58 protein-coding genes, 2 tRNA genes and 1 pseudogene (1 of these 61 cut by a window edge) are annotated in these 56,287 nt (G+C 61.0%); 20 read left to right on the forward strand and 41 right to left on the reverse strand.

Going from position 1 to position 56,287, the window contains the following annotated elements; all coding sequences use genetic code 11:
- The 3 genes from V5B59_RS18485 to V5B59_RS18495 form a co-directional block, all read left to right on the forward strand.
- Nucleotides 1–809: serine hydrolase domain-containing protein (locus V5B59_RS18485; protein ID WP_332352218.1), on the forward strand; the 809-nt coding region annotated here is incomplete at its 5' end.
- A gap of 31 nt (nt 810–840) precedes the next feature.
- Nucleotides 841–1,626 carry a DUF2272 domain-containing protein gene (locus tag V5B59_RS18490; protein WP_248594671.1) on the forward strand — a complete coding sequence of 262 codons (786 nt, stop codon included), beginning with the start codon at nt 841–843 and terminating at the stop codon, nt 1,624–1,626.
- 329 nt (nt 1,627–1,955) lie between these two features.
- A complete protein-coding gene (locus V5B59_RS18495; RefSeq protein ID WP_169069393.1) occupies nt 1,956–2,813 on the forward strand; it encodes an amino acid ABC transporter substrate-binding protein in 858 nt (285 codons plus the stop codon).
- A 694-nt stretch (nt 2,814–3,507) separates the two neighbouring features.
- On the opposite strand, the gene V5B59_RS18500 is transcribed toward V5B59_RS18495, so the two are convergent.
- From V5B59_RS18500 to V5B59_RS18530, 7 genes are all read right to left on the reverse strand, one after another.
- Entirely contained in the window at nt 3,508–4,011 is a 504-nt protein-coding gene (locus V5B59_RS18500) for a PEP-CTERM sorting domain-containing protein (RefSeq protein ID WP_332352219.1), read from the reverse strand.
- Nucleotides 4,012–4,237: 226 nt separating this feature from the next.
- Complete coding sequence (locus V5B59_RS18505) at nt 4,238–4,381, reverse strand: hypothetical protein (RefSeq protein WP_169069395.1); 144 nt, start codon at nt 4,379–4,381, stop codon at nt 4,238–4,240.
- 136 nt (nt 4,382–4,517) lie between these two features.
- Nucleotides 4,518–4,736, reverse strand: a complete 219-nt coding sequence (locus V5B59_RS18510; RefSeq protein ID WP_169069396.1) for a VCBS domain-containing protein — start codon at nt 4,734–4,736, stop codon at nt 4,518–4,520.
- On the reverse strand, nt 4,660–5,625 hold the full coding sequence (locus V5B59_RS18515; protein WP_169069397.1) for a hypothetical protein: 966 nt from the start codon (nt 5,623–5,625) through the stop codon (nt 4,660–4,662). Before V5B59_RS18515 ends, V5B59_RS18510 begins: the two co-directional genes overlap by 77 nt.
- 738 nt (nt 5,626–6,363) lie before the next feature.
- Nucleotides 6,364–8,064 carry an aminodeoxychorismate synthase component I gene (gene pabB / locus V5B59_RS18520; RefSeq protein ID WP_248594673.1) on the reverse strand — a complete coding sequence of 567 codons (1,701 nt, stop codon included), beginning with the start codon at nt 8,062–8,064 and terminating at the stop codon, nt 6,364–6,366.
- 127 nt (nt 8,065–8,191) lie between these two features.
- The gene (locus tag V5B59_RS18525; RefSeq protein ID WP_034913707.1) at nt 8,192–8,419 is read right to left on the reverse strand and encodes a sulfurtransferase TusA family protein; all 228 of its coding nucleotides are present in this window, start codon (nt 8,417–8,419) and stop codon (nt 8,192–8,194) included.
- 28 nt (nt 8,420–8,447) lie between these two features.
- Nucleotides 8,448–9,905: a beta-barrel assembly-enhancing protease gene (locus V5B59_RS18530; protein ID WP_169069399.1), complete on the reverse strand. Its 1,458-nt coding sequence runs from the start codon at nt 9,903–9,905 to the stop codon at nt 8,448–8,450.
- Between the two features lie 144 nt (nt 9,906–10,049).
- Between V5B59_RS18530 and moaC the strand changes: the two genes are divergently transcribed.
- On the forward strand, nt 10,050–10,532 hold the full coding sequence (gene moaC / locus V5B59_RS18535; RefSeq protein ID WP_034913691.1) for a cyclic pyranopterin monophosphate synthase MoaC: 483 nt from the start codon (nt 10,050–10,052) through the stop codon (nt 10,530–10,532).
- Between the two features lie 121 nt (nt 10,533–10,653).
- Here the strand turns inward: moaC and V5B59_RS18540 are convergent, their stop codons facing one another.
- A complete protein-coding gene (locus V5B59_RS18540; protein ID WP_015768464.1) occupies nt 10,654–10,857 on the reverse strand; it encodes a cold-shock protein in 204 nt (67 codons plus the stop codon).
- 258 nt (nt 10,858–11,115) lie between these two features.
- On the opposite strand from V5B59_RS18540, the gene clpS reads away from it, so the two are divergent.
- The 4 genes from clpS to V5B59_RS18560 all read left to right on the forward strand — a co-directional run bounded on the left by clpS (nt 11,116) and on the right by V5B59_RS18560 (nt 14,781).
- A complete protein-coding gene (clpS, locus tag V5B59_RS18545; RefSeq protein ID WP_034913686.1) occupies nt 11,116–11,424 on the forward strand; it encodes an ATP-dependent Clp protease adapter ClpS in 309 nt (102 codons plus the stop codon).
- Nucleotide 11,425: 1 nt separating this feature from the next.
- The gene (gene clpA, locus V5B59_RS18550) at nt 11,426–13,684 is read left to right on the forward strand and encodes an ATP-dependent Clp protease ATP-binding subunit ClpA (RefSeq protein WP_034913684.1); all 2,259 of its coding nucleotides are present in this window, start codon (nt 11,426–11,428) and stop codon (nt 13,682–13,684) included.
- 67 nt (nt 13,685–13,751) lie between these two features.
- Nucleotides 13,752–14,246 (forward strand): ribonuclease E activity regulator RraA, encoded by a 495-nt coding sequence (gene rraA, locus V5B59_RS18555; RefSeq protein WP_034913682.1) that lies wholly within the window; start codon nt 13,752–13,754, stop codon nt 14,244–14,246.
- Between the two features lie 28 nt (nt 14,247–14,274).
- Complete coding sequence (locus tag V5B59_RS18560) at nt 14,275–14,781, forward strand: ankyrin repeat domain-containing protein (protein ID WP_169069400.1); 507 nt, start codon at nt 14,275–14,277, stop codon at nt 14,779–14,781.
- Between the two features lie 42 nt (nt 14,782–14,823).
- Here V5B59_RS18560 and V5B59_RS18565 read toward each other — a convergent pair whose 3' ends face one another.
- The 3 genes from V5B59_RS18565 to V5B59_RS18575 all read right to left on the reverse strand — a co-directional run bounded on the left by V5B59_RS18565 (nt 14,824) and on the right by V5B59_RS18575 (nt 17,341).
- Nucleotides 14,824–15,348: a glycine cleavage system protein R gene (locus tag V5B59_RS18565; protein WP_034913679.1), complete on the reverse strand. Its 525-nt coding sequence runs from the start codon at nt 15,346–15,348 to the stop codon at nt 14,824–14,826.
- A 109-nt stretch (nt 15,349–15,457) separates the two neighbouring features.
- Nucleotides 15,458–16,660: an NnrS family protein gene (locus V5B59_RS18570; protein ID WP_034913699.1), complete on the reverse strand. Its 1,203-nt coding sequence runs from the start codon at nt 16,658–16,660 to the stop codon at nt 15,458–15,460.
- A gap of 33 nt (nt 16,661–16,693) precedes the next feature.
- On the reverse strand, nt 16,694–17,341 hold the full coding sequence (locus tag V5B59_RS18575; protein ID WP_169069401.1) for a TetR/AcrR family transcriptional regulator: 648 nt from the start codon (nt 17,339–17,341) through the stop codon (nt 16,694–16,696).
- Between the two features lie 171 nt (nt 17,342–17,512).
- Here V5B59_RS18575 and V5B59_RS18580 point away from each other — a divergent pair, with 171 nt between their 5' ends.
- Nucleotides 17,513–17,998, forward strand: a complete 486-nt coding sequence (locus V5B59_RS18580) for a hypothetical protein (RefSeq protein WP_034913674.1) — start codon at nt 17,513–17,515, stop codon at nt 17,996–17,998.
- A 20-nt stretch (nt 17,999–18,018) separates the two neighbouring features.
- On the opposite strand, the gene trhA is transcribed toward V5B59_RS18580, so the two are convergent.
- The 3 genes from trhA to V5B59_RS18595 form a co-directional block, all read right to left on the reverse strand.
- A complete protein-coding gene (trhA, locus tag V5B59_RS18585; protein ID WP_034913670.1) occupies nt 18,019–18,636 on the reverse strand; it encodes a PAQR family membrane homeostasis protein TrhA in 618 nt (205 codons plus the stop codon).
- A 179-nt stretch (nt 18,637–18,815) separates the two neighbouring features.
- Nucleotides 18,816–19,535, reverse strand: coding sequence for a CCXG family PEP-CTERM protein (locus tag V5B59_RS18590; protein ID WP_332352473.1), 720 nt, complete (start codon nt 19,533–19,535; stop codon nt 18,816–18,818).
- 323 nt (nt 19,536–19,858) lie between these two features.
- Nucleotides 19,859–20,329, reverse strand: a complete 471-nt coding sequence (locus V5B59_RS18595; RefSeq protein ID WP_034913667.1) for an Lrp/AsnC family transcriptional regulator — start codon at nt 20,327–20,329, stop codon at nt 19,859–19,861.
- Nucleotides 20,330–20,505: 176 nt separating this feature from the next.
- Here V5B59_RS18595 and leuA point away from each other — a divergent pair, with 176 nt between their 5' ends.
- Nucleotides 20,506–22,197 carry a 2-isopropylmalate synthase gene (leuA, locus tag V5B59_RS18600; RefSeq protein ID WP_288131100.1) on the forward strand — a complete coding sequence of 564 codons (1,692 nt, stop codon included), beginning with the start codon at nt 20,506–20,508 and terminating at the stop codon, nt 22,195–22,197.
- Nucleotides 22,198–22,217: 20 nt separating this feature from the next.
- Here the strand turns inward: leuA and V5B59_RS18605 are convergent, their stop codons facing one another.
- The 6 genes from V5B59_RS18605 to V5B59_RS18630 form a co-directional block, all read right to left on the reverse strand.
- Nucleotides 22,218–24,137 carry a sensor histidine kinase gene (locus V5B59_RS18605; protein WP_034919275.1) on the reverse strand — a complete coding sequence of 640 codons (1,920 nt, stop codon included), beginning with the start codon at nt 24,135–24,137 and terminating at the stop codon, nt 22,218–22,220.
- Entirely contained in the window at nt 24,134–25,228 is a 1,095-nt protein-coding gene (locus V5B59_RS18610) for an ABC transporter substrate-binding protein (protein ID WP_169069404.1), read from the reverse strand. Before V5B59_RS18610 ends, V5B59_RS18605 begins: the two co-directional genes overlap by 4 nt.
- Nucleotides 25,225–27,465 (reverse strand): GGDEF/EAL domain-containing response regulator, encoded by a 2,241-nt coding sequence (locus V5B59_RS18615; RefSeq protein WP_169069405.1) that lies wholly within the window; start codon nt 27,463–27,465, stop codon nt 25,225–25,227. The genes V5B59_RS18610 and V5B59_RS18615 overlap by 4 nt, the downstream gene beginning before the upstream one ends.
- Nucleotides 27,466–27,564: 99 nt before the next feature.
- On the reverse strand, nt 27,565–28,443 hold the full coding sequence (locus V5B59_RS18620) for an SHOCT domain-containing protein (RefSeq protein WP_034917977.1): 879 nt from the start codon (nt 28,441–28,443) through the stop codon (nt 27,565–27,567).
- 70 nt (nt 28,444–28,513) lie between these two features.
- Entirely contained in the window at nt 28,514–29,275 is a 762-nt protein-coding gene (locus tag V5B59_RS18625; RefSeq protein ID WP_034917973.1) for an ABC transporter permease, read from the reverse strand.
- Entirely contained in the window at nt 29,272–30,198 is a 927-nt protein-coding gene (locus tag V5B59_RS18630; RefSeq protein WP_034917998.1) for an ABC transporter ATP-binding protein, read from the reverse strand. Before V5B59_RS18630 ends, V5B59_RS18625 begins: the two co-directional genes overlap by 4 nt.
- Before the next feature lie 264 nt (nt 30,199–30,462).
- Between V5B59_RS18630 and V5B59_RS18635 the strand changes: the two genes are divergently transcribed.
- Entirely contained in the window at nt 30,463–32,238 is a 1,776-nt protein-coding gene (locus V5B59_RS18635; RefSeq protein ID WP_169069406.1) for a two-component system response regulator, read from the forward strand.
- 96 nt (nt 32,239–32,334) lie between these two features.
- On the opposite strand, the gene V5B59_RS18640 is transcribed toward V5B59_RS18635, so the two are convergent.
- The 12 genes and pseudogenes from V5B59_RS18640 to V5B59_RS26320 all read right to left on the reverse strand — a co-directional run bounded on the left by V5B59_RS18640 (nt 32,335) and on the right by V5B59_RS26320 (nt 40,225).
- The gene (locus V5B59_RS18640; protein ID WP_034917991.1) at nt 32,335–32,943 is read right to left on the reverse strand and encodes a carbonic anhydrase family protein; all 609 of its coding nucleotides are present in this window, start codon (nt 32,941–32,943) and stop codon (nt 32,335–32,337) included.
- Between the two features lie 303 nt (nt 32,944–33,246).
- The gene (locus V5B59_RS18645; protein WP_034917970.1) at nt 33,247–34,041 is read right to left on the reverse strand and encodes a peptidylprolyl isomerase; all 795 of its coding nucleotides are present in this window, start codon (nt 34,039–34,041) and stop codon (nt 33,247–33,249) included.
- 47 nt (nt 34,042–34,088) lie between these two features.
- Nucleotides 34,089–34,403 carry a BolA family protein gene (locus V5B59_RS18650; protein ID WP_288131986.1) on the reverse strand — a complete coding sequence of 105 codons (315 nt, stop codon included), beginning with the start codon at nt 34,401–34,403 and terminating at the stop codon, nt 34,089–34,091.
- Nucleotides 34,400–34,702: a YciI family protein gene (locus tag V5B59_RS18655; RefSeq protein WP_034917983.1), complete on the reverse strand. Its 303-nt coding sequence runs from the start codon at nt 34,700–34,702 to the stop codon at nt 34,400–34,402. The genes V5B59_RS18650 and V5B59_RS18655 overlap by 4 nt, the downstream gene beginning before the upstream one ends.
- Entirely contained in the window at nt 34,702–35,235 is a 534-nt protein-coding gene (locus V5B59_RS18660) for a septation protein A (protein WP_034917966.1), read from the reverse strand. Before V5B59_RS18660 ends, V5B59_RS18655 begins: the two co-directional genes overlap by 1 nt.
- 226 nt (nt 35,236–35,461) lie before the next feature.
- Complete coding sequence (locus V5B59_RS18665) at nt 35,462–37,309, reverse strand: glutamine--tRNA ligase/YqeY domain fusion protein (RefSeq protein WP_288131984.1); 1,848 nt, start codon at nt 37,307–37,309, stop codon at nt 35,462–35,464.
- A gap of 75 nt (nt 37,310–37,384) precedes the next feature.
- Complete coding sequence (locus V5B59_RS18670; protein ID WP_332352489.1) at nt 37,385–37,723, reverse strand: hypothetical protein; 339 nt, start codon at nt 37,721–37,723, stop codon at nt 37,385–37,387.
- 50 nt (nt 37,724–37,773) lie between these two features.
- Nucleotides 37,774–37,896 (reverse strand): annotated as a pseudogene (locus tag V5B59_RS18675) (SRPBCC family protein); the annotation flags it as partial.
- A gap of 126 nt (nt 37,897–38,022) precedes the next feature.
- Nucleotides 38,023–38,646, reverse strand: coding sequence for a sulfatase-like hydrolase/transferase (locus V5B59_RS18680; protein ID WP_332352220.1), 624 nt, complete (start codon nt 38,644–38,646; stop codon nt 38,023–38,025).
- A 44-nt stretch (nt 38,647–38,690) separates the two neighbouring features.
- Nucleotides 38,691–39,350: a sulfatase-like hydrolase/transferase gene (locus V5B59_RS18685; RefSeq protein ID WP_332352221.1), complete on the reverse strand. Its 660-nt coding sequence runs from the start codon at nt 39,348–39,350 to the stop codon at nt 38,691–38,693.
- 113 nt (nt 39,351–39,463) lie between these two features.
- Nucleotides 39,464–39,880 carry a hypothetical protein gene (locus tag V5B59_RS18690; protein WP_332352222.1) on the reverse strand — a complete coding sequence of 139 codons (417 nt, stop codon included), beginning with the start codon at nt 39,878–39,880 and terminating at the stop codon, nt 39,464–39,466.
- Nucleotides 39,881–39,907: 27 nt separating this feature from the next.
- Nucleotides 39,908–40,225 (reverse strand): hypothetical protein, encoded by a 318-nt coding sequence (locus V5B59_RS26320; protein WP_408612955.1) that lies wholly within the window; start codon nt 40,223–40,225, stop codon nt 39,908–39,910.
- Between V5B59_RS26320 and V5B59_RS18700 the strand changes: the two genes are divergently transcribed.
- Nucleotides 40,215–41,120 (forward strand): cation diffusion facilitator family transporter, encoded by a 906-nt coding sequence (locus V5B59_RS18700; RefSeq protein WP_332352223.1) that lies wholly within the window; start codon nt 40,215–40,217, stop codon nt 41,118–41,120. The genes V5B59_RS26320 and V5B59_RS18700 overlap by 11 nt on opposite strands.
- Nucleotides 41,011–41,451 (forward strand): D-aminoacyl-tRNA deacylase, encoded by a 441-nt coding sequence (dtd, locus tag V5B59_RS18705; protein ID WP_332352224.1) that lies wholly within the window; start codon nt 41,011–41,013, stop codon nt 41,449–41,451. The genes V5B59_RS18700 and dtd overlap by 110 nt, the downstream gene beginning before the upstream one ends.
- Nucleotides 41,452–41,521: 70 nt before the next feature.
- Here dtd and V5B59_RS18710 read toward each other — a convergent pair.
- A tRNA-Glu gene (locus tag V5B59_RS18710) sits at nt 41,522–41,597 on the reverse strand.
- Nucleotides 41,598–41,616: 19 nt separating this feature from the next.
- Nucleotides 41,617–41,692 (reverse strand) — tRNA-Ala (locus V5B59_RS18715).
- A gap of 196 nt (nt 41,693–41,888) precedes the next feature.
- Here V5B59_RS18715 and V5B59_RS18720 point away from each other — a divergent pair.
- On the forward strand, nt 41,889–43,019 hold the full coding sequence (locus tag V5B59_RS18720) for an SMP-30/gluconolactonase/LRE family protein (RefSeq protein ID WP_288131982.1): 1,131 nt from the start codon (nt 41,889–41,891) through the stop codon (nt 43,017–43,019).
- Between the two features lie 72 nt (nt 43,020–43,091).
- Nucleotides 43,092–44,393: a patatin-like phospholipase family protein gene (locus V5B59_RS18725; RefSeq protein ID WP_169069410.1), complete on the forward strand. Its 1,302-nt coding sequence runs from the start codon at nt 43,092–43,094 to the stop codon at nt 44,391–44,393.
- A gap of 93 nt (nt 44,394–44,486) precedes the next feature.
- Here V5B59_RS18725 and V5B59_RS18730 read toward each other — a convergent pair whose 3' ends face one another.
- Entirely contained in the window at nt 44,487–45,212 is a 726-nt protein-coding gene (locus tag V5B59_RS18730; RefSeq protein ID WP_169069411.1) for an FkbM family methyltransferase, read from the reverse strand.
- Between the two features lie 39 nt (nt 45,213–45,251).
- Nucleotides 45,252–45,776 (reverse strand): lysophospholipid acyltransferase family protein, encoded by a 525-nt coding sequence (locus V5B59_RS18735; RefSeq protein ID WP_308240054.1) that lies wholly within the window; start codon nt 45,774–45,776, stop codon nt 45,252–45,254.
- A gap of 367 nt (nt 45,777–46,143) precedes the next feature.
- On the opposite strand from V5B59_RS18735, the gene V5B59_RS18740 reads away from it, so the two are divergent.
- Together V5B59_RS18740 and V5B59_RS18745 are read left to right on the forward strand one after the other, a co-directional pair.
- Nucleotides 46,144–47,133: a tetratricopeptide repeat protein gene (locus tag V5B59_RS18740; protein ID WP_169069413.1), complete on the forward strand. Its 990-nt coding sequence runs from the start codon at nt 46,144–46,146 to the stop codon at nt 47,131–47,133.
- A gap of 291 nt (nt 47,134–47,424) precedes the next feature.
- Nucleotides 47,425–48,375 carry an adenylate/guanylate cyclase domain-containing protein gene (locus V5B59_RS18745; RefSeq protein ID WP_169069414.1) on the forward strand — a complete coding sequence of 317 codons (951 nt, stop codon included), beginning with the start codon at nt 47,425–47,427 and terminating at the stop codon, nt 48,373–48,375.
- A 92-nt stretch (nt 48,376–48,467) separates the two neighbouring features.
- Here the strand turns inward: V5B59_RS18745 and V5B59_RS18750 are convergent, their stop codons facing one another.
- The 5 genes from V5B59_RS18750 to V5B59_RS18770 form a co-directional block, all read right to left on the reverse strand.
- Nucleotides 48,468–49,178, reverse strand: coding sequence for a hypothetical protein (locus V5B59_RS18750; protein ID WP_034913364.1), 711 nt, complete (start codon nt 49,176–49,178; stop codon nt 48,468–48,470).
- Complete coding sequence (locus V5B59_RS18755; RefSeq protein ID WP_332352225.1) at nt 49,171–49,791, reverse strand: esterase/lipase family protein; 621 nt, start codon at nt 49,789–49,791, stop codon at nt 49,171–49,173. Before V5B59_RS18755 ends, V5B59_RS18750 begins: the two co-directional genes overlap by 8 nt.
- Before the next feature lie 296 nt (nt 49,792–50,087).
- Nucleotides 50,088–51,695, reverse strand: coding sequence for a GMC family oxidoreductase (locus V5B59_RS18760; RefSeq protein ID WP_169069415.1), 1,608 nt, complete (start codon nt 51,693–51,695; stop codon nt 50,088–50,090).
- Nucleotides 51,695–52,198 (reverse strand): hypothetical protein, encoded by a 504-nt coding sequence (locus tag V5B59_RS18765; RefSeq protein WP_034913359.1) that lies wholly within the window; start codon nt 52,196–52,198, stop codon nt 51,695–51,697. Before V5B59_RS18765 ends, V5B59_RS18760 begins: the two co-directional genes overlap by 1 nt.
- Nucleotides 52,195–53,610 (reverse strand): coniferyl aldehyde dehydrogenase, encoded by a 1,416-nt coding sequence (locus V5B59_RS18770; RefSeq protein ID WP_169069416.1) that lies wholly within the window; start codon nt 53,608–53,610, stop codon nt 52,195–52,197. Before V5B59_RS18770 ends, V5B59_RS18765 begins: the two co-directional genes overlap by 4 nt.
- A gap of 111 nt (nt 53,611–53,721) precedes the next feature.
- On the opposite strand from V5B59_RS18770, the gene V5B59_RS18775 reads away from it, so the two are divergent.
- The 3 genes from V5B59_RS18775 to V5B59_RS18785 all read left to right on the forward strand — a co-directional run.
- Entirely contained in the window at nt 53,722–54,450 is a 729-nt protein-coding gene (locus V5B59_RS18775) for an FFLEELY motif protein (protein ID WP_034911501.1), read from the forward strand.
- 374 nt (nt 54,451–54,824) lie between these two features.
- Nucleotides 54,825–55,202: a hypothetical protein gene (locus tag V5B59_RS18780; protein ID WP_169069737.1), complete on the forward strand. Its 378-nt coding sequence runs from the start codon at nt 54,825–54,827 to the stop codon at nt 55,200–55,202.
- Between the two features lie 22 nt (nt 55,203–55,224).
- On the forward strand, nt 55,225–56,287 hold the 5' portion of the coding sequence (locus V5B59_RS18785) for a lytic murein transglycosylase (RefSeq protein WP_169069736.1). 140 nt of this gene lie beyond the right edge of the window; only the first 1,063 of its 1,203 coding nucleotides appear in the window; its start codon is at nt 55,225–55,227; its stop codon lies beyond the right edge, outside the window.

A 56,287-nucleotide genomic window follows, 5' to 3' on the forward strand; every position in this document is an offset into this window, starting at 1 on the left:
CGCACACGGCGGGTTTGCCGCCATGGCTTCCGTATAATGGCGTTCCGCTGGCTCAGCAACTCGCCGCCCCCTTTCCCTGGAATCGACACCCTCTGCTGGTAAAGCCAGTCGCAGAATTCGGCGAATTTCCGGCCTGCTATTCGGACCTTGGGTTCCGTGTGCTGGCTGAGGCCGTCGAAGCGGTCAGTGGCGGCTCCTGGGCGAAACTTGGGCAACAGATGACTGGTCTCGTGCCAGCTCCGTGGAGTGAGGCGCCAATCACACTTCCGCCCGGGCCGGACCAGGAGGCCTGGCTCCTTGCCGCCAACAACATTGCCTTTCCGGAAGGCATGGCGAACCTGCCGCACGATGCGAATGCGCGAGCCGGGATGATCGGCCACGCCGGCTTCGCTGCGAATGCCCAACTTCTGTTGCCGTGGCTCATGGCATGGCGGACGACTCATGCACCGAACATGGCGCTCGCGCATGCACGATCCGTCGACGGCACCGTTTGGGGACTTGGGCTTTGGCGCGTATTGAACGGCCCTGGCCAGTTCGGCGAACTGCTGGAACGTTTGCCACTGAACGGCATTTGTCGAGTCATCGAGTTCAGCGGGACGGACATGCCGCCGCACTTGCCCAATGTGCCCCCCACCGGAATCAGTCAATCGTGGTGGATGCATACGGGCTTTACGGGCCCGGCGATGTTTTTTCGCCCCGACGACGCGAGTTGCATCTGTCTCCTGGCTCACAGACGCGGGCCCGAAGGAGGACTTCTGGACCCACTGGCGATTCATCGGCGACGCTACGCCATGCTGACTCAACTATGACCCGCCTTCCCGTGTGTAAGCTTACATGGTGATGATCAGACATCTGCGGATCGTGTTGATCTTTGCCTTGGCCGCTTGTGGGTCGCCACCGAAGATGCCTGCGCAAGCCCCAGACGAACAACCGACAGCACAGGAGACCGCACCCCAGGCCGACAGTCCGGAATCGCCGGAATCGCCCGCATCACCGCAGCTGGGTTACTGGAGGTACAAGATCATTGCAGCCGCAAACGCTGAATGGGTCTACTTCGGCCAGCAGACGGTCGTGATCGATGGCGACGACGAGAGCATTCCGCGTGTGGGAATCTGGGAAGATGACGATCACGACCACAGTGATCGGATCAACCAGTATTGGCGCGCAGTCGGCAAGTACCGGCTGTCCGGTTACGACTGCAGAGAACCGTGGTCCGCTGCCTTCATCAGCTGGATCATGCAGACGGCGGGTGTGCCAAAAGACCTGTTCCCTCCAAGCAGCGCCCACCGCTTGTATCTCAACCGTCTTCTTGCCAACGCCCACGATCCATTCGCCGTCTTTATGCCGCACACCATCCAGCAATACAAACCCCAACCCGGGGATTTGATCTGTGCCACCCGAAGCAAGGTCGAGCCTCAAGAACTGGTGGAAACTCTACCGGACTCACTCAACTCGAGGCTGCATTGCGATATCGTTGTGCAAACCAACGGGCGAACCTTGCAAGCCATTGGCGGCAATGTTCGCAATTCCGTTTCAAAAACCATTTTGACCCTGTCCCCGGATGGCTACTTGCAATATGCGGGCCAAAGGCCATGGTTTCTCATCATCGAGAATCGCCTGGACTGATGGCGTGTTCGAGTGTCAGTTCCCTCCGGGGCTGGTTCGGCAGTTTCTGATCTTCAACCCCTGATCGACCGCCGATCGTCGAGGCGCGCGCAGCGGCGGCTGGGGAACTCCGCATCCTGCGGGCCACGTCACGAAGCTACCGGGTGGGCGCCGAGCCTTTGCCGGGGGCAGCAATCCACTAGCGAGCTTGGCAAGCGCTGTGGCGCTGGCTGGCCGGGAAAAGGCAGTCCTTATGGTGGAAAAACCCGTTGTTGCTGTGCATACTTGCGGCGCCCGCATGATCTCCTTTGCTGCGGACCACCTCTCCCTCTCCACTCGACAGGAATCCAATGATCAAACGAACTCTTCTCCTCGGCGGGCTTGCCGCAAGCCTTGCCATCGCCATGCCGGCCATGGCATCTGAATCGGCACTGGCCCGGATCAAGCAGTCCGGGACCCTGAAGCTCGGCTACCGCGAGAATTCGATGCCTTTCTCATTCGTCGGCGACGACAAGCAGCCGCGCGGCTATAGCGTAGACCTGTGCCGGATCGTCGCCGAGGATCTTGGCAAACAACTTGAACTGCCGAAGCTCGACGTGCGCTGGGTGCCGGTGACTGCGCAGAGTCGCTTCGAAGCGCTGAAGAGCGGGGCGATCGACCTGGAGTGCGGCAATACGACTCAGACGCTATCGCGTCGGGCCGACTTCGACTTCAGTCTGATGACCTTCATCGACGGTGCTGGCCTGTTGTTTCGCGACGGCGAGGCGCCTTCCTCCCCCGAAGCCACCAAGGGCCAACGGGTAGCGGTGGTGGCCGGAACGACGACCGAGAAGACGCTCGAGGACCTGATCAAGGCAGGCAAGCTCGATGTTCACCTGCTCAAGGTGGCAGACCATGATGCGGCCATGCAGGCCTTGAAGGACAAGACGGCCACTGCCTATGCGGCAGATCGCACGGTGCTGATCACGACGGCCCTGGTGCGCGGGCAGGGACAGGCCTTTGCGCTTGCCACACTGCAGTTCAGCTACGAACCCTACGGCCTGGCGATGCGTCGGGACGCCGACTTCCGTCTCGCCGTGGACCGCACCCTGGCCAGGCTCTACCGTTCCGGAGAGATCAGCCCGATTCTCGGCCGCTGGTTCGGGCAACTCGGCAAGCCGAACGATGCCCTGCAGGCCATGTTCCTCCTCAACGGCCTCCCCGAGTAGGTCGCAGCGGGCGGCGGTGGGCGCCCCGCGGCACCGCCGCTGCCGTTTGCAGCAAAGATCCATCGCGTCGGCGAGGCCACGGGCGAGAGCCCATCGAGCCGGACAGTCGGGGCCGTTGTCGGCAGGGAGGCTCCGAGCAGGCGACGGCAGCCTGGTCTTTGTGCATGATCGCTGGATGCCCGAGAGCGTGCGCTCTCGTCTTTACGACGAACGACAGCTTGATGGGATGGCCAGGCGCTTGACGGGTCTACTCGGTGGCAACGCCGATATCGCGGCATAACAGGAAAGGAAGCGCCTCCAGGACTTCGTCGCCACGCTCGAAAAACTCGAACCGCAACGCGAACGCCTCAGGCGGTCACAGCCGGTAAACTGGCCCCCTGAGTCAAGATTGTTTTGCGTATGGGATATCATCATGATCAATGAGAACAAGCCCTGGCAATAAAGACCGATGCCTTTCCGACCAGATCTTCGGCTTCGGCCGCCTCTCCTCCGCGTAGTGGCCTCGTGCAACGCAGCACACACCACCGGGGCAAGTCCACAACTCGCCGCACGCGAGCACCGCTCTTTCCTGAGCAACCCCGCTCGCCGCTCGCTCTGCCAGTACCCGGTCGGCTTCCCGTCAGGAGCCGCAAGACGCAAAAAACCCCGCCGCAGCGGGGTTTCGTTCCTTGCGGCGGAGTAGCCTAACCGACGCTCAGGCAACCTTACGGCGGCTGAAGCCGAGGCCAGCGAGCACTAGGCCGATCATGCCAAGCGTTGCGGGTTCGGGAAGGTCCGCCCGAATGAACGCACCTCCGCCCGAAGTGCCCAAGGCATTCTCGGTAATGGCGATGTCGATGGTATGCGAACCGGGCAGCAGGAGAATCAGGGCCTTGCTCAGCCTCGCGTCAGCCCAGGCAGCGTCGCCGTCGAAAGCATTCGACTGGATGCCGTCGTTGGCATCCGCATCGGAGGTGAACTGCAGTGCTCCGCCGTCGACCGAGTACGAGAACTCGTCGCCGATGACGAAGCCGTCGACGATCTTCACTTTCACATGCGAACCTGGGGCCACGTCAATCGTGTAGGTATCGATGAACGACGGCGCAGTGCCGAAGCTAAAGGTTTGCCACGAGCCAAGCGGCAATACCGTAGCAGAGGCCAAAGGCGCTGCGGTGGCTAGTGCGGCCACAACGGCCAATCTTTTCCATGTCAAGAACATGATGTTTTTCCTTTCGTTAGGTATATGGTCACCAATTGCGGCCGGAAATCCCCAGCTTTTGGTTGCCCAACACGTAAGCAATGACCGTGCCAGTCATTAATTTCTTTTTTGATCAGTATGTTACAATAACGATTCGACTGACACTGTAAAAAAAACCGACACTCCACCTGGCGAATATTGTTGCGTCCCGCCGTATTGACGTCGATCGGTCGCACGTGCAGGCTCCTCAAAGGACGAAATCCGCTGCGCTGAGACCGAGACTCGTGCCCACGAGAACCAGCGTGAAGTCAGCCTCGATCTTTCCGTCGGCGTCGGCCTGGATGATGGTATTGCCGCGAATCTCGAACCACGTGACGCTGTCGCTGAACACGTTGGCACTTTGCCCCGCAAAGACAAAAAATAGGACAGCGCTGGCGAATCGACATCTGTTGCCCGGGCGGACACTCCGACCGTCGTTCCGTTCGCGGCACCCTCGGCAACGCTGTTCGCGGCCGGGTCGTCGTCGGTCAGGCCGGGGCGTCGTTTGCGCCATGGATCGTCACGGTCAGGGTGGCGGTCGACGTCGCTTCAGCAGCGTCCTTCATGGTATACGTGAAGACGTCGACCAATTGCCCTTGAGCGTCGAGCGCCTGCACACTCTCCTTCTGATCATCGAGCGTGTAGCGGAACGCGCCGTCTGCCCCCAGGACGAGGAAGCCGAAACTGCCGGCGATGCTCGCGGCCACGCCCGTCGCCAACGGCCCCACGAGTGTGCCCGCAGCATTCGAGGAACCACGCGCCGGCTGCCGTATCGCCGGGACCGATGTCGCCGAAAACAGCGGTCAGGCTGCCGGATGGGCTTTCGCCATCGACTTGCGAACCGATGATCTTGAAATCGACGAGCAAGCCTTTCTCGTTGTCGATGATCTTCGGCTGCGCGGATTCGATGCGCAGCGAATCGGCGGTTCCCCTCCCGTCATTGCTCAGAAGCACGCCGAGCAGGAACGGGCTCGCTGGCTCGACGACATCGTCCGTGAACGGGTCGTCCGAAACCACATTGCGCTCCTGGAAGTAGTCGAGCGTCAACTCTGCCTGCGGCAGCACATGGACGGTCACCGGATCGAGCTGGATGAGGTGATCGTGGCTCTCGGTCACGTCGCGGAACGAAAGCGTTCCTCCGATCCGGTAGGCCGCCGGTCCCTCGGGGGCAGCCAGTGTCGAGGGCAGGAAGGTGTCCTCCGACGTGAACGAGCCGCCGGCAGCGAGGCCGTCGGCCCCATCGAGGGCGTCGATCCCGGACAGATAGTCGTTACTGATGCCGAACACATTGCTCGCGACGACGTTGCCGGCAAGGTCGGTAATGACCAGGTTCAGTGCGATCTGACTCAAATCCTCGTCGTCCGATTCCAGCGTGAGCGACCCGATGAAGGCTTGCCGGCTCATCACCAGGTCCTGTTCGATCCGCAAGCGAATCGTCGCGCAAACTCCTTCGACCTGCTTCAACTGCTCGATCTGCAGTTCGACCTGGGCCTCGCGTACGTTGTTCAGCAGCGCCTGGTCGTAGGCATCGATCTGGTACGCGCGGAAATCCGCATGCGTGAGTGCCCGCTCGGCCAAATCGTCGACCTGCGTCACCCCGTCGAAGCGCGGCCCCGATGATCAACCCGCCGACGATCTTCAGGCCGAGTGGCAAGAGGCAATCCGGAACCTCGCCGGGCTCGTCGCAATGCACGTTGGTCGGCGTTTCTTCCTGCGGATTGCCGATGTAGCGGACCCCTGGGCCACTGGGAGACGACTCGCCACCACCACCGCCACCGCCGCTACCAAGACCGCTGCCACCGCCGTCAGGACCACTCACGAACACCCCTGGGGAGCCCGGCGGACAGGGCGGACGGGCAGAGTCCGGACCGTCGTAACCGACCGGCACTTGGCGCTCCACGCGGTTGGGCCCGCACGGGTAGTCGTAGTTCATTCCCCCGGAACTAGCACCGGTGCCCACGCATGCCGTCGGATCGTAGCCATCTGGCCAGGACGGTGCACCGGTGGGACGAGAGGAGGGCGCGCCTTCGGGATGATCGTCACCCGAAGGAGTCCCCCCTGAACCGATCATATAGCAGGGATGAAAATCCCACTCCACCATGGCAAGTATAAGGTGATTTTTGCCAAAGAACATACTCACCGGAACAGATGAAAGAGATCGCCGGCACGACTGGAGATCGCTCTCGTTCTCGCCCGCACTGGCAATCAGTACGCTTACCAGATGCCGCTGCAGCATGACCTGATTCTTGCGGACGAGACACCGGGCTGCTGTTGCGCAGCGAACTCAGAGACCAAGGCACCTGGACGTGGTGGTGCCAGGCACTGCCGCTGCAGTCAGCATTCGAGCGACACCGGCAGCAGACCGCGCAGGGCGTTGCCCAGATACAGCCGGGAAGCCCCGCACAGGTCGTCGAGCCGTAGCACCTGTTCGAGCGCGCGCCCCGATTCGAGCAGTTGGCGGCGCAGCACGCCGGGCAGCAGGCCGCAGTGCAGAGGCGGCGTCAACAGCACCCCGCCGCGCTCGACGAAGACGTTGCTGCGTGCGCCTTCGCAAACCTCGCCGCGCGTGTTGAGAAAGATCGTGTCGAAGACCGCGGGACATGCCGTCAGCGCCGCCAGTGCGCGCTCATGACGGGCGCGCGCCGTGGTCTTGTAGCGCAGCAGGTAGTCGTCGTCAGGCAGCGTTTCAGCCGCCAGGCGTGCGCTCCACTGGCGGCCGGGTTGGTCCATGAAAGGCGACGCAGTGACGCGGCAACTGCCGTCATGCGCGAGCGTCAGACGAACGCGAAAGACCCCACGCGGCCGCCCAGCAGCTTCTGCCGCCAGCACCGCGGACACCGTCGGCAGCGCACAGGCGAAACCGAGGCTGCGAGCGGATGCCTGCAAACGATCCAGGTGCAAAGGCAGCCAGGGATACCCCCCGTCTTCGAGGCGCAAGGTTTCGAACAACTCGAATCCCGGATCGAAAGCGGTCAGAAAATTCGCTTTCAGTAGACATTCCGCATGCTCGGACGCCGCATCCGCGTCGGCGACGATGCCGCTGCCCACCCCCATGCGCGCCCGCTGGCCGGTTCCCATTTCGATGGTGCGAATGGCGACATTGAAACGGCAGTCGCCAGTCGGCGCCAACCAGCCCAGAGCGCCTGTATACAGGCCGCGCGGCGATTCTTCCAGCTCGGCAATGCGCTGCATGGCGCGTATCTTCGGTGCGCCGGTGACCGAGCCACAGGGAAACAGCGCGCCGAACAGCTCGAGCAGGGGCGTTGCCGGCAATTCTGCGGCCACCGTAGACACCATCTGCCAGAGCGTGGGATAGGCTTCGGCCTCGCACAAGGCTTCGACGCGCACCTTGCCCGGCTGCGCCAGTCGTCCCAGGTCATTGCGCAGCAGGTCGACGATCATGATGTTCTCGGCGCGCTCCTTCGCCGAGGCGAGCAGTGCCGCCCGCCGCTCCTGATCGACCAGCGGCGTACCGCCACGCGGCGCCGTGCCTTTCATCGGACGCGTCACGACGCGGCTGCCCGAGCGCTCGAAAAACAGCTCCGGCGAGAAGGAAAGAATCGCTTCCTCGCCACTGCCGACGTAGCCCCCATAGCGAACAGGCTGCCGCTCGCGCAAGCGCGCATACAGCGCCAGCGGATGACCGTAGATCCGGAAGGTCAGCGGAAAAGTGAGATTGATCTGGTAGCAGTCGCCGTCGGCGATCCAGTGACCAATCTGCCTGACCTGCTCGGCATGCTTTGCCGCATCGACGCCAGGCGACAATTCGGCGATTCCGGCCAGCCGTTGATGTTCGGGAAGCGCTGCCACTTGCTCGGCAAGGAAAGCCTCGACTGCCGGCATGTCAAGCCACTCCGCCTGCGCAAACACCCAGGCCCGCAGCAATGGCCGCCCTGGCGACGGTCTGGCGAGCGCAGGCTCGAGGCTTGCGCCGAGAGCGTAGTCGGCCGCCAGCGCCACCCAGTTTCCCGCGGCCAGTGCCATCTCGATCGTACCGAAAACCTGCGCTGGATCGGCAGCGCCGTCGAGTGCCATGGATCGACGGCAGTTGCTCAGCAGCAGGGTATTTCCACCGTCCCCATCGAACAGGGCGAAGGGGCAGACAGCAGCCGGCGATCTGGAGGGAAGCACAGTGGCAGGAGCCCGTCTGCCAGGCGGCGCCTTACTTGCGCTTGAGGAAATACTCGAAAACCTGGTTTGCCTCGGTGCTCGACAGCAGCTCATTACCGGTCTGCCGGGCGAAGGCCTCGAAATCCTTGAGCGAACCCGGATCGGTCGCCAGTACGTGCAGCACTTCCCCTTGAGACATCTCGGACAGAGCCTTCTTGGTACGCAGAATTGGTAGCGGGCAGTTCAGCCCTTTGACGTCTAGTTCTCGATCGAAATGCATGGCCTGGATCCCCAACGAAAGACGTATTTTACCCGCCATTTCGCTTCTCCTTCGCCTCTTCCGCCTGCAGCTTGCGCAATTCGCGCAGGCGGGCGTCCACCGCAGACTGTTCGAAGAAAGTGCCGTCGGAAGCCTTTTGTGCAAACTGCAGTTGTTCAACGGCCGGCCCCAACTGTCCCTGCAGAAGATAGAACTCGGCCTGCGCTCGATGCTGCTGGAGGCGCCTGCCCGCCGCCGCGAAGGTCCTGGCCTGTAGGGCATATAGCTTGTAGTCGGAACTGTAGACCTGCAATTGGGAGTCCAGAAAGAGCTGGCCCTGCTCATGGTTTCCCCCGGCAAGCAGTGCTTCGGCGTAACCATAAACCAGTGACCTGGACTGCGGATAGCGCTGCAAGGCATCACGATAGATCGCCAGTGCGCCGGCCAAGTCATTGGCCGCCATCCTGATCTCGGCCGCGAGACCGGCGGTCATTGGAGAAGACACCTTGAGCGCATTCAGCGCCTCGACTTCTCGCTGTGCGGCAGCCACTTCCTTGGCCCTCAACAGCGAGTACGCCAATCCGTAGCGGGTCGCCACCTCCGAAACATATTTCTTTTCCCGTAACTGCTTGCCAAACTCGTTGACTGCCTCGCGCGGCGTGCTCATCTGAGCGCGCAGCTTGGCGCGCACAAGATGAAAGTCCAGGCTGTCGGCTACCTGCCGATAGGGGGCACCCTGCGCCCGGTTCTGCATGTCGGAAATCCTCTCCAGGGTCAGCGGATGCGAGCGCATATAGACCGGTGCGTTGTTCTCATATACCCGACCGGCCTGCTGCAGGCGACCAAAGAAGTCCCCCATGCCGCGCACGTCGTAGCCCGCCTGGGTCATCGTCTGAAACCCCAATCGATCGGCCTCTCGTTCAAAATCACGACTGTAGGCCAGTTGCGCCTGGATCGATCCTGCCTGTGCCGACGCGATCGCAGCACTGGCCACCTGCGAGTTGGAACGGGCAGCCAATACGCCGACAGCCATGGCGATCATGCTGGCGATCGAGTTCTGCTTCTCGCGGGCAATCTGCCGTGCCAGGTGATTCTGCATGACATGCGAAATTTCATGCGCGAGTACGCCGGCCAGTTCAGACTCCGATTGCGCCGTCAGCAGCGTCCCGGTATTCACGCCGATGAAACCGCCGAACATCGCAAACGCGTTGACGGTGTTATCGCGAATGAAAAAGAACTGACAATCGCGGGACGGATTCGCACTGGCTGCTACCAGGCGGCTGCCCAGACGATTGAGGTAGTCGGTGACCTCTGCGTCGTCCACGTAGCTCGGCTCACGCAAGCGGATTTCATTCATGATGCGCTCGCCGATCTTTCGTTCGAGTTGCGGCGAGAGTTCCGCACGCGCTGCCTCGCCAAGGTCGGGAAGCTCGTCTGCCGGCAGCGAGGAACTTCCCAACAAGGCGGCCACGGTCAGGAATACGGCGGCACAGGTGATTCGCTTCAACGCGGCTCCCGGACATGGACGAATGGAGATGGTGCTATGATAACCAATGCACAGCCAGCGAATTGTTACCAAGCGTTACCGAATATCACTGGCTCCATTTCGGGTACGTCCATAGGTGAGTACCCGCCTACCTCACTGACGATCATGCCCGCCAACCCCCTCACCCACTTCAATCCGCAAGGTCAGGCGCAAATGGTCGACGTCGGCGAAAAGACCGAGACTCATCGGCAGGCGATGGCCAGCGGCTGCATCCTGATGCAGCCGGAAACCCTGGCCCGGATTGTGGAGGGTTCGGCCAGCAAGGGTGACGTTCTCGGCGTTGCGCGGATTGCCGCGATTCAAGGCGCCAAACGCACTTCCGAGTTGATCCCCTTGTGCCACCCGATTGCCTTGACCAAGGTTTCTGTCGACTTTGCCATCGATAACGAAGCCAACAGCGTGCATTGCACGGCGCGTGCCGAGTGTTTCGGCCGCACTGGTGTCGAGATGGAAGCGCTTTGCGCCGCCAGTATCGGCTTGCTGACGATCTACGACATGTGCAAGGCAGTCGATCGCGGGATGCGCATTGAAAGCCTGCGCCTGCTCGAGAAAATTGGCGGCAAGTCAGGACACTGGACAGCAGGTTGAGAGCAGCAGATCGCTAGATCGAACGCACTGGCGCGGAAGCCTGGCGGAAAGCAGTCGAGATCCGAGCCTGATGGCGAAAAAAAACCCGCCGAAGGCGGGTCCCTATTGCACACCCAAAAAATCAGGCGCGCGAAATATTCGATGCTTGCTTGCCCTTCGGGCCCTGCGTCACGTCGAAGGAGACCTTTTCGCCCTCTTTGAGGGTCTTGAAACCGCCCATGGTAATCGCGGAGAAATGGGCGAAGAGATCTTCACTGCCATCGTCCGGAGTAATGAAGCCGAAACCTTTGGCGTCATTGAACCACTTCACTGTACCTGTTGCCATATTGCCACTTCCTTGAAAAAAGACTAAACCCGGGTATCGCCCGACTTGCATGCTTCTAATTCAACACCAGCTGATCAGGGATTCCAGTCATGGACAAACACCAACCAGCTGCCTAAACTAAGAGCATGTAAGCGTTTTACGCTAGATCAGGCAGCGACGTCAAGCGTTTTCCATGTTTGCTGCCCGCAGCACCGTCTAACACCCCGAAAATGGCATTTCTGGTATTGCGCATCCGTAAAGACTGGTTAGAATTCACGCATGGCCACAAAGCATCAAGACAGTTCCCTGCTCGAAGCGAAACGTACACAACTCGCGCCGCCGCCCCTGTACAAGGTTCTGTTGTTGAACGATGATTTCACCCCGATGGATTTCGTAATCGTCGTTCTGCAAAGATTCTTTGGGCTGGATAGAGAACACGCGACGCGTATCATGCTCAAAGTACACACCGAGGGCCGCGGAGTCTGTGGAGTTTTTCCGCGCGACGTCGCGGCCACGAAGGTTCAACAGGTCACAACCTTCGCACGCAGTAACCAGCATCCCCTGGCGTGCGTAATGGAGGAAAACTGAAATGATTGCGCAGGAACTTGAAGTCAGCTTGCACATGGCATTTGTCGAGGCAAGGCAGAAGCGCCATGAGTTCATCACCGTCGAACACCTGCTGCTGGCACTGCTCGACAACCCATCGGCTGCCGAAGCCCTGCGCGCCTGCGGAGCAGGCATTGAGCAACTGCGCCGGGACCTGACCCGCTTCATCGGCGAGCACACGCCAACCGTCGCTGGCGATGACGAGATCGATACGCAACCCACCCTGGGTTTCCAGCGCGTGATTCAGCGCGCCATCCTGCATGTTCAGTCTTCCGGCAGGAAGGAGGTCAACGGCGCCAACGTCCTGGTCGCGATCTTTGGCGAAAAGGATTCGCACGCGGTCTATTACCTGCAAAAACAGGGCGTCAGTCGCCTCGATGTGGTCAACTTCATCTCGCACGGGATCAGCAAGGTGCCGCAGAGCACACCGCGCAGCGAGCCTGAAGTCGAGGCGGAAAGCGAACAGCCCAGCGCCGCTGGCCCACTCGAAAGCTATACCATCAATCTCAACGCCTTGGCTCTCCAGGGCAAGATCGACCCCCTGATTGGCCGTGACCGGGAGCTTGAGCGGGTCATTCAGACACTCTGCCGCCGGCGCAAGAACAATCCACTGCTGGTCGGCGAAGCGGGCGTCGGAAAAACTGCCATTGCCGAAGGGCTGGCACGCCGGATCGTTGAATGCGAGATTCCCGAAATTCTCTCCAAAGCGAATGTGTACTGCCTCGACATGGGCTCGCTGCTGGCCGGCACAAAGTATCGCGGTGATTTTGAACAGCGCCTGAAGGGCGTTCTGAAGCAGCTCAGCGATAATCCGCAGGCAATTCTGTTCATTGACGAAATTCACACCCTGATTGGCGCAGGATCGGCTTCAGGCGGCACCCTCGATGCGTCGAACCTGCTCAAGCCCGCCCTGTCCACCGGCCAGTTGAAGTGCATCGGCGCGACGACCTACACCGAATACCGTGGCATCTTCGAAAAGGACCACGCACTGTCACGGCGTTTCCAGAAAATCGACGTCAACGAGCCATCGAGCGCCGAAGCGGTCGAGATCCTCAAGGGGCTCAAGTCACGCTTCGAATCCCATCATGGCATCAAATACTCGACTGCGGCATTGACCTCGGCCGTCGAACTCTCGGTACGCTTCATTACCGACCGCCATCTGCCGGACAAGGCGATTGATGTCATCGACGAAGCGGGCGCCGCGCAGCGGATCCTTCCCAAGTCCAGGCAGAAGAAACTGATCGGCAAGATCGACATCGAAGAGATCGTCGCCAAGATTGCACGCATCCCCTCGACCCACGTTTCGTCCGATGACCGTAACAACCTGAGGAATCTCGACCGTGACCTGAAAGCCGTGGTTTTTGGCCAGGATGCAGCCATCGACGCGCTTGCCAGATCGATCAAGATGGCCCGTTCCGGTCTCGGCAACCCCACCAAGCCCATCGGCAGCTTTCTGTTTTCGGGTCCGACGGGAGTCGGCAAAACCGAGGTAGCCAAGCAACTGGCGTACTGTCTCGGTAACGAACTGGTGCGCTTCGATATGTCGGAATACATGGAGCGGCACGCCGTATCACGCCTGATCGGTGCGCCACCCGGCTACGTTGGCTTCGACCAGGGCGGACTGCTGACCGAGGCGATCACCAAGAAGCCGTACAGTGTCCTGTTGCTCGATGAAATCGAAAAGGCGCATCCCGACATCTACAACATCCTGTTGCAGGTCATGGACCACGGCACGCTGACCGACAACAACGGACGCAAGGCAGACTTCCGCAACGTGGTGATCATCATGACCACCAACGCCGGACAGGAGGCCATCCAGAAAGCAACGATGGGTTTCAATCCAAGCAGACAGGCCGGCGACGAAATGGCCGAGATCAAGCGGATCTTTACCCCCGAATTCCGCAACCGGATCGATGCCACCATCTCCTTCGGAGCGCTTGACCACGACGTCATCCTGCGCGTGGTAGACAAATTCCTGATGCAGCTCGAAGCACAACTGCATGAAAAGAAGGTGGAAGCGGTATTCACCACAGCACTCAAGGAGGATCTCGCTGCGAAAGGCTTCGACCCGCTGATGGGGGCCCGCCCGATGGCACGCCTGATTCAGGACACCATCCGCGCTTCACTGGCCGACGAACTGTTGTTCGGGCGACTGGCTTCCGGCGGCCACGTCACCGTCGACATCGACGAAAACAAGAAAGTGAAGCTGACTTTCGAAGAAGAGCACGCGGTGCTTGCCTGAACCCCCCGGATAACCAGGGTCATGCACCGAACAATGGTCACTTCTTTACCTCAACAAGGCTAGCCGCATGCGTTTCAAGACCCCCGACCTGCTCGACAACAACGAGGCCAGGATTCAGGATGGCAGCGTCCGTATCGTCACACCGATGTTCCAGCATTACGGTGGCAGATCCTCCTTCTGTGGCCAGCTTGTCACGCTGAAACTGTTTGAGGACAACACGCTGGTGCGTGAAGTTCTCGCTGAAGATGGGCGGGGCAAGGTCCTGCTGATTGACGGCGGTGGCTCGATGCGTTGCGCACTGCTTGGTGACCAGTTGGCGATCCTGGCTCACAAGAATGCCTGGGAAGGGATCGTGGTCTACGGCTGCATCCGCGATTCGGAAGACATTGCCCGCATCGACCTCGGCGTGCGCGCGCTCAATACGCATCCACTGAAAAGCATCAAGAAAGGCGTCGGCGACCGCGATCTGGCCGTCAGTTTCGGCGGCGTCACTTTCAGGCCGGGTGAGTGGATCTATGTTGACAGCGATGGGGTAGTCGTCAGTGAGCAGCCTTTACGCTGAAACCAGGCCACAGGATCGGAGATAAGGTGTGAACACTGGTATTGACTTGCTCAAAGCAATCCGCTCAGGGCGTCTTCAAGAGGTCCGGGCGGTACTGGATGCCGGCGCACCGGTGGAGTTGATTGACGGTCGGGGTGACCCCGGCTTGCCGCTCGGTGTCGCGTGCTTCATGGGATACGCCGACATCGTCCGCGAGCTGGTTGGCCGTGGCGCGAAAGTCAATACCCCGGATAACGCACAACCGACCTCGCCCTTGTCGATGGCCGTTCGCGGCAACCGCAGCGAAGTCATCAAGACCCTGATCGAGTTGGGTGCGGAGGTTCCGCAGGGCATGAAGACCGGACTGACCGAGCAGGAGATGCTGATCGCGCGCTGGCGAGGCCAGCACTTCGGTGCGAAAACTGCCGCCGGAGGGCACAATCAGGAGCCGCCGGTCTTCGAGGAAATCGAAATGATCAGCTGCTACGGAACCGATACGGCCGTCCTCGATGCCGACATGATTCGGGCGGCACGAGAAATGGAAAAGAAGCAGTGATCCACCACGCCTGCTTGGCGTCGCCGTAGGATTCGCGAAATCTCAAGTCCGAGCGGTTTCGTCGAGGGTGATATCGACCATCAGGTCATTCGACAGGCTCTCCAGCTCTCGGGTCAGGTCGCTCACATCGAGAGTTGACGAAGCGGTCAGCTCGACGCTGGCGTGGAAGAGCATCCCGGCCGACATCGGCGCACTCGCCGTATAGGTGCTGAGATCCTCGACATTGAGCGCATGCCGGGCAAGCACCTGCGAGACCTCACGCACGATGCCTATGCGGTCATGGCCGACCAGCGAAAGCTTCAACCGTCGATCACCGGCCTGAGCTGCGGGCAGGCGGGAGACCTCGAAAGTGATACGCAGACCGGGCAAAGCAGCAAGCGCTTTGGAAAGGTCTGCGAGCTGCGCTTCGGCAACGCTGACGCAGACAATGCCCGCGAACTTGCCGGAGAGGTTCGACATCGACGATTCCAGCCAGTTGCCCTGGTGCTGACTGATGACGGTAGCAAGCTGTTCGACAAGACCTGGACGGTCATCTCCGATCACGGTCAGAACAAGGGAAACATTCATGGTGGACTCCTGGCAAAATGAGCCGCCATTTTACCCTCTGCCGTCAGGCTGCTTGGCACTGGATTTGTCGTTCCGGCCACGCGCAGTGCCAAGGTTCAAGATAGTGGGCCTAGCCAGGTTTGCCGTCGATCCGCGCCCGCGACAACACCGGCCAATAGCGAATTGCATACAAGGCGAAGGCAAGCGACCAGCAAATCCCCGAGCCGAGGACTGTGCTCAGGTAGGCATCGGGAACGATCATGCCGCCAAAGACCCGAATGATTGCAGCGCACTGGACGAGGACGAAAAACGCAAGCTCGAAGCGATCGGCAAGGAGCGGACGGCCGGTGTGGCCGCGCGCGGTGCGTACCATCATGCCGATCGTCATGCCACCAATGGCTCCAATCGTCAGCGCGTGCATCGCGAGCGGCTCGGCAAGCAGACCGAGCGCTGCCAGTGCACGCAGCACGAGGTACACGACAATCCAGCCGTAAGCCGCATGCAGCACCCACACCAGCGGCGTTGCATAGGTTCGCCAAGGCTGCCAGAGATAGAGCCGGGCCGCGTGCGCCAAGGCGGCGACCAGCGCAATGCTTGCGATCACCGTCGCCGGCGCCAGCAGAATATCGGCACCCAACAGGGCCAGAACGCTGCCAAGTGCGAACTTTTCAACGAGCGGATGGCGAGTGGCTTGCGTACCCGGGATACCGTTGTTGGTGAACATGGGAATGACTCGCCCGCCCATCACCGCGATGATGAACAGGATGACATCGAGACCAGCCTGTAAACTCGCCCGTTCGGGCCAGGCGGCCAGCATTCCTAGCCAGGAAAGATGCATGGCCAGAACGGCCGCCCCGAGAAATATCAGCAGCGCGACGAAGAAGTAGTTGCGCTGGTTACGGCTCTTCACCAGCGGAATGGCGAGCCCGATTGCGACTGCTACCGGGAACGCGGCGTTCACCAGGGCTGCCGCAGTAGCGTAGGGCGTCAGCACCAGGATCCGCCCGGCGATCCAGAGCAAGGCAAAGGCAAACAGCACGCCACCCGTCGGCGTTGCTTGTCCGGTCCAGTTACGGCCGGCCGTGAAGAGGAAACCAGCGACCACCGCCAGGGTGTACCCGAACAGCATCTCATGGCCATGCCAGCTTGAGCTGCGCATGAAGGTGACCGGTAAATATCCCGCGTATTGGGCGACCCAGAGCGGAATCGACAGTGCGGCGAAAATGCTGGCGAGCAGATAGAACGGCCGAAAACCCAGAGCCCAGAGCGCAAATTTAGCGGCCGGCGCTTCTCTTTGCGGGCTGGGCTCCGCGACTGAAAGAAGTTTTGACATGCTGATGTCCATCCAGGATAAATTAGCGCAGGTTCACGCGCCGGTTAACGATTTCGCCGGCCCACGATAGCCGTCGAGCAGTAGCGGAAACAGCCGTCGCGCACGTTCCACCATCCCTGCCTCGTCGGCGGCAAGCGCTGTCTGAATGACGAGGCCTTGTACCGCGCCGATGAACAGTACCGGTGCCAGCGTGCTGTCCAGGTCAGCCGGCAGTTCGCCGGCTGTCTTCGCTTGCCGGAATAGCTGGCTGAGCCGCTGGCGATACGCCTCAATCATTGCACGTACTTCGATGCGCACCGGTGAATCGCCAGGGTACTGCAGCTCGTGGAACAGGACGCGCGGCACACCGGGATTGTTGGCGATAAAAGCCACATGTGCGAGAAATGCCTGCTCGATTCTTGCGAGCGGCGAAGCCGTCTCGTCAATCGCCGCCGCCAACGCTGCGCCGAGGGATTCGCGCACCCAGACAAATACCGCCAGCCAGATCGCCTGCTTGTCGGGAAAGTGCCTGAAGATCGCCCCCTGGGTGACGCCCATCCGGTCGGCGATCGCCTGGGTCGTAATCGCATCCGGGCCACGTTCGCGAGCCAGCGCGAGAACGCTGGCGACGATTTCCCGCTGCCGTTGGTCGGTACTCAGGCGATGGCGTGGCATCGTTTCGAGATTGGCTGGTGTGTACATGATATCGAGGGGCTTGCATTCAAGTAAATAATTACTTACTATCTTAACACCAAGGCGGGCATTTGGCAAGCCGGACAATTCAAAGGAGAATTAAGCCATGCATTTAAGCGCTCGTAATCGAGCACGCAGACGATTCGGACATCATTGTGCTTCAACACTGAGGAGATCCCCATGAAAACTCGTCACGCCCTGATCGCCACCGCTCTGTTCGCTACCCTCACGCTTGGCACCGGCATCGGCGCCAATGCACTCGCTGCCGATCCGCACCAGCACGCCGCCGCAGAGCCCAGCCAGCTCACCCTCAACCACGGCAAGAAATGGGCAAGCGACGAGCCACTGCGCAAAGGCATGAGCGAAATCCGCAAGGCTCTGGCCGCGAAACTGGAAGGCATCCATAAAGGTACGCTGACATCCGTCGACTACCAGGCGCTTGGCGCGGCGGTCGATGCACAGGTCGCCACCATCGTCGCCGAGTGCAAGCTCGAACCCGCAGCGGACGCCAACCTTCATCTGATCGTGGCCGAACTCGTCGCGGGCGCCGAGGCGATGCAGGGTAAGTCGGCAAGTAAACCAGCGACCGGCGCCGTGCAGGCGGTGCAGGCAGTCAACCGTTATGGGCAATATTTCAACCATCCAGGGTGGAAGATGCTGCACTGAGGACGACTGAGCCACGCCAATCAAAGCACGTAATACAGGATCGCAAAGTAATGGGCGGTGCTGCCGGCCATCACGAACAGATGCCAGACACCATGCGCATGCCTGAGGCGGGTGTCGAGCGCATAGAAAACGATCCCGCTGGTGTAGAACACGCCACCTGCTGCAACCCAGGCGAAGCCGGCCATCCCCAGCGCCTGCAGTAGCGGCACCAGCGCCACCACCACCGCCCAGCCCATCACAATGTAGATCACCAGTGACAGGATGCGTGCTTCGCTGCGCGGGCGAAGTTCCTGTACGCCACCGACCAGCGCCAGCCCCCAGACGACAGCCAGCAGGGACCAGCCCCAGGGACCGCGCAGGGTTACCAGGCAGAACGGGGTGTAACTGCCGGCAATCAGCAAATAGATACTTTGGTGGTCCAGCTTGCGCAGGATGTCCTTGGCACGCCCGCGGACACTGTGGTAGAGCGCCGAAAAGCTGTAGAGCAGCACCAGTGTCGCGCTGTAAATCGAGACGCTGACAATTTTCCACGCATCGCCGCTCTGCGCCGCCAGGATCAGCAGCACGGCCGTACCAGCGACCGCAAGGATGGCCCCGACCAGATGCGTCCAGGCGTTGAATTTTTCTCCGTAGTACATGTGAGCAGCCTTGCCCCAGTGGACTGCCTGCCCACCCGCAGCGCCGTGGACAGTCAATTGAAAAGCAGCACCTCCCATTGTCCCGGAGCCGGCCGTCCGCAGTCAATCAACGGTTCATCCTGCAGGTCCTGAAACGACAAGCCCCGCCATAGAGCGGGGCTGTCTGTCACGCCGGGTAACTACTGCTTGCGCCTGCGTGCTGCGCCCAAGCCGAGAAGCCCGATGCCGAACAGGGCAAAAGTTGCAGGTTCGGGGATTGCCGCCAGGCCATCTCTCGAACCGAAGGTCCTGAAGGTTGCAGGTTCGGGGATTGCCGCCAGGCCATCAGTCGAACTGAAGGTCGTGAAGAATGTTGCCCCCGGTGCTCGGAACTGCGCCTGTTGGCCACCGTCGCAGCAATGTTCCAGCCCGTAAATCTGCAGAACATGGTTGCCGGCTGCAAGCAAGGAACTGTAATCGAAGTACTGGCTGGGGTTTCCATAAGATCCGGCCCACCACATATCGTTGGTCTTGAAGCCGAGAGCAACGCCGTCGATGAAGACCGCTCCTCCAAGGCCAAAATCGGTTCCCGCACGAAACTCCCATGCACCAGCCTGCGCTGGCGTCACGCCAAAGCGGATCGTGAAATCGAAGGCAATATCGTAGATTGAATTGGCGCCGAACAGACCATGGTTCGAAATATCGTTGAACACCGCCGGAGAAGCAGTGCCATAGCCTGCTGTCGCACCAGCCACCGCAGCCTCAACCACATTCTTGTAAGCTTCCGCGCTGGCTTGCACCCCTGCCGTCGAATGGCCGGTGGCAACGCTGATCATGCTGGCATCGGCATTGCCGACAAATGCTGCCAGCGTCGATACGACGATGCTGGTCAAGAGTTTTCCGTTGTTTCGTTCAATCACGTTTTTCAATTATCGATCCTTGCGAGTGGGCATGTTTGCAATAGGTTTCCTCGGTGCAGCGTGTGCTGCATTCATTCAAGAAACAGTCAGATATTTCTGAGCACGGAGAGATTGGAACACTGAAGCGAACTGGTCCCCGTGCGATTCTTCACATCCACCGCAAGATCGTTCCGACCCGCTCACTCTACGGAAAACCGGGGCCACCGAGATCCCCGCGCCCGGCAGCTTGCTGTTGCCCGCTCTGTTCGTGCTCTGCCAAACATTGCGACTCAACACGAACAGCTGACTCCGTTCAGGACAAGACGTCCTCATGCCTGGCGCGGTTATTTGCCAGCAACCGGCAAGGCGGTCTTGTCCACCACCCTGCGCAACACAAAGCTCGAATGCACACCGGTCACTCCCGGTATGCCGGTAATGCGATTGAGCAACAGATCCTGGTAGGCATCCATGTCCTTGACCACCACCTTGAGTTGGTAATCGGCGGCCTGACCGGTAATCAGCAGACATTCCATGACCTCGGGAATGTCGCGGATTGCTGCTTCGAGGTGACTGAAACGCTCGGGTGTGTGTTGGTCCATCGAAATGTGGACCAGCGCCATCAGTGACAACCCAAGTGCCCTGGCATCGAGCAGCGCGCGGTAGCCAGTGATGAGGCCAGCTTCTTCGAGGGCGCGGACGCGGCGCAAGCAGGGCGATGGCGACAGGCCGATACGGTCGGCGAGTTCCTGATTGCTGATGCGTCCCTCCTGCTGCAGCACCTGCAGAATCTGTCGGTCAAAGCGATCAAGGTCCATGATATTTCCTGCTGGTTTTGATTATCGGCTGAATCTGCGTATATTTTTATATATTACGCAATAATCTGCCATTTGTACGGTCATCCGCGAACAACAACGCAAGCACCTGCCGGGCAATCGTGGGTAGCATCTGTCTTGTCAGAAACCCGGCAATCACCACTCAGGAGACCGCGATCATGTTGAACAACCCTTCCCTCAAGTACAACCCTTTCCCGGCAGTCCAGCTCACCGATCGGCAATGGCCCAGTCGGAGCATCAGCGCTGCACCGATCTGGATGAGTACCGATCTGCGTGACGGCAACCAGGCACTTTTCGAACCGATGAATGCGGAACGTAAGATGCGCCTGTTCCGCACTCTCTGCAAGATCGGCTTCAAGGAAATCGAGGTGGCCTTCCCTTCCGCCTCACAGACCGATTTCGACTTCGTCCGTGAGTTGATCGAAGGCGGCCATATCCCTGACGACGTGAGCATCGAGGTGCTCACACAGGCTCGCGAGCATCTGATCCGCCGCAGCATCGAATCGCTGAAGGGGGCGAGACGGGCAATCGTGCATGTCTATAACGCCACTTCGAAGCCGTTCCGCGAGAATGTCTTTGCGATGAGCAAGGCCGACGTCGTGGATATGGCGGTCGCCGCCGTACGCCTGGTCAGGGAACTCACCAATGCACAGCCGGAGACCGAATGGGTACTCGAATACAGCCCAGAAACCTTCACCGCCACCGAGCTCGAATTTGCCCTCGAGGTCTGCGACGCGGTGACCGCCACCTGGGGAGCGACTCCGGAGGACAAGGTGATCCTCAATCTGCCGACGACAGTCGAGGTGACGACGCCGAACGTCTACGCCGATCAGATCGAGTGGATGCACCGCCACCTCGCGCGTCGTGACAGCGTCATCGTCAGCGTACATCCGCACAACGACCGCGGCACGGCGGTGGCTGCGGCCGAATTGGCGATGATGGCCGGCGCCGAGCGCGTCGAGGGCTGCCTCTTCGGCAACGGCGAACGTACCGGCAACGTCGACCTCGTCACCCTGGCGCTCAACCTGTACACGCAAGGCGTGTCGCCGGCTCTCGATTTCTCGGACATCAACGCCGTCGCACGTACCGTCGAGCACTGCAACCGCCTGCCAATCCATCCACGCCACCCCTACGTCGGCGACCTGGTGTTCACGGCTTTTTCCGGATCGCACCAGGATGCGATCCGGAAAGGGTTTGCCTTGCAACAGCCCGATGCCGCGTGGAGCATTCCCTATCTGCCGATCGACCCGGCGGACGTCGGCCGCAGCTACGATTCAGTGATCCGGGTCAATAGCCAGTCCGGAAAGGGAGGCATCGCCTACCTGCTCGAAGCAGAATACGGCATCGTGCTGCCGCGTCGCTTGCAGGTCGAGTTTTCGCGGGTGGTGCAGGCGCATACCGATAGCCATGGGGGGGAAATGAGCGCAGCCGACATCTGGCAATTGTTCTCCGGAAGCTATCTCGGCAGCGAGCATCCCGTGCGCTATGTCGAACACCACCTTTTCGAGCATGGTGGCACCCAGGGCATCCGCCTCAGCGTCGAGATCGACGGCCGGGCGCACTTGCTGGCCGGCGAAGGCAATGGTCCCATCGACGCAGCGGTACAGGCACTGCGCGGCGCAGGTCTGGTGGTGCAGGTGCGCAGCTATGAAGAACGCTCGATGAGCAGCAGCGGCAGCGATGCCAGCGCCTGTGCGTTCTTGGAACTGACGCGCGTTGGCAACGCTGGCGAATGTTACGGCGTGGGCATCGATGTGAACATCGTTACCGCTTCGATCCGGGCCCTGGTGAATGGCGTCAATCGACTGACAGCCAGCGCTTGCGTCGGCAGCGAAACACGGGTGGCATGAATGGTTCGGGGCGGGAGGACTCAAGCGGCAGCCCCCGGTGCGACGAGTGGCAGGCTGATGGTAAAGGTGGTACCGACATCGGCTACGCTGTCGACCTGGATGCTGCCCCCGAGTGCTTGCACGACCAGGTTGTGGGTGATGTGCAGGCCAAGACCCGTGCCGCCGCTGCCCATGCGAGTGCTGACGAAAGGGTCGAATATACGCTGCAGCAGGCCAGGGGGAATACCGCAGCCATTGTCGCTGACCCGGATGCTCACGCGCTCCCCAGTCTCGGCCACGGCGACGATGCGAAGGCAGGCGTCGCTTTGACCGCCAAAGGCATGGATCACGGCATTGCTGATCAGGTTGGTGAGTACCTGGCCGAGGGAGCCTGGGTAGCTGTCGAGGAGCAGGCCGAGGGGCACATCAACGCTGACAGCGACGCCGTTGCGCTTGAGGAGCGGCTGCAGAGTGACGATGATTTCCTTGCATACCTCGTCCAGGGCGAATTCCCGCCGCTGGGAACTGGTCTGGTCGGCTGCAACCTGCTTGAAACTGGTGACCAGTTCAGCCGCCCGAATCAGATTGCGCGAAGCGATGTCGGTTCCCGTATCCATGGCCTCGAGCAATCGGTCGAGACTGGATCGTTTCAAGCCCTGCACACCCTCCTGTCGGAAAGCAGCGAGCGCGTTGCGCAGGGTGGACACGGCCATGACGCCATTGCCCAGAGGCGTGTTCAGTTCGTGGGCAATGCCGGCGACCAGGGCGCCAAGGGCCGCCAGTTTCTCGGAACGAACCAGTTCATTCTGGGTGAGCTGCAGGTGCTCAAGCGTGGTGGACAGTTCGGCGTTGGCCGCATGCAACTGCTCGGTACGTTGCTGAACACGCGCCTCCAGTTCCTGCTGGCGCTCCTGGAGGATACCGGCCATCCGCTCGAGGTCGGCCGACAGTTCATTCAGCTCGATGGTGCGGCCGCGGGGCCAGCTACCGGCGGGTTGGCCATCGGCCACACGCCGGGTTCGCTCGGTAATGGCGCTGATCGGACGGGCCATGCCGATGGCCCAGAGGGGCGCAAGCAGGAGGCCGACGAGCATCGAGCCAGCGAGGGCCGTAATGGCCAGTTCGAGAGTTGAAGCAACGCGCGGGTTGGCGAGCCCGCCAGGGGTTCTGGTCACAACATACCAATTGAGAAGATCGGAACGGGCGATGGCGGCTTCGAAATCGCGGCCCTCGAAGCGCATCCGGCCACTGCTCACGGCTTCTGCGCCGGCCTGCCGGAGGAGCGGCTCGCTCCCCAGATTGACAACCCCGACGCGCGTCGGGTCTTCGCTGTCGGCGAGAATTTCCCCATGGCGGTCGACCACCCAGACCATCAGGTTCCGCCGCCCGGACGCGGTACGCAGGGTCTTCAGAATATAGTCGAGAGACATTTCGCCGATGATGATGCCGTTGCCCGCAGCAACGCCGACCGCAATGGCAAGAGCGCTGGACACTGGCGACAGGTACTTGTCGCTCCAGATCGCTTCCTGACGTTCCTTGACCCGGCGAAAAATTGGGTCCCGGGACAGGTCGCTGCCGATCAGCTCCTGGCGGCGGCCCGCGCCGAGGGCGATGTTCACGGCAGCACGCAAGACCGCCCCACTGTGATCAATCTCGTAAATCGCAGTGAACGCGCCGTGTTCGCTGACCGCACGCTCAAGGACGGATTGCACGTCGCCGCCTGCGGATGCCGGGATGACGGCAGCGATCAGTTCCAGCTGCGCCTGCAGAGCGCCGAGAATCACCTCGCTGCGCTGCGCCAGATCGGCCGCTTCGAGGCGCAGGTCGGTGCGTGTTTCATCGCTGATCTGGGGAATGCGAACGAGAACGAAGACGGCGCCGACGACCACGAAGGTGACAGACGATATGATCGTCAACAGCCCGATCAGAGAGGTACGCAAGCGCCACTGACGTCCACTCATGGCTCGCGCAGGAACCGGCCGTCACCAATGACCATGAAGTAGGCGGCTCGATCGGCATCACCATTGGCATCGAAGCGAATCGACTGCTGCAGCCCTTCGTAGGGTCCGAACTTGAACAGGGCGGCCTTGGCGCTCATGCCCTTCGTACGCCTGGCCAGTGCAGTCAGGGTCACGGTCGCCGCATCGTGGGCGAGCACACTGCCGAAGACCGGTTCCTTGCCGAAGCGTTGGCGGTACGCCTCGCGAAAACGCTGATAGCGCGGGGAGGGATCATCCTGGTTGTAGTTCTGGACGATCATCATGCCTTCCACCGCCTTGCCGCCAAGTTCGATCAGTTGTTCTGTGGCCGCCCATTCGACGCTGATGAGAACAATCTTCGCATCGACTTTGCGGGCTTGCTGCGCCAGGCGCGCAGCGTCGACCGCGTTCCCGATGAACAACAAGCCGTCGGGCCTGGGCTGGAGCATGCTCGCAATCACTCCGGAGTGATTGGCCGACCCCGAGTCGAAGTAGGACGCGACCAGGACCACTCCCCCGAGGGCTTCGTAAGCGGTCTGGAACTCCATCAGCCAGCTCTCGGAAAACGAGCGATTATTCTCGTTGACAGCAATGCTGATACGCCGGATGCCTTTCTGGAAATAGTGCGTGGCGTAATGGCGGCCATTGTCGCGCGTCGTCCAGTTGATGCGAAAAAGCATGTCGTCTCGGCCGTGAAACTTGACCGCCGAGGCACTGGGCGAAACCAGCAGCACCCGGGCCTTCTCGAAAATAGGCAGGATGACGTCGGTCATACCGCTGGTGGTCGGGCCGATGACGGCGTCGACGCCCAGATGGAGCAGACCCTCGGCCGCCTGGCGGGCGGATTCCGGATCAGGCCCGGTGTCGCGAACCAGGAGTTCGATACGCTGGCCCGAGGCGGCGCGGAATTCATCGACGGCCAGGGTCACCCCGTTACGTGCCGCCTCTCCGAGGTCGGCGGTGCGACCCGTCAGTTCGACCAGGACGCCAATGCGCAATGGCTCTTCTTCTGCGCACGCGGACAGCAGCAGGACAGCAAGGCTCAGGACGATCAGCCGCAGCCATGCCTTCAATTCTGGTCTCCTTTGTAGCGGGCATGCCAGGCAATGAATTCGCTTTCCTGCATGGGGTGGCCATAGTGGTAGCCCTGCGTCTCGTTGCAACCCAGAGCCTGGAGCAGTTCCTCCAGATTCTGGTTTTCGACGCCCTCGGCGATGACCCGCAAACCCAGTTCCCGGCCAAGAACGATGATCGTGCGGGCGATACGCGTGCCATTGTCGTCCCGTTCCAGGGCACGGACGAAGCTGCGGTCGATCTTGAGGCGATCGGCCGGCAGCTTGTCGAGGTAGGCCAGGGACGAGTAGCCGGTACCGAAGTCGTCGATGGCCACCGTGACACCCATGGCACGCAGGCGTTTGAGCAGGGCAATGACCGGATCCAGGCTGCCGACTGCGACCGATTCGGTGATTTCCAGTTCCAGATCGGCGGGTCTGCTCCGGGTCAGACGCAGGGCATCGCTGACCGAATCGACGAAACCCGGTTGGCGGAGCTGTACCGGCGAGATGTTCACCGCCATCCTCAGGTCCGCGCAGCCAGTAGCGCGAAAGCGCTGCAGGGCCTGGAGGGCAGCCTGCAGCAACCAGCGGCCCATATCGACGATCAGACCGGATTGCTCGGCGATGGGAATGAAACATTCTGGCGATACCAGAACGCCATCCTCGCGGCGCCAGCGCATCAGTGCTTCGACGCCGATGATGCGGCCAGAGCTCAGTTCGATCTGAGGCTGATAGGAGAGAAACAATTGCTTCTGCTCGAAAGCCAGGCGAAGGTCGCGCAGCAGGTGCGCACGTTCCCGGACTGCGCTGCCGAGGTCTTGGGAAAAGAGCAGCGTCTGCCCCAGGCCGGCGGCTTTCGCCTGTTTCAGGGCCAGATAGCTGTCTCGGATATACTCGATCCCGGAACGGCGACCGCTCTCCAACAGCGTGATGCCGACACAGGCGGAAACTGGCTGATGCACCCCCTCGATCACGAAGGGAGTCTGAAAACAGGCCTGGATGGTTTCCCCGTTTACTGCGATTTTTGGACCCATGACCGCGAAGGCATCGCCGGCGAGGCGGGCGATGAAGACGTTCGCCGGCAGGTGCTCACCCAGGCGCTGGGCGGTCGCCTTGAGCAGGGCATCACCATAGTCGTGGCCGAGCAAATCGTTGGCCGAAGCGAACTGGTCGATGTCGACGATGGCCAGAGCGCAGCCGCTTTCCTGTTCCTTCATCATGCGCTGGTCGAGTTCGCACACCAGCGCAGTGCGGTTTGGCAAGCCCAACTGCCGGTCGAAGAAGGCATCACGGCGCAGTTTCGTCACCAGTTCGATGTTCTTCGCGCAGAGCGCGATATTCGTGCAGAATACCTTGAGCAGTTCCTGATCGACGTCGCTGATGGGCTTGGCCGAATCGATGAAGGCAGCGAAACCCTCTGCAGGGGTCTTGGCGAAATAGAGCGTGAGGTTGCGGGCTTCGATGAGGCTGCGGCGCTCCTTCAGCGCCGTGGTCAGTTGGCCGACGATGCGCGGGTCGTCGATCTCGCTCAGGCGCCGCTGGATGAGACTGCGAAACTGGCCGGCGGCAGCGATGATGCGGAACTCGGGGTGACCATTGAGCAGTGGACTATCCTGGGCCGCAGCGCAGCAGACCAGACCTTCCGGATCGACGCCGAGCAAGCCGGCAATCTGGGTAATGACGCCGTCGGCAAAGCTTTGCAATCCCTGCTCAGCGATGAACTGGTTACTGGCGGCGACGATCTTTTCCAGACCCAGGCGGGTGGCATCCAGGCGCAGCAATTGGTCGTAGGAACGAATCGCCGTGGTGAGGGTGATGAACAGCCGGTTCTGGGTCAGTTCGCTCTTGGTCTTGTAGTCGTTGATGTCGTAGCGGGTGATCGTCTCGGCTTCCGGCGCCTGGCCCGGCTGGCCGGTGCGCAGAATGATGCGACAGTTGGCCAGTTTTAACTCGTTGCGAATGGTATGGACCATGCGCAGGCCGGCATCGTCGCTTTCCATGACCACGTCGAGGAGAACCACCGCAATTTTTTCCGTCACCCGCAGCAGGGCCACGGCCTCGGCTCCCGAACTGGCATGAAACAGGGCGAGTGGGCGATCGAGGATGATGACGTTGGCGAGAGCGAAGCGCGTCGCTTCATGCACGCCAGGATCGTCGTCCACCACCAGGATTCGCCACGGACATGCTGCCTCCTCGCTATCACGCCCAGGCCCATCTTCCTCGATGAAGACCAGCTCGTCATTCAAATCGTCCATTGCTCTCTTCTCTCTGTCGCAAAGGGTATGGTGACCGACGGCCAGGTACGCTCAACAGGTCCGAGGAACGCGGCGTAACCTGATTATTGTCACCAAATCTCAGATCCGGCTCAAGAGCTCCGTCTTCTTGGCAGCGAACTCCTCGGCGCTGAGGATTCCCTTGGCGTGCAGGCCGGCGAGCCGCTCGATCAGGGCGAAGACGTCGCTCTCGCCAACAGGTACGGGCACAGCGCAGGGTTCGGACGGCACCGTTGGCAACCCGGCGCAGAGGGGCGCTTGCTGGGGAGGCACACCGTCCACGGTCAGGAGCGGCAGACGAGCCACTTCCACCAGTCCATACTGGCTGGAAAAAGTCAGCGAGCCGCCAACACCCTGCTGTTGCGAGAAACCACCGATCTGATGATCGAGCGTGTCGTAGAGGCTTACCCGGCCACCGACTTCAATCGCCAGGCGCCGGGCCTGCGCGAAGTAGGCGTAGCGTACACCGTTCTGCGCGCCGGTACTGGTCGGCCAGCGCAGGTCCGCACCCCACCAGTCGCTGCCCTGGCCGGGAGCAGGCGGCACGAACAGGCTGACCGGGCTTGCGGATCCGGAGCCGTATGGCTGGCCATCACTGAAACTGCCCGGTGACTGGCCAGTGCATTGATTTTGCTGTTGACCATAGCCGCCATCCTGGCTTTGCGACTGGAAACTTCCCCCCTGGAGCAGGTCGGGCTGGCTGGCGACGAGGCTGGCGAGGTCATGGCAGAGGCCTTCGACCCGGCCCTTCAGCGCATAGTTGAACATCTCGGAGAGCATGGTCATGCCGCCCCGCATCCACTGGCCAGAACCACCGAATTCAGCGTGGTTGAATTGCGCCATGCTGCCGCGACCGTTGATCACGGCCTCCAGCATGTTCAGGACGGCGGCCTGACTGAAACCGTGCCGCTGGGCCAGTTCGTTGATCGCCTGCTGGCCGGAGGGGGAGAGTGTTCGCATCGTGTCAGTTCCTGGAAATATAACTTTTGTCAATACATCGAAAGCAGTCGTGGTACAGGCAGGTTTCCCGCTAGGTCTTGAGCCGGTAGCCGGTCTTGAAGATCCAGGCCACGATCGCCAGAAATATCGCCAGGAACAGCAGCGTCATGACGAGACTGATGCCGACGCTCACGTCGGCAAGGTCGTAGAAACTCCAGCGAAAGCCACTCACCAGATAAACCACAGGGTTGAACAAGGTGATCGTCTGCCAGATGGGCGGAAGAATATGGATCGAATAGAAGCTACCGCCCAGGAAGGTCAAGGGGGTGATGATCAGCAGCGGCACCAGCTGCAGCTTCTCGAAATTATCGGCCCAGATGCCGATGATGAAACCGAAAAGACTGAAGGTCACTGCCGTGAGCACCAGGAAAAGGAGCATCCAGAAGGGATGTGCGACCTGGATCGGCACGAAGAGACCGGCTGTCGCGAGGATGACCAGGCCGAGAACGATCGACTTGCTGGCGGCTGCACCGACATAACTGGCTGCGATCTCGAGATAGGAAACCGGCGCCGACAGCAACTCGTAGATCGTTCCCGTGAATTTTGGAAAATAGATGCCGAATGAAGCGTTGGAAACGCTCTGCGTCAATAGCGACAACATGATCAGCCCCGGCACGATGAAGGCACCATAGCTGATGCCGTCGATCTCGGGAATGCGCGAACCAATCGCCGCGCCGAAGACGACGAAATACAGGGAGGTCGAAATCACCGGCGAAACGATGCTCTGCAGCAGCGTACGTCGGGTACGCGCCATCTCGAAGAGGTAAATCGCACGCATGGCCTGCAGGTTCATTTTGCCTCCTTCACCAGACTGACGAAGATGTCTTCGAGTGAACTCTGGGTAGTGTGCAGATCCTTGAAGACGATGGCTGCGTCATTGAGATCCCTGAGCAGCGCAATGATGCCGGTTCGCTCGCCTTGTGTGTCGTAGGTATAGGTCAGTTCGCTGCCATCGCTCGACAGTTCCAACGGGTAGGCATCAAGTCCGGGCGGGATGCAAGCGAGTGGATTCTGCAGTTGCAGAGTCATCTGCTTCCTGCCCAGCTTGCGCATCAGTTCAACCTTGTCTTCCACCAGAATGATCTCGCCCTTGCTGATCACCCCGATCCGTTCAGCCATCTCTTCGGCCTCGTCGATGTAATGGGTGGTCAGGATGATGGTCACCCCGGTGGCTTTGAGCGAGCGCACCAGTTGCCACATGTCACGCCGCAGGTTGACATCGACCCCGGCGGTCGGCTCGTCGAGAAACAGAATCTGTGGCTCGTGCGACAGCGCCTTGGCGATCAACAGGCGACGCTTCATGCCTCCCGAGAGGGTGATGATCTTGTTGTCCTTCTTGTCCCACAGGGAAAGATCGCGGAGTATCTTTTCGATGTAGGCTGGATTCGCACGCTTGCCGAAGAGGCCACGGCTGAACGACACCGTCGCCCATACCGATTCGAAGGCATCGGTGGTCAGTTCCTGTGGCACCAGACCGATCTTTGCGCGCGCTGCCCGGTAGTCGGTGACAATGTCGTGCCCGTCCACCCGCACCGTCCCTGCGCTGGCAGTGACGATCCCGCAGATGATGCTGATCAGGGTGGTTTTTCCTGCGCCGTTGGGACCCAGCAAGGCGAAGATTTCGCCACGGCGAATATCCAGACTGATCTCTTTGAGCGCCTGGAAGCCGGTGGCGTAGGTCTTGCAGAGTCCGTCGATGGCGATGATGGTCGGCATGAGCGCGACCATAGCAGATCCCGTCAATGGATTGAACAGAGGTAAGATCATATTTGGTGCAAAAGTCCCTGCCCTGGCCGTGTCACCATGCATGGAACGTCGATCACCCTGCGACAACCTTCCCTGGACATTATAATTTAGCAAGTTAAATCTTTGTGTTGACAACTGCGATGTGACTGCCGGCACAGAAACAGGCATTCGGCTTTGCATCCTTGTCGCACTGGCGGCATGTCCCTGTAGCGCACGTGGGGAGGACAAGAAATCATGAGCAACCCGAAGCCACGCGTTTTGGCCATAGATAACCGGCCGGCCAATCTGCTGACGCTGAAGGCCACCCTGGCTCCGGAATTTGTGTTGCAGTTCGCAAGCTCCGGCGCACAGGGGCTGGCGATGGCAATCGAATGCCCCCCCGATCTGATCCTGATCGATGTCATGATGTCTGAGATGGATGGTTACGAGACCTGTCGGCGGATCAAAGCCGACCCCAGACTCCAGGACATTCCGGTGATTTTTGTGACGGCGCTGAACGAGGCCAGGACAGCAGCTAGCGACCAGGCTCCGAGTAGCGCCGACGTGGTAGTCGCCCTGCCGATCACTGCAGAGATTACCCGTCGGCGAATCCGTAATCTGCTGCACCGGGAACAGTTACGCAGGGCAGCCGAAACCTACCGCAAGCAACTTGCCATGCGGGAACAGGCATTGCTGGAAAGTGAGGCATTCACCCGCACCATTCTCGATTCGCTGACGGAGAATCTCGCCGTTCTCGATACTCAGGGCGTCATCGTTTCGGTCAATAGGGCGTGGCAGTGCTTTGCCGAAAATAACGGTGCGCCTGCTCTGGCGGCAAACTCCGTGGGCCTCAGCTATCGAAGCGTCTGCATGGCTGCCGCCGGACAGACGGGTCAAGAGGAAGCCTTGCAGGCCTGGGCCGGTATAGCGGCGGTACTGAGCAAGACACAAGCGCAATTCAGTCTCGAATATTCCTGTGACTCTCCTGATCAAGCACGCTGGTTTCGCATGCGCGTCTATCCGATGCTTGCGCCCTGCGCAGGCGCCGTAGTGGCCCACGAAGACATTACCCCGCGCAAGCGTGCGGAAAACGCCTTGCGCGAGCAGGAAGCATTCTTCCGCTTGATCGCCGAAAACCTCCAAGGCTTCGTCGCGGTTCTCGACATCGAAGGGCGGCGGGTATACAACAGTCCGTCCTACGCACGTCTGCTCGGTGACCGGAATCTTTGCGGCACATCTTCATTCGAAGACATCCATCCGGCCGACCGCGAACGAGTCGTCCGCGCGTTTCGCGAGACCGTCGCCACGGGTATCGGGCACCATCTCGAATACCGCTTTGTGACGGCCGGCGGCGGCATCCGCCTGATCGAATCTCGCGGTGGGGTCATCAGGGACAATGAAGGCCGCATCAAACGCGTGGTCGTCGTTTCCCATGACATCACCGAGCGCAAGGCCGCCGAAGAAAAAATCCACCATCTGGCTTTCTATGACGCACTCACCCAACTGCCCAACCGCCTGCTGCTCAACGACCGCCTGCAGCAGACCATGGCAGCCAGCAAGCGCAGTGCTTGTTATGGCGCGCTGATGTTCATCGATCTCGACAACTTCAAGCCGGTGAATGACCGGCACGGCCATGAAGTGGGCGATTTACTGCTGATCGAAGCGGCGAATCGCCTGAAAACCTGTGTTCGCGAGGCAGACACCGTGGCGCGTTTCGGCGGCGATGAGTTTGTCGTGATGCTGGGCGATCTGCATACGGATAGAATTGAATCGAGTGCGCAGGCCGCGGTCGTCGCAGACAAAATTCGTATCCGCTTATCGGAACCCTACCTGCTGACCATCAGGCTCGAAGGCAGGACAGACACGACAATCGAACATCATTGCACGGCGAGCATCGGCGTGACGCTGTTTCTCGATCATGAAGTCAGCCGGGACGACATCCTCAAGAGGGCTGATACGGGGATGTATCAAGCCAAAGCAGCGGGGCGCAATGTGATTCGGTTTCATGATGAGAACGCCGGCACAGCCTGACGCCATTCATCGTTGCCCTGCTCCCAGGAGCACTGCCTGGTCAGCTTCCCGGTCATCCAGACCTGACTCCAGGAGCTTTCTGGCGAGTGCTCTCCATCAATACCAGGTCACTTTTCCGTTGGCAGTATCGTACAACGCCCCGACGATCCTGATTTTGCCGTTGTCCTCCAAGTCCTTGAGCACAGGACTTTTTTCGCGGATGGTCTGGATGACCAGTTGCACATTCATTTCGCTGACATCGTCGACGAACTGGTGGTTTTTCGAACTGCGCTCGCCTTCTGTCCGGACCGCCGCGACCGCCGGCGAGATTTTGTCCAGTAATGACGTCAAGTTGCCCATCCTGACCCCATCGCAGGCCCCCTTGATGGCTCCGCAATTGGAATGACCCAGCACCACGATCAAGCGTGAGCCGGCTACTTTGGCGGTGTATTCGAGGCTACCAAGAATGTCCTCGTTAACGATATTCCCGGCGACTCGAGCGGTGAAGATGTCGCCGACGCTTTGATCAAACACTACCTCGGGTGCGGCTCGCGAATCGATACAGGCAAGAACGCTGGCAAAGGGAAACTGACCAAGCGCAGTCTGCGTCACGCGCCGCCTGAGGTTGTGGAGCAAGGGCTTGTTTGCCAGGAAGCGCTGGTTACCCGCCTTGAGGATAGTGATCGCGCCATCCGGCGTAATGCCCGCCTGGACCGCCCTGGTCATCGTGATGCCGGGCTTGAAAGGCCTGGCTTCTACCGGGCCACCATGATCGTCAGAGGCAATGGCTGCGCCAGACAGGGCAATGGCGAAAAGCGCCGAAACATATGGTTTCAAAATCATGGCGAGGCGTCCTCCTCAAATCGACCTGTGATCAAGTGCTCCGGCCAACAAGCATAGCGAACCGGCCATGCCATCGTGGCAAACCGCAAAGGATCGCGTGCAATAGCGGGCTGGCCTGGTTCTTCGGTCCTTCTCGGGAAAGCTGGCGAAGCGCCGGATTTCCGGCGCCCTTCTGCGAGAGAAGCGCTACTGGATCTTCGCCTTGGAACGCAGGTCGTTAACGTATTTCTGGATCTGTTCCTGTTGCAGGCGCTGCGTCAGTTGCGGCTTGATCTGGTCGAACGGGGGGGCGGTCAGCGGACGACTGTCTTCGAGCAGGATCACGTGATAACCGAAATCGGTCTTGACCGGGGTTTCGGTGTACTTGCCCTTGCCCAGGCTGCCGACCGCATCGCCAAACGGTTTTACATAACTGGCCGTGCTGTTCCAGCCGAGGTCGCCGCCTTTGTCCTTGGAGCCGGGATCCTTGGACTGCTTGGCCAACTCGTCAAACTTGGCACCCTTCTTCAGGTTGGCGATGATCGTTTTGGCCTCGTCTTCCTGCTCAACCAGGATGTGACGAACCTTGTACTCGGTGTTGCCCATCTGGGTCTTCATCTTGTCGTACGCGGCCTTGAGATCCTGGTCGCTGATCGGGTGCTTCTTGACGAAATCCTGAACGAAGGCACGGATGTAGATCGCCTGCCGTGCCAGATCGGCTTGCGCCGACACATCGGATTGCTTGTCGAGGTTCAGCTTCTTCGCTTCCTGGACCAGCAACTCGCGACGGATCAACTCTTCACGGACCGCGTTCTTCAGCTCTGGGGTATCTGGGGCGCCCTGGGCTCTCTGTTCGGCGACGAAGGCATTGGCGACGGTCTGCGGAATGGCGACACCATTGACGGTGACAACGGCGCCGCTCGCGGCCTTCTGGGCTGCCGCCGGGAGCGAAATGAGCGCACCGAGCAGCAATGCGCCGGCGAGTTGGGAGAGCTTGTGCATGTCTGATGTTCCTTCGGTTGGGTTTGGTTGAAGTAAAGCGAGTTGACTCAGGAAGCGATCGACGCCGTCGCCGAATACTCCGCAGGGGTCAGAGCCTGTATGCTCAGGGCGTGAATCCGGGTGTGCATCAGATCGCCAAGCGCCGCATGCACCAAGCGATGACGCGCCAGTCGGCCGAGGCCTGCGAAAGCGTCCGAGACGATCAGCAGGCGGTAGTGCCCCCCCCCGCCCTTGGCACCGGCATGCCCGGCGTGCCGCGCCGAATCATCGATCACCTGCAGGCGATTCGGCAGCAGCGCTGCGAGTCGTTGGCGAATGATCGTGACCACGCCAGGAACATCGACGACTTGCACGTCAGTCACGCCGGCAACACTTTCTTGAATGGCTTGACGGTCACGGCGCTGTACACCCCGCTGACGACATAAGGGTCGGCGTCAGCCCAGTTTCTGGCTGCTTCGAGCGAGGCGAACTCGGCGACGATCAGGCTACCCGAGAAGCCAGACGGTCCCGGGTCGGGGGAATCGATGGCAGGGAAGGGACCGGCCAGCAGCAAGCGACCTTCGTCCTGCAGCGCCTTGAGACGCTCGACATGCGCTGGCCGGGCGGCGAGACGTTCGGCCAGTGAGTCCGGACGATCTTCGCCAACGATGGCGTAGAACATCATTTAGTCTCCTCGATGTACTTCGACAGCAGTAGCCCCTGAGCGACCACAAAAACCAGCATCAGCCCGGTGGCACCGAACAGTTTGAAGTTGACCCAGTCGTCGGTCGAAAAGTTGAAAGCCACGAAAAGGTTGGCGATCCCCATGAAAATGAAGAAACCGACCCATGACCAGTTGAGCCTGGTCCAGGCGGCTTCCGGCAAATCCATCTGCTCGGCAAGCAGCGTCCGCATCAGGTTCTTCCTGAAGAAAAGCGTGCCTCCGAGCAGCGCCGCTGCGAAAGCCCAGTAGAGCACCGTCGGCTTCCATTTGATGAAGGTTTCGTCCTGCAGGAGCAAGGTCATGCCACCAAAAACTGTGATCACCACCAGGCTCACCCAGAGCATGGTGTCAATCTTGCGTCCCTTGAACCATAGCCAGCCGATCTGCGCAAAGCTCGCAGCCATGGCCACACCGGTTGCGACATAGATGTCGAAAACCTTGTAGGCGACAAAGAAAAGGATGACAGGAAGTAAGTCGAAAAGGAACTTCATGGCGGACGAGGTAGACAGATCAGGCCATTATTGCCGATTTGACAGACTGCTGTCCATCACTAATATCTCCCCTTCCTGCTTGCGCAGGAGGGGTCGGGGGGCGGGATGGGGAATTCACGGAGCATCCTCCGTGCCCATCGAGCGATGCCGGCATGCCAGCCGGAATGTGCCCTGCAAGAACGGTCATGGCTTTCATGATCGGGGGTGGCGGCAACGGCAATGACCGTTAGCTTCGCTGAGCGGGTTTGCTGGACCATGAGTCCTTGAGCGTCAGCGTTCGGTTGAAGACCAGCGCGCCTTCCCTGGAGTCGACTCGATCGACTACGAAATAACCATGGCGTTCGAACTGAAAACTCTCTTCCGGCCTGGCGTACTGCAGCGCGGGTTCGAGCCAGGCGCGAATGACCCGAATGCTGTTCGGATTGAGATCATCGCGGAAGTCGCGCTCGAAGTCTTCGGGATCTCCTTCGCGTCTGGCACCTGGAGAGGGAACGGTGAATAGCCGATCGTAGAGCCGCACCTCGGCAGGACAGGCCTCGGCGACCGCAACCCAGTGCAGATTGCCCTTGACCTTGTAGTGGTCGGCGCCGGGTGTGCCGCTCTTCGAATCCGGCAGGTATTCGCAGTGCACGGCGCTGACTGCGCCGTTTTCATCGCGGTCGCAGCCGATGCACCGGAGCACGTAGCCGTAGCGCAGACGCGCGAGGTTGCCTGGGTAAAGGCGATGATAGCCCTTGCTCGGCTGTTCCATGAAGTCTTCGCGCTCGATCCACAGTTCCCGGCCAAAGGGCATCGCGCGCCTGCCCAATTCGGGTTTGAGCGGATGCTTGGGGGCAAAACAGTCCTCGCTCTGGCCGGCCGGATAGTTGTCGATGATCAGCTTGAGCGGATCGAGCACGGCGATGCGGCGCTCGGCCGACTCGTTGAGCACCTCGCGCATGGTGTCTTCGAGTTGTGAGTACTCGATCAGCGAATCGGAGCGTGATGCGCCGAGGCGCTCGGCAAACAGGCGAAAACCTGCCGCCGGGTAGCCGCGGCGGCGCGCGCCGACGAGGGTCGGCAGACGTGGATCGTCCCAGCCGGCGACATGCTGCTCCTCGACGAGCTGAATCAGTTTTCGCTTCGAGAGTACGATGTACGTCAGGTTGAGGCGCGAGAATTCGATCTGCTGCGGCAGCGGGCACTGCAGCAGCCCGCCTTCCGCCAGGCGCTCGAGCAGCCAGTCGTAGAACGGGCGCTGATCGGCAAATTCGAGCGTACAAATCGAATGGGTGATGTTCTCCAACGCGTCTTCGATGGGGTGGGCGTAGGTGTACATGGGATAGACGCACCAGCGGTTGCCGGTGTTGTGATGGCTGGCGTGGCGAATGCGATAGATCGCCGGATCGCGCAGGTTGATGTTCGCTGCCGCCATGTCGATCTTCGCGCGCAGAATGTGTGCGCCGTCCGGGAACTCGCCATTCTGCATGCGCTTGAAGAGGTCCAGGTTCTCTTCGACGCTGCGTTCACGAAAAGGCGAGTTGGTCCCCGCTACCGTGAGCGTGCCGCGACTGTCGCGCATCTCTTCTGCGCTCTGGCTCTCGACATAGGCATGGCCGCTACTGATCAGGTATTCGGCGAACTCGACCATCCAGTCAAAGTAGTTGGAGGCGAAATACAGGTTGCACTCCGCGTCCGACGGGCCTTCGCGGATCGGGTCTTCCCAGGAATAGCCAAGCCAGCGTACCGAATCGATGATCGAATCGACGTATTCCTGTTCTTCCTTTTCCGGATTGGTATCGTCGAAACGAAGGTGGCAACGACCACCGAAATCCTGTGCCAATCCGAAATTGAGGCAGATCGATTTGGCATGGCCGAAGTGCAGATAGCCGTTGGGTTCTGGCGGAAAGCGCGTGCGGATTTTCGCAGTGTCGAGCGGGCCGGCAAGCTGCTGAACGGCGGGACCGGGACGGCCCGACCATCGGCGCGCCGCGTATTTACCGGCAGCGAGATCGGCTTCGATGAGGTTGCGGATGAAATTGCTGCTGGCGAGTGCTGCTGGGCTCACCGCCTGGTTTTTTGGCTCCTGGCTCACGATGCAATCCTTGATTCGAGAAGGCTCGCATTTTAACCGGCCGGGGGTACAAATCCGCGAGAATTCATGCCTTGCTCAGGGTATCGACCGGCCATCGACACTACCCGACGCCTGCTGACTGGTATTCCCCGCCGTCGCCGCGGGAGCCGAGCCGGCCTTCGCAGCCAGCGCATGTGCCCTGGCCTCGAAAGCGGTGACCATGCTGGCGGCCATCGGCAGGATCAGCATTTCGACGACCGGTCGGAGGAACAAGCGAGCGGGTCGCGCAGTCGAGCGCGAAGTCGACGTGGCAGTGATCGTCGCAAGCGGTGCAAATGCCCAGCGAACGTCGAAGCGGCAGAACGAGCGATCGTCGGAAACGATGGCGATGCTGCTCGGGCGGTCGAGTTCGGTGCGCGTGCGGAAGCGATGCAACAACAACCCGAGGGCCAGGTCTGCTCGGTTTCGTAAGCCTCCGGATAACGCCTGACAATCCTCGCTGCGCGCATCAGCGGCAGGAACTCGGGATACCGCTCGACATCGGCAACGATATCGAACAGCCACTCCGGTGGCAGCGCAATGGCGCGGCTCTCACGATGGGTTGCCATGCCCCTCCCGTTTGCTGTTTCGCTGGCTGGATCCTGGCGTGCTCTCGCCAGTACGATCACCAGCCGCCGTAAGGCCGGCGCTTTACCCCTACCCTTTCGGACGACTGAAGCGTGTCAGGTTGTTCATCATCTCGACCATCGCCGGTCGGATTTCGCTCTTGGCGTGCTCGCGATCGCTGACCGGGCGATCATCGTCATCGAGCACCTCGTCGCGAACGACACCGGCTGCATTGACCGGGAACGAGATCTTGAACTTTTCGCCGAGGTAGGCGATGCGGTTCCAGCCTGCGGCAACGGCGTAATCGCGATGGAATCGGCCGCCAGCAGATCCTGCCCGAGCGAGTAATCGCCGGCGGGTTCCTGCACCCCGAGCAAGGGCATCAGCGTCGCCGGAATGTCGAGATGGCTGCTGATGCCGCTGATGGTGCGTGCCTTCTGACCCGGAACCCAGAACACCGCCGGTGTGCTGGTCTGAAAACGATTGAAGTCGGCAGCGTGCCCCCAGCGCTTGCGTTCCATGAATTCCTCGCCGTGATCGCCAAGAACGATGACGATCGTGTCGTCGAGCAGTTTCCTTGCACGCAGATGCGCGATGACGCGCCCGATCTGGCTGGTCGACATGGTGGGCAGCGTTGATGTAGCGGTTCTTGATCGGCACCATCTGCTGCGCGAAGTCGGCCGACAGATAGTTGAAATCCTCGAGATAGGGGCGCGCGATGACGCTCTCGGGCGGGAAGGTGTAGTTGGCATGGGTGCCCTCGAAGAACATGTAGGTCATGAACGGCCGCGCCTTGTCACGACTGTCGATGAACCGGAGGATGTCGTCGATGTTCTGCCGGTCGCGCTGCCACGGCGGTGGACCATCGGACAGCGCATGCATGTCGGCCGGGTTCATTTTCGAAAAACCGTCTCCTGTCGAACGGCGGATAGGTAAAACTCTGGCTGGTATGCAGACTGAACTGGTAGTTCTGTTGCTGCAGCACATCCATCAGCAGAGGCGACCGGCGCGCCGCCTGCATCGGAAACCAGTAGTTGCCGTACAATCCGTAGAACATCGAGAAGATGCCCATCTGGGTGGTATTGCCGCCGCTGTAGTGCTGCTCGAGGCGCAGCGAATGTTCGGAAAAATCCCAGAGCTGCGGCATGATCGTGCGGTCCAGCATGTCGTAGCGCAGCGATTCGACGGCCAGCCAGACGATGTTGAGCGGGCGCGCAGGCGGCTCGACGCGTAGCGGCAGCAGCGGATAACTCAGGACGCTGTGCTTGATATGCACCCCGCCGGTCCCCCTCGGAGCGCCGCTGACGCCCAACCGCGATGCCAGCTTGCGGAAGGTGGTCGGCAGGTACAGCGGGTAGCGCTCGCTGGCAAAAAGAATCGGCTGGTAGTTGGCGGCAGCGCTGAAACCATAGGCGACACGCTCGCCGACCGCGAAGCTCAGGATGGCCAGCAGCACCCAGCGCGCACGCGGCAGTCCAGCGAGACGGACGCGACGCGGCTGCGCGACGCGTCACCCAGTAGTAGGTGGCCGCCTGCACGCCAGCAGGGCGATGACCACCAGGCTGGCGGTCAGTTCGGTGCTGCGACTGGCCCCGAGCGAGGCGATCCCGCCGGGGTGAACACCAGATCGAGGACAAAGCCGTTGATGTGAAATCCGTACATGCCATAGATCACCCGGTCGGCGAACAGGAGCACCTGAATCATCCCGGTCAGGCCGATCAGCAAGCAGCGCCAGACGCGGCCACCCCGGCGCGCGTCGCGGGCGCCGCAGCAGCAGCCGTGCAGCAGATAGCCCGGAATCAGTGCCGGCAGCAGGTAGAGGAAGGTGTAACTGACCGTGGTTGCCAGCGTCCACAGTGCCACCGCAAGCGTGCTGTAGGCCTGGTCGGTGGTGAAGGCGCTGACGTGCAGCAGCACCCACAGTCCGGTCAGGAGAAAAAAGCGGTTGATGCTGTCGCGAGTGGGCAATTGGGGCAATGGGGTCATCGGCATCCTTGGGCGTAAGAGGATATTTTAGCGGATAAACATTAAGCCTGGGCTTAAGCGATGCACGCCCAGTCGACCGGCGCTGCAGGAGGCGTGGCCTGGAGTCATCTCTGATGGAACAGCGATCTCGGGTACAATGCCCGGATCATGAGCGATCCACACCTCCAGCACGCGCACCAGCACCATCAGCACGATCACCACGAGCATGGCGAGCATGCGCATCATCATGTGGACACCGGTCCACGCCTGCTCTGGGCCTTGCTGCTGACGCTCGGCTTTGCCGGGGTCGAGGCAGTGACCGGCTTCTGGTCGGGATCGCTGGCACTGCTCGGTGATGCCGGGCATATGGTCACCGACAGCGCCTCGCTCGGCCCTCGCGGCCTTTGCCGCCTGGCTCGCGCAACGCCCGCCGACGCAACGACACACCTACGGATATGGCCGGGTCGAGACGCTGGCGGCGCTGCTCAATGTCGTTTTCATGGTACTGGTGGTGGTCGGCATCTCGGTCGCCGCAGTCGGTCGCATTCTCGATCCTGCGGCGGTCAATGGCGCAGCGGTCACCCTGGTTGCGGCGCTCGGCCTGGTCCTCAACATCGCTGTCGCCTGGCTGCTGATGCACGGCGAGCAGACGATGAATACGCGCGGCGCCCTGCTGCACGTCCTCGGCGATCTGCTCGGTTCGGTGGCGGCGCTGGTCTCCGGCGCGGTGGTGATGTGGACCGGCTGGATGACCATCGACCCCCTGCTCTCGATGTTGATCTGCGCGCTGATGCTGGCTTCGAGTCTGCGTCTGTTGCGCGAAGTCCTGCAGGCGCTGATGGAAGGCGTGCCGCCCAGCCTGTCAACCGAGCAGGTCGGGCGCGTGCTGGCTGGCATCGCGGGCGTCGCCTCGGTGCACGACCTGCATATCTGGACCTTGTCGTCGAAGCGCGTCGCCCTTTCGGCACATCTCATCGTCGAATCGCTAGAACAATGGCCGACAGTCCTCGCCGCCAGTCGGCATGCGCTCGCTGCGCAGGGCATCACACGTGACGCTGCAGCCGGAACCCTTGACCAATACCGGTGCGCTGGCTGCCGATCCCCGAGAAACTCCGTCAGCAGAATGCCGGGGCCTCCCGATGAGGGTGCTCGTGCAGCGCGTCGCCGCGGCACGGGTCGAAGTCGAAGGAGAAGTCGCTGGCTCGATCGGAGCGGGTCTGCTGATCCTGGCCGCTTTCGAGGAGATCGATGCCAGCTCTGATCTGGCCTGGATGTCCGCCAAGCTGGCCCGACTGCGCATCTTCCCCGATGCGGCCGGGATAATGAACCGCAGCGTCATCGACGCCAAGGGTGAGCTTCTCGCAGTCAGCCAGTTCACACTCTTCGCGTCGACCCGGAAAGGCAATCGTCCATCGTGGAGTCGTGCAGCTCGTCCTGAACTCGCGCAAGCGCTGTTCCAAAGCTTTGTCGAGCAGCTCGAAAGCGCCAGCGGGCGTCGCGTGCAAACCGGTGTTTTCGGTGCCGACATGCGGGTACACCTGATCAACGACGGGCCGGTGACAATCAGCATCGATTCGCGTCAGCCAGAATAGCTCGGCACAACGCGTCGGCTGAAAACACGAATGGCACAACTTTTTTCAGGTGTGCCCTTGCTGCCATCGCTGGCGTCCCCACGGGGATTCGAACCCCGGTACCTACCGTGAAAGGGTAGTGTCCTGGGCCTCTAGACGATGGGGACCCGGAACTCTTTCGGCTTGTGGTGGAGGTACGCGGGATCGAACCGCGGACCTCTTGCATGCCATGCAAGCGCTCTCCCAGCTGAGCTATACCCCCGCAGCAGGCGAAAGAAGTTCCGGGATTATAGGGAGTAAAACGGGCACTCGCCGCTGTAAAGCGCGTAGAGCCGCCCCGGACGGCGCCTGGCACTTCGGGAAGTGCTTGAATCCACCGGGCCTGGTTCGGCTACGCAAGCGTTTGCCACCAAGACAAGCGTTTGATGTATCGACGTTCTGAATGAAGGAGATTCACAATGTTAGCAAGTCCTGTTTCACCAGTAGTGGGGTCGGTGCCTGGCGCGGCAACTGCCCAGGCCATGCTTTCGCTGGCGCAGAAAAGCTGCCGCAGCCTGGTCATGCCATGCCCCGAGGACGTGACGATTGATCATGAGTATGAGCGTGTCTACATCTCGTCGTGTTCGCGTCCGCGTTTGCGCCGCCCGACGTCGACGGTCGCCTTCGGGTTTCAAACCGGCTTACCGGATTTCCCCAACCCCTTCAAACCGGCAAGCGCCAGCCTGGTCAACGGCGCGATCCTGACGCTGACTCTCAGCAATCTCGATGCGCCGGTGGTCAACCAGACCGCCGAGTTGAGTGAACTTGGCGCTTTTCGCCCGGTCGGCATCGACTTCTTGCCGATCGACAGCGCGCAGGCACGCCTTTTCGTAACCGACCGTCCGGCGGATGGGCGCGCCCGCGTAGTCATTTTCGACGTCGAGCGGGCGAGCGGAGCGCTTTCCAGGCCGCAGTTCATCGAGAATGAGTCTTTCATCCGCGCGCCGAACGAGATCGCTGCGGTCAGTACCGATGCCTTCTATTTCACCAATACTCAGGAAAGTCGCTTTCAATGGCAGCAGTTGATCGAGACTGTCGTTCCGATCGGCTTCGGTTCGATCGTTTCCTGCCGACTGATGACTGATGGGCCGGTGTTTCACGTCGACGATGCATTCAAGCACTTTCCCAACGGTGTTGCCTACGAATCCGCCACCAAGCGGCTGTATGTCGCTGCGTCGATGGCGAAGAAAATCATGGTCTATGGGGTCGTCGGCGCAGCGAGCAAGCCGAGACTCGTTCCGCTTGCTGAGATCGCAGTACCCGTTGCTGCCGACAATCTGACCTGGGACGCTGCCGGCAACCTCTGGGTCGCCGGCAGCCCTGATCTGGCTGCACTGATGTTCTATACGGTCGGTCAACGGGAAGACTGCCCGTCCGAGGTGGTCCGGATCGTCGATCCGAGTGGCGCCGCGCGTGTCGAGCCGGTCTTCACCGACGACGGGCAACTGATTTCGGCAGCGAGTGTCGGGGCATATCACGAGACCGGCGGTCGCCGGCAGCTGGTCGTCGGCGCACCATTCCAGAACCGGCTGCTGGTCGTCGATTGGTAATCTTTTCTGCTGCCGGTACCGCCCGTCGGGCCACCGCCAGGCAGCGTCACCACTCTCTTGAAGGAGAAAACCATGTTGCAAAGGATTGGACTGGCGTTTCAGGGAGGGTCATTTCTCGCCGGAGCGATCGACGCTGGCGTCGTCAGCGGCCTGGTCGAGGCGCGCGCCTTCGAAAAATACGACATCAGCGCGTATTCCGGCACCTCTGCGGGCGCCCTGGTTGCCGCGGTGTGCTGGCGTCATGCGCTGCAGCATGCGCATGGGACGATGCAGGAGCGCATGGCGACCGCTCCCGAGGCGCTCCGCAAGCAGTGGCTGCACAATGCAAACGGGATGATTTTCAACCAGGCAGTGGGCGACGGGGTGAAGGCGGTCGATCATTTGTGGTCGTCGACCAACCCGGCCTATTTCTGGTGGAAGGACAAGGTCGCGGTGGAATGGCTGCACGGTCGTTTTCAGGACTGGCTGAATGCCTATGTCGAACCGGAGACCTGCATGGACTTGCTCTACCAGCGTTACGTGGCTTCCACGCAGCCGCCGGGTGATCTGGCTGCGGCGCAACTCGCTTTCGACAGGGATACGAAGGACGGGACGCGGCCACGCTTGCTGGTTGGCGCCACGCGCGTGAAGGACAGCGAGGATGTCAACATTACCGACGAAGACTTCTTCGCCGAACTCGTCAAGGCGTTGAAAGGCCACCCGGGCGACCACGCCACAGCGATCCGCGTCGCTGCCGACTACATGCGCCACGGAATCATGGCATCCGGCTCGATCGACTTTATCAACGGCATGACCACCATCAAGGAGGGTCGCCACGCCGGGACTTACCTCGACGGCGCCTGGTCGGAGAACCCGCCGCTGAAGGGGCTGCTCAGTGCCAGGCTTGACCAGATCTGGATGGTCGAGGTGTTTCCCAGGCGCTGCGCCGAGATTCCCGATACTTTTGCAGAGCGCGAGGACCGGCGCGAGGAACTGTGGCAGAACGCGGTGGTCGAGCAGCAGCGCACCTTCATCAACAAGGTCAACCTGTGGATCGAGAGCGGCCGGCTGGTATCCGACGCAACCTTGCTGGCGGGCCTGAAAACCAGTCTGCTGGCGAAACTCAAGGACCGGACAAGCCCAGAATGTCAGCGCTTGCTGGCGGCGTTCAGGAACAGCGAGGATGATTGGGAGGACAAGATCAACGAAGACGAGAAAATCGTCGATGCGATCCTCAAGCCCTACCGATACGTCGAGACGCGCTGCATCCAGCTGCCGCCGGAAATGCAGTCCCTGACTGCCGGCGCGCGCCTGGTCAACACGCCGAGCTTTCTGCTCGACAAGATGGAATTTGGACGTGCCAATACTCTCCAGTTTCTGACTACGCTCCATTGAAGCGAGGCCGCGCCCGACAGGGCGCGGTGTCTGGCAAGGAGGATCCGGGCGGCAGATCCCGATGGACGGTAAGCGACCCGGGTCACGGGTGAGCTACGTAGCCGCTTGTCCACGAACCAGCATGCAGTCGAACTCGATGATCGCCAGAGTGGTCTTGTCGCGAGATACCGGAAAAAAACCGGACGGCAGGAATCCGGCCGCCTGGAAAACCGTCAGTGATTCAATGAAACCGGGGGTTCCTTGGTAGAGCGGGATGACCGAACACTCGATCAGAACTGCCTTGATCCGTGGCAGCAAGGCCGTTGCCCCCGAGAAAACCTGCAGATCGAATCCCTGGGTGTCGAGTTTGAGAAGCAGGCGGCTCTCCTGTTGGGCAATGCCCTCGATGCCATCGAGACGTTTCACCGGTACCTTGATGATTTCTTTCAGACCGGTGCGTTCAGGGAAATATTGCTCGGAATTCTCGTTGGTTTTCAGGAAGGATGAAAAATCGCTGCCGGCAAGGACGTTGAGTTCCATCGCCCCATCCTGTTCGGCCAGCCCGCAATGGTGAGTCGTGAACAAACGATCTGCAGCGAATCGCTCGGCAAGCTCACGGGCCATCGCCGGAATGGGCTCGAATGCCTCGATACGCCCGGCAAATCCGGCAGCGCGCAACCGCGATGAAAATTGCCCGGCATTGGCGCCCACATCGATGACCGTATCAATCGCGTGCTTGTCGAGGATCTGCAACAGATGCCTGTCGAGTTGCAGGTGATTCTTGCGGCGGGAGATTGCATCGTAGCCAAACCAGCCGGCTAACGCAGGAACAAGTTTCATCTCTATCCTTACCGAGGAACAGGCAGCGAGTCGGCTCTGCTAAGGGTTCTTGCCGGTGATGCCTGCGTAGAATGCCTGGATCTCCAGCATGTCGGCTGAAAGGTCGCCTGTCGGTTGAAACAGGCGGCTCACGCCAGCCACTTTTTCCTTGAAATCCAGATAACCCAGGGCGATCGGGACACCAGCACCTGCGGCGATGTAATAGAAACCCGTTTTCCAGCGAGTCACTCGGCTTCGAGTCCCCTCCGGGGAAACAATGATGACCATTCCAGAATTGTTGTCAAAGGCATCGACCGTGCTTTGTACGAGATTTCCTACGCGCTCGCGGTTCACCGGAATCCCGCCCAGCCAACCCATCACGCCACCGATCAGGGGCGGAAAGAGCGTCGATTTTCCCATCCAGTACACCCGCAGCTGCAGGGCAAAACAGACCATCAGGGTGAAGGGAAAGTCCCAATTACTGGTGTGCGGCGCGGCAATCAACACATATTTTGGTGCATCCGGCGCGCCGCCTTTCACTCGCCATCCCAGCAAGTGCAACAGCAGCCGGGACAGCCAGTGCATGAGGGTATTGATCAGCGGGGTAGCGAAAATCGTACGCTGCATGGATGAAATCTTTGCCAGTCAAGGCGGTTGGTGGAGATGGGCGGTGTGCAGGCGCAAGCCGGGCAGTTTTTCGCTCGAGTCCATCCTGCCGGAGCCAAGCGAGCCACCATCTAGTCTACTCTCTTCTGAAACACCGGATCCGATGAAGGATTCCAAGAGCACGCCACGAATCACCGAGACGGCCAAGGGACTCTGAGTGGTCAATAGGATTGCCGGGATGGCGTCGGGTGCAGTTCTTTTGTCGTGCCGATTACCGAAACGGTGGCGAATGCAACTGACTTGTCCTAGACTATTTGGTCTTCATTCGCGCCAGGAAAGTCCAACCATGAAATGCTCATTATGCCAGGAGAGAAAAGGCAAGCGGGTCTGCAAGATCAAAGCGGCCCAGTTGATCTGCCCGACTTGCTGTGCAAGCCTGCGGACAGAGGTCTGCGAGGGCTGTTCCTATTACGGTCCGTGTCTTGCCTATCAGCGCGAAAAGCAGCTCAACCACAAGAAAGACTTTCTCGTCGAGATCCTGCCCGAGATCGACGAACGCTGTGACGTCGCTCTGGAACTGGCCGAGAAGGGCAAGCTTGCACAAGCGATGGCCATTCTCGAAGAACTCCGCCAGCAGCATCCGAATTATCATATGGTGATCTATGGAATAGGCGCCTGCCATGCCCTGCGTGGCGACCTCGATGAGGCCATCCATTGCTTCGAGCGGGCAGTAGAGATTTTCCCGCTGCTGGCGCAAGCGCACTACAATCTGGGCACAGCCTATATGCAAAAGGTCGATTTCCAGAAAGCCGTCAGTGCTTACGAGAATGCCATCGCAGTCGATCGCCGCGATGGTGAGGTGGGAAGACTGGCCCGCAAGCATCTCGACGAGCTGGAAGTCCTGGTGCGCAGCCACTCTGGCATCAGCCTGGCGCAATACCTCAACAATTCACGGACCTTCGACAAGGCGTTTGCCGCCCTGCGCGACGGCCAGTACCCATTGTCCATCGAATTGTTCGAGCAGGTTCTGAAAGTGGACAAGAATCATGTGCAATCGTACGGCAACATGGGTCTTGCCTATGCCAGCCTCGGCAACAGGCAGAAAGCCCTGGAGTGCCTGGACAAGGCGATTGAACTCGATCCGGAGTATGAACCTGCAATCATCAATCGACAGGCCGTTGTGCGCATCCCTGATGGTCAGGCGCTGCGCATCCCCGAACTTCTAGAAATCAGCTATTACAGAGATGTCATTGAACGCCAGGAGTCATCCACCAACAGGCTGTCGGCAAAAGGCGGGATTTCCCTCGATGACAAGCGCAGTACCGAGCCCTCTTGAGCAGCGATGATCGACGGACTGGCCGGAGACTGTCTGCAACAGCGGTCCCGATCCGTTCTGCTGCCAATGGGCCAATGGGCACTGAAATGGCCGAGATGACCGATGAGGAGTATCATCCGGGCAGGTTGCGGTTTCTGTGATTCTTGCAGAATCGGCAGGTTTTGCACGAACGATCTTCAGTAAGGATACGAAGCTGCTGCGTACCCGAAGACGCAGCGGTTGATGGAAAATTCACGAGCTCGGGGAGATGGGTACCTGACGCTCTGGCCTACGGGAACTCGGAAGATCAACATGAAATTGCCCAAGCAGATGTCCGCAGCGGGCGGCCACCGGACGGCAGTGCGCCAACAGGTATCGGCAACCGTGCTGTTCGCCGATATCTGCGGCAGTACCCGCTTGTTCGAAAAATATGGTGATTGGCAGGCGCGACAGATCGAGAGCCGGGTTCTCGAGTTGCTCCAGGCAAAAACCGCAGAGTTCGACGGTACGGTGGTCAAAACCATCGGCGATGAGATCATGAGCCGCTTTCCGGACGCGGCACGGGCCTTGCAGGCTGCCTGTGAAATGCACTCCGTGATCAAGGACGATCCACCCTTGCTGGAATTCAACATCGCCGTCCGGATCGGTCTGCAGCACGGGCCCGTTCTGGTCGAGCAAAGCGACCTGTTCGGAGACGCGGTTAATGTGGCTGCTCGCATGGTCGCCCTGGCCAAGGCCGACCAGATCATCACCACCCGCGAGACGGTTCGCCAGTTGCCGGACAATCTCGAACTGATGTCCCGCAGTCTCGGTTGGTCGCGCGTCCGGGGCAAGCAGGAGGAGATGGAAATCGTCGAGGTGATCTGGCAGGAGTCATCCAGCCTGACGCAACTCGTCAGCATCGAGCAACAGGATGAAATACGCAGCCTGCTGTTCGCCCGCCTGATTCTCAAATATCGTGACAGAACCTTCGAGGTGATGCCCGACTCCCATATTTTCACCATCGGGCGCGGCGACAGGAACAATCTGGTGGTAGATCAGGATCGAGTGTCCCGCACACATGCCGATATCGAGTTCCGTCAGGGCAAATTCATCCTGGTCGATGGCAGTACCAACGGTACCCATCTATTGCTGGAGAACGGCTCGCGTTTCTTCGTGCAGCGCGAGGAGTTTACCCTGCACGACCGGGGGATCATCTGCCTCGGACAGGTGGCCGCCGAAAATGACCCTGATCTGATCCGCTACGAGTGCGTACAGCCATGATGCACGGCCTGGCCTGGCGATCATTGGGACTCGGTGCTGACAAGCCGTAAGGGTGGATGGGTGTGGCGGCACGCCCCTTGGTGGCTTCCACCTTATGGCTCTGGCCGGACGGGAGGCTTGACGCTCGAAGAAGGCTTGCCCGGCTGCTCGAACTTCCAGCTCGGCTGTGCGGGTGGTGGCTTCTGAACGGGCAATGGTCGCAGCAAAGGCCGCTGGTGCGGACGCTGATGCCAGCCGGCGACATGGCGCAGATAGAAGGTCACCGGTTCCGCCAGCTTGAGCAAGCCGCCGTTGCCATCGACGATCGCGGCATCCAGCTGGTAATGCTGGTTTACGGGTGGCAGCGTGTCTCCCCAGAACTCGGGTGGAATCATGAATTCATGGGCGGTGAAGCGCTGGCCGACGGGGCGACCGTTGATGCTGACGGTGATGGCATGCCCTTCGCCAAGTTGCAGTGCCGGTTCCACCGCCACCCGCACCTCGAACAATGCGCTGTTGGCGGCGACACTGCCGTCGTTTGCGGGGACGACGATGCTGAATTTGCGGTAGGCAGGTGGTGGCGCCGCGGCTGGGCCGCTTTCCTCCGCTGTTCGGCGGGTGGCCGGGACAGGCGCTTTGGGGACGACCGGAACCGGTTTGCTGATATTGAGTTCCGGCAGGCTTACCGGCTGGGCACCTGCTTGCGGTTTGTCGGAATACATCGGGCTGCCAGCGCCGCGAGTGACAAAGACCTCCTGCGCCGCTGCCTGAACGGACAGCAGCAGTGAGAGCAGCACGAGGAACTGGATCGCCGGCTCAGGCACTGCGTGCGCAAGTCTGGTCAAGCGCGGCCAACAACACCTGCGCTACGCGTGGCGAATAGAGCATCGTCAGATGACCGAGCCCTTCGATCGAGTGGCTGGCGGTACCCGGCAATTGCAAGTTGCTTTGTGGCATCACATAATTGTCGTGCGGACTGTAGATGACCAGAGTATCAAGCATCGGCGCCGGACTGGCAAGCGCCTGCAGCCAGGCGCTACCGATCCGCATCTGACGCGCGTTGGCGCCGAAACCGAGCGGCGCGATCCGACTGCCCTGATGCGGAGTTCCGAGAGTCACCAGACCGACGACTCGCGATTTGCCATAATGCTGCAGATAGGCGCGCGCGACCAGCCCGCCCATGCTGTGGCCGACCAGCAACAGATGTTCGGCACCGGTCTCGGCGAGAACCGCAGCGATTCGTTGCTCCAGGGGATCGACGTAATCGTCGATGCTGCCGAAGACCGGTTCGAGGTTGATCGTCGCCACCGTCCAGCCGGCTGCCTGCAAACGACGGCGCAGCCACCACCAGGCCGCGCGCGAGCAGCCGTAGCCGTGCACCAGCAGCACCGGCGGGCGGCTGCCTGCGGGCAGAAGGTCGGATCCTCGCGCATCCACCAGCGTTCGAAAGGGAAGAGGAGCACGAAGCAGAGCAGATGCGCTGCATACTCGCCGAGAACCATGCGCAGCGCCTGCCACAGCGATAGGGTCGGCGCCGGTGAATGCCAGGCCCAGGCATAGGCGTAGGTGATGAGGGTCAGCACGGCGCGCAGCGAAAGAATGCCGGCTAGTGTCAGCAGTGCCGCCTGAAACGGCGAAGCATCGAAGCCGTACCTGGCAATCGCCACGTAGAGCGCCACTTCGAGGAGCAGGGAAAGGCGAAGAGCACGTGCGAGCATGACGGTAAATCTCCGTCAGGGGATGAGCGGACTTGGCCTGCCGGACAATTCGGCGGCCAGCAGGCTGGCGTTGCGTGCCACCAGTCCGTAGATCGAGAGCTGCGGATTGACCCCCAGGCTGGTCGGAAAGAGCGATCCGTCGTGTATCGACAGATTGGCGAGCCAGAAGTGCCGGCCGCGATGATCGACGACGCCACGCTGTGGCCCGTCGGCCATCCCGCAACCGCCCATCACGTGCGCGCTGACGACCCGGCAGACGAATGGCTTGAGCGGCAGTTCATTGATCCCTTTCCTGGCTTCGGCCCAGCTTGCATAGCCCGGAGCCGTTTCGTGCGCTGGCGAAACCCAGCGCGCGCCGGCGGCAAACTGGATTTCGGCCATTGCCAACAGGGCGCGACGCGTGGCTTCCCAGATCACGTCGCCGAGCGGATAATCGAGCACCGGCAGACCGTCACTGCCGAGACGAACCTGGCCGCCGCGGCTTTCGGGATGAAAACCATCGCGCAGCAGCGCCAGCAGCGCGTTGACCTGCGTGAACTCGCGCATCAGTCTGGCGTGTGCCTCGCCAAAGCCCTGCAGGGTGGTCGAAAAGAGCACCGGATGCAAGGGCGGCGTCTCGATCTTGAAGCCGAGCGGACCGTCGATCGGCGCCTGGTGCAGAAAATGATCGGAGTAGATCGATTGCGGCGCGCCGGCGTAAGCATCGACGCGCTCTGGCATCAGTGCCGACGAAATCACCACCGGGTGCAGGAAAGTGCGCTTGCCCAGCAAGCGGAAGGGGTCGGGAACGCCGCTGCGCAGCAACAGCGCCGGGCTGCCGATGGCGCCGCCGGCGATCACGAAATGGCGGGCGCGCAACTGCACCCGCTTGCCGGACGGATGAATGCCGTCGGGCTGCAGCGCCATGCAGTCGAGGGCGCTGACCCGGCTGCCATTGAAACGTAGACGTTCGGCGCGCAGGCGGGTGTACAAGGTCGCACCACGGTTGAGCGCTGCCGGGATGGTGGTCAGCAGCATCGACTGCTTGGCGTTGGTCGGGCAGCCCATGCCGCAGTAACCGAGGTTCCAGCAACCCTTGACGTTGCGCTTGATGACCCCGACCGGGATGGCGAGCTTCTCGCCACCGACCACCAGCACCTGGTTGTTCGGGTTCGGCGGCGTATCCCAGGGGCGCACCCACAGCTTGTGCTCCATCACGGCGAACCAGGAACTCATCGAGTGGGCGCTGAGTTGCCGCAAGCCGAACTGGCGTTGCCAGAAGTCGAAGACCTCGGGCGGCGTGCGGAAGCTGCTGGTCCAGTTTACCGTCGTCGAACCACCGACGCAGCGCCCCTGCAGAATGTTGATCGCCTTGTCGGCAGTCTTGCGCGAAGCCGATTCCTGATACAGCTCGGGATAGGCATCGGCTTCGCGCATCTTGAAGTCGGTCGACGAGCGTAGCGGCCCTTCCTCGACGAGAACGACGCGCAGACCGGCGTCGCTGAGGATGTCGGCAGTCACTCCGCCACCGGCGCCGGTACCGACGATGACCACATCGAACTCGTGCGTCTGGCCCCTGGGGAGCGTCGATGCGTCAATGTGCTTCCAGCCGGAAGCCAGACCGGTCTTGATCGGATCGAGCATCAGAAATACCCTTTTGGTGGACCGGGATAGCCGATGGCATCCCAGGTTTCGGGACGTGCGTACCAGGCTCCGAAAGTCAGGTCGTGCAGCGCTCCATAGGCGGTCTGCAGCAGGTTGAGGCGGCTCGCTCGCCAGGATTGCAGGAATTCGCCAACCTCGGCGACGCTGGCTTCTCGCCATGGCTTGCCGACACCGGCAAGCATGAAGCGCGCCGGCGCCAGCACCAGCAGGCCGAACAACTCGCCGATCTCCTTCTGGGCGGCCAGCGGCAGGCCGGCGACCTCAACGGCGATGCCATCGACGGTCAGGGCCACCTGCTGGCGGCGTTGCTCATGGTCTCTTGGCAGCGCACCTTCGAGCATCGCGTTGCATAGCGCGCCGAGCATCTCGCGCTCGCTGTTGCTCAGGCGGCGTGCTCCGGCGGCATTGAGCCAGCCACAGAACGAGAGCAGGAGACTTCCGGCAATACCAGTCTTGATGAATTGGCGACGGGACGGAATCATCGCAGAAGGATCCTCGTCAAGCGCTCGAACAGGCCCCGGTAAGGCGGCTTGAACAGGCCGATGCCGGACAGCCGGGACTGCCGAAAAACCCCTTTCCTGACCGAGAAGGTCTCGAAACCGGCGAAACCGTGATAGCAACCCATGCCGCTCGGACCCACACCACCGAAGGGCAGGTCGTCCTGTGCGATGTGCAGAATGGTGTCGTTGATCGTCACTCCGCCGCAAACCGTTTCATCGAGGATGCGCTCGATCGCGGCACGATCGTTGTCGAAGTAATACAGCGCCAGCGGGCGCGGCCGGCCGTTGACGAAGGCTATTGCCTCGTCGAGATCGCGGTACGGCCGCAGCGGCAGCAGCGGGCCGAAGATTTCCTCTTGCATCACGCGCAACTCGTCACCGGCGTCAAGCAGCACTACCGGCGGCAGGCGCCGCCTGAGTGGGTCGGCAACGGCAGCTGCTGCCAGGTCGACAATCTTCGCTCCGGCCATTCTGGCCTCTTCAAGGCAGGCCGAGAGGCGCGCATACTGGCGCTGATCGACGATCGTCGAATAGTCTGCGGTTTTCTCGATGTCGGGATAGCAGGCGGCGACGACGCTGCGTGCCTGATCGATGAATGCCTGCTCCTGTCCGGCCGGCAGCAGCACGTAGTCGGGAGCGATGCAGGTCTGTCCGGCGTTGAGGCACTTGCCGACGATGATGCGCTCGACGGCACGAGCGAAGTGGGCTGGGGACAGCGCGGGACCGATGATCGCCGGTGACTTGCCGCCGAGTTCGAGCGTCACCGGTGTCAGGTTTTCTGCCGCGGCACGCATCACCTGGCGGCCGACCGAAGTCGAACCAGTGAACAACAGATGGTCGAAGGGAAGCTGCGAAAATTCCCTGGCCACCTTGACGTCGCCCTCGACCACCGACAACTCGTCTTCAGCGAAGTATCTGCCAACCAGCTCGGCGAACAGCGACGCGGTCGCCGGGGTGATCTCCGACATCTTGACCAGCGCCCGATTGCCGGCGGCCAGTGCTGCTGCGAGCGGTGCCGCGGCGAGGAAAATCGGGTAGTTCCAGGGCACCATGATGCCGACGGCGCCAAGCGGCTGATGACGCACTTCCGCCCGGCCCGGCTGAAACCACAGCGAAACCGAACGCGCCTGTGGCTGCATCCAGCGCCGCAGGTTGCGGCGCGCATGGCGGATCGCTTCGTGACTCGGAAAAAGCTCGAGCAGGCGTGTTTCGGCAGCCGAACGATGGCCAAAATCGCGGCCTATCGCGTCGGCGATCGCCTGCTCGTTGTCGAGCAACAGCCGATCGAGTGCCAGCAGGCGGCGATCGCGCAAGGCCCGATCCGGATGTGGATCGCTGCGTGCCGCCGCCTGCAAAAGGGAAAAGCGCCTTGCCAGGGTATCGGGATGAGGCATTTGCCGCTCCTTTCCAGGGTTCTGTCGGATCACAGTCTAAGCTCTGCAAGCGATACCCGTTAGGGGAAGCCCTCTAAACAGATTCTGCCTGACGATGCATAATCCTTGGCCATGGACAATTCGACCGTCTCGATCGAAAAACAGCAGAGCGCCGCGGCCCTACGGCAACATCTGCAAACGGCGAAGCACCTGCGCCAGCAAGCCAACCGCGAGTCTGCGGCAGCGCAGGATCGTTTGCGCCTGCGCGAATGGCAGGCCGGGCGACTGGCCCGTACGCATGCCGACCTGCTGGCCAGCGCGCGTTTCGGACAGGCAGCGCAGTTCTTTCTCTCCGATCTCTACGGCCCAAAGGACTTCAGCAGCCGCGACGAAGAGGTCGAGCGCATTTTGCCGCTATTGATCAAGATGTTGCCGGGCTCGGCGCTGCGCACCATCGCTCTGGCCGTCGAACTCGACGCGCTCTCCGAACAGCTTGATTCGGCGATGGTCGCCATTCTTTGCCGGATCGGGCAGATCAACTGCATCGACGAAGACGCCTATGCTGCTGCCTACCGGGCGGTTGCCTGCCAGCCGCAGCGCCAGCGTCAGATCGAGCTGATTCGCGAGATCGGTGAAGCGCTCGACAGGCTGGCCAGGAAGCCGCTGTTGCACGGCATGCTCAAGCTGATGCGCGGCCCCTCGTACCTGGCCGGACTCGGCGACCTGCACGAGTTCCTCGAACGCGGCTTCAATGCCTTTCGCAGCATGGGTTCGGCCACCGAGTTTCTCGACTCGATCGAATGCAAGGAGCAGAAACTGCTGAGCAAGCTCTTTGCCGGTGTTGCCAGTCCATTTTCCTGATCCAGGACAAGCTGCTCCCCCGACGCTGGCGCGCGCGAGGATCCACCCTGCGCACTCCGGTTCGTCATGGTCGATTCGTACACTTTGTGACACAAAACGACAAATACCACACAGATCCGCGGCATTTTTATCTATAGCATTGAATCTGTCGCCGGGGCCCTCCCTCCCCCTCCCCCTCCCCCTCCCCCAGGAGTGTCGCGGCGACAGCATCACCGGCCCGCCCAGCCCCCCTCTGCGCGGGCCGTTTCTATTGGTGAGTCCGCTACGGCAGCCGCGGCATTACTTGCCGCCGCCGGCAGTCTGGTCCAAGCGCCACCCACACCGTACAATGGGGGCAACGCATTTCCTTACCGAACATCACCACAAGGACTTCGATGAGCAGCAACCCTCAACCCTTTTCCAGTCTGCGCCTGACGGCACCCGCGTCCGGCTTCTTCGGCAGACTGATCACGATCGCTGCTGGCACGCTCTTGCTGGTCGCCGCCTTGATGTTCTCGCTGCTGGCGCTGACCGTATTGCTGACCGCTGGACTGCTGGTCTTTGCCTACCTGAAGTGGAAAACCCGCCACCTGCGCAGGCATCTAGACGAACAACCGCGCGAACAGGCGCAGCCAGCACCGAGCGGATGCGTGATCGATGGCGAAATCATTGGAGACGCCGAATATGAGGCGCGAACATCAACCGGCAACTCGCCAACAAGCGTTCTTCGGGCGCCCGACAACCGCCGCTCCAGACCAAGGGTTGAACCTTGAACCTTGCCCCTTGATCCCCACCATGAAACCTACCCACTTCGCCCTTTTCCTGACCCTGCTCAGCGCTGCTGCTGCTGCCCAGGTGCCTGCCGAACGTTTCAGCGCGTGCCTGGCGACGCTGCGTGCCGAGTCCCCCGCGAAAGGCATCGCGATCGCCTCCTACGATCGCTTGACCAGCGGCCTGACGCCGGACCTGAGTGTGCTCGAATTTCTCGAATACCAACCCGAGTTCCGGACACCGATCTGGGATTATCTGGCCGCTCTGGTCGACGATGAACGGGTTGCCGATGCACTGGCAATGCGCGAGAAATGGGCCGGCACGCTGGCTGCTGCGGCCGAACGCTACCAGGTCGATGGGGACACGGTGATCGCCGTCTGGGGCGTCGAAAGCAACTTTGGGCGAAACTTCGGCAAGCGCCCGCTGCTCACCTCGCTCGGCACACTCGCCTGCTTCGGGCGCCGGCAGGCCTATTTTCGGGGCGAGTTTCTCAGCACGCTGAAAATTCTCGACAGCGGCGACATCGCGCAAGATCGCCTGGTCGGCTCCTGGGCCGGAGCTTTTGGCCATACCCAGTTCATGCCCTCGACCTTCCTGCGGCTGGCCGTCGATGGCGACGGAGACGGCAAGCGAGACCTCATGGACAGTGTCCCCGATGCGCTCGCGTCGACCGCCAACTTCCTGCACAAGGCTGGCTGGCGCAAGGGCGAGCCCTGGGGTTATGAGGTCGTGTTGCCGGCCGCTTTCGACACCGGGGTATCCGGACGCAGCAACAAGCGGCCGCTGTCGTTCTGGATCGGGCACGGTGTCCGCCGTGCCGACGGGCAGCCGATCGCCACCTCGGACGCCGCTGCCGGACTGCTCCTGCCGGCTGGTCCGCGCGGACCGGCTTTCCTGGTGTTCCGCAACTTCGACGCGATCTACGGCTACAATGCTGCCGAAAGCTACGCTCTGGCGATTGCCCATCTCGCCGACCGGATCAAGGGTGGCAAGGCTTTCGCCACCCCCTGGCCGACCGATGACCCCGGCCTGTCGCGGAGCGAACGCCGTGAGCTGCAAACGCTGCTCGCTGGCCGTGGTTACCCGA

This window comes from Candidatus Accumulibacter contiguus (assembly GCF_036625285.1).
Taxonomy (GTDB): Bacteria; Pseudomonadota; Gammaproteobacteria; order Burkholderiales; family Rhodocyclaceae; genus Accumulibacter; species Accumulibacter contiguus.

Bases quoted from the DNA above. Each gene is read 5' to 3' on its own strand.
- V5B59_RS18745 (WP_169069414.1), top strand. From the start codon at position 47,425: ATGAAATTGCCCAAGCAGATGTCCGCAGCGGGCGGCCACCGGACGGCA.
- V5B59_RS18645 (WP_034917970.1), bottom strand. From the start codon at position 34,041: ATGCACAAGCTCTCCCAACTCGCCGGCGCATTGCTGCTCGGTGCGCTC.
- V5B59_RS18690 (WP_332352222.1), bottom strand. From the start codon at position 39,880: ATGACCCCATTGCCCCAATTGCCCACTCGCGACAGCATCAACCGCTTT.
- trhA (WP_034913670.1), bottom strand. From the start codon at position 18,636: ATGTACTACGGAGAAAAATTCAACGCCTGGACGCATCTGGTCGGGGCC.
- V5B59_RS18525 (WP_034913707.1), bottom strand. From the start codon at position 8,419: ATGCATTTCGATCGAGAACTAGACGTCAAAGGGCTGAACTGCCCGCTA.
- V5B59_RS18660 (WP_034917966.1), bottom strand. From the start codon at position 35,235: ATGAAGTTCCTTTTCGACTTACTTCCTGTCATCCTTTTCTTTGTCGCC.
- V5B59_RS18720 (WP_288131982.1), top strand. From the start codon at position 41,889: ATGTTAGCAAGTCCTGTTTCACCAGTAGTGGGGTCGGTGCCTGGCGCG.
- leuA (WP_288131100.1), top strand. From the start codon at position 20,506: ATGTTGAACAACCCTTCCCTCAAGTACAACCCTTTCCCGGCAGTCCAG.
- V5B59_RS18540 (WP_015768464.1), bottom strand. From the start codon at position 10,857: ATGGCAACAGGTACAGTGAAGTGGTTCAATGACGCCAAAGGTTTCGGC.
- V5B59_RS18500 (WP_332352219.1), bottom strand. From the start codon at position 4,011: ATGTTCTTGACATGGAAAAGATTGGCCGTTGTGGCCGCACTAGCCACC.
- V5B59_RS18625 (WP_034917973.1), bottom strand. From the start codon at position 29,275: ATGAACCTGCAGGCCATGCGTGCGATTTACCTCTTCGAGATGGCGCGT.
- V5B59_RS18775 (WP_034911501.1), top strand. From the start codon at position 53,722: ATGGACAATTCGACCGTCTCGATCGAAAAACAGCAGAGCGCCGCGGCC.
- V5B59_RS18760 (WP_169069415.1), bottom strand. From the start codon at position 51,695: ATGCTCGATCCGATCAAGACCGGTCTGGCTTCCGGCTGGAAGCACATT.
- V5B59_RS18570 (WP_034913699.1), bottom strand. From the start codon at position 16,660: ATGTCAAAACTTCTTTCAGTCGCGGAGCCCAGCCCGCAAAGAGAAGCG.
- V5B59_RS18595 (WP_034913667.1), bottom strand. From the start codon at position 20,329: ATGGACCTTGATCGCTTTGACCGACAGATTCTGCAGGTGCTGCAGCAG.
- clpS (WP_034913686.1), top strand. From the start codon at position 11,116: ATGGCCACAAAGCATCAAGACAGTTCCCTGCTCGAAGCGAAACGTACA.
- V5B59_RS18495 (WP_169069393.1), top strand. From the start codon at position 1,956: ATGATCAAACGAACTCTTCTCCTCGGCGGGCTTGCCGCAAGCCTTGCC.
- V5B59_RS26320 (WP_408612955.1), bottom strand. From the start codon at position 40,225: ATGCCCGGCATCACCGAGCAGTGCCAGCGATCCCGACCAGAAGCCGGT.
- V5B59_RS18490 (WP_248594671.1), top strand. From the start codon at position 841: ATGATCAGACATCTGCGGATCGTGTTGATCTTTGCCTTGGCCGCTTGT.
- V5B59_RS18780 (WP_169069737.1), top strand. From the start codon at position 54,825: ATGAGCAGCAACCCTCAACCCTTTTCCAGTCTGCGCCTGACGGCACCC.
- V5B59_RS18635 (WP_169069406.1), top strand. From the start codon at position 30,463: ATGAGCAACCCGAAGCCACGCGTTTTGGCCATAGATAACCGGCCGGCC.
- V5B59_RS18735 (WP_308240054.1), bottom strand. From the start codon at position 45,776: ATGCACTGGCTGTCCCGGCTGCTGTTGCACTTGCTGGGATGGCGAGTG.
- pabB (WP_248594673.1), bottom strand. From the start codon at position 8,064: ATGGCACTCGACGGCGCTGCCGATCCAGCGCAGGTTTTCGGTACGATC.
- V5B59_RS18700 (WP_332352223.1), top strand. From the start codon at position 40,215: ATGCCGGGCATATGGTCACCGACAGCGCCTCGCTCGGCCCTCGCGGCC.
- V5B59_RS18640 (WP_034917991.1), bottom strand. From the start codon at position 32,943: ATGACCAGGGCGGTCCAGGCGGGCATTACGCCGGATGGCGCGATCACT.
- V5B59_RS18740 (WP_169069413.1), top strand. From the start codon at position 46,144: ATGAAATGCTCATTATGCCAGGAGAGAAAAGGCAAGCGGGTCTGCAAG.
- V5B59_RS18575 (WP_169069401.1), bottom strand. From the start codon at position 17,341: ATGTACACACCAGCCAATCTCGAAACGATGCCACGCCATCGCCTGAGT.
- clpA (WP_034913684.1), top strand. From the start codon at position 11,426: ATGATTGCGCAGGAACTTGAAGTCAGCTTGCACATGGCATTTGTCGAG.
- V5B59_RS18620 (WP_034917977.1), bottom strand. From the start codon at position 28,443: ATGCGAACACTCTCCCCCTCCGGCCAGCAGGCGATCAACGAACTGGCC.
- V5B59_RS18615 (WP_169069405.1), bottom strand. From the start codon at position 27,465: ATGGACGATTTGAATGACGAGCTGGTCTTCATCGAGGAAGATGGGCCT.
- rraA (WP_034913682.1), top strand. From the start codon at position 13,752: ATGCGTTTCAAGACCCCCGACCTGCTCGACAACAACGAGGCCAGGATT.
- V5B59_RS18605 (WP_034919275.1), bottom strand. From the start codon at position 24,137: ATGAGTGGACGTCAGTGGCGCTTGCGTACCTCTCTGATCGGGCTGTTG.
- V5B59_RS18630 (WP_034917998.1), bottom strand. From the start codon at position 30,198: ATGCCGACCATCATCGCCATCGACGGACTCTGCAAGACCTACGCCACC.
- V5B59_RS18730 (WP_169069411.1), bottom strand. From the start codon at position 45,212: ATGAAACTTGTTCCTGCGTTAGCCGGCTGGTTTGGCTACGATGCAATC.
- V5B59_RS18565 (WP_034913679.1), bottom strand. From the start codon at position 15,348: ATGAATGTTTCCCTTGTTCTGACCGTGATCGGAGATGACCGTCCAGGT.
- moaC (WP_034913691.1), top strand. From the start codon at position 10,050: ATGCCCGCCAACCCCCTCACCCACTTCAATCCGCAAGGTCAGGCGCAA.
- V5B59_RS18655 (WP_034917983.1), bottom strand. From the start codon at position 34,702: ATGTTCTACGCCATCGTTGGCGAAGATCGTCCGGACTCACTGGCCGAA.
- V5B59_RS18725 (WP_169069410.1), top strand. From the start codon at position 43,092: ATGTTGCAAAGGATTGGACTGGCGTTTCAGGGAGGGTCATTTCTCGCC.
- V5B59_RS18580 (WP_034913674.1), top strand. From the start codon at position 17,513: ATGAAAACTCGTCACGCCCTGATCGCCACCGCTCTGTTCGCTACCCTC.
- V5B59_RS18770 (WP_169069416.1), bottom strand. From the start codon at position 53,610: ATGCCTCATCCCGATACCCTGGCAAGGCGCTTTTCCCTTTTGCAGGCG.
- V5B59_RS18765 (WP_034913359.1), bottom strand. From the start codon at position 52,198: ATGATTCCGTCCCGTCGCCAATTCATCAAGACTGGTATTGCCGGAAGT.
- V5B59_RS18680 (WP_332352220.1), bottom strand. From the start codon at position 38,646: ATGCCAACTACACCTTCCCGCCCGAGAGCGTCATCGCGCGCCCCTATC.